The sequence below is a fragment of the Sphingomonas flavida genome (assembly GCF_036663655.1).
Taxonomy (GTDB): Bacteria; Pseudomonadota; Alphaproteobacteria; order Sphingomonadales; family Sphingomonadaceae; genus Sphingomonas.
In genome coordinates this window covers 168,247-210,355 of record NZ_JAXOJH010000007.1, presented here as the reverse complement: position 1 = coordinate 210,355, position 42,109 = coordinate 168,247, and the positions used below count along the sequence as shown (strand labels likewise).

Annotated in this window: 35 protein-coding genes and 2 pseudogenes (1 of these 37 cut by a window edge); 13 read left to right on the top strand and 24 right to left on the bottom strand. The window is 66.0% G+C overall.

The features are described 5' to 3' along the window. From U1703_RS10430 to U1703_RS10405, 6 genes and pseudogenes are all read right to left on the bottom strand, one after another. A pseudogene (locus U1703_RS10430) lies at nucleotides 1-117 on the bottom strand (electron transfer flavoprotein subunit beta/FixA family protein); the annotation flags it as partial. A 14-nt stretch (nucleotides 118-131) separates the two neighbouring features. Continuing rightward, complete coding sequence (locus tag U1703_RS10425; RefSeq protein WP_320452104.1) at nucleotides 132-1,445, bottom strand: OmpP1/FadL family transporter; 1,314 nt, start codon at nucleotides 1,443-1,445, stop codon at nucleotides 132-134. A 31-nt stretch (nucleotides 1,446-1,476) separates the two neighbouring features. Next, the gene (locus U1703_RS10420; RefSeq protein WP_332785626.1) at nucleotides 1,477-1,884 is read right to left on the bottom strand and encodes a DUF2147 domain-containing protein; all 408 of its coding nucleotides are present in this window, start codon (nucleotides 1,882-1,884) and stop codon (nucleotides 1,477-1,479) included. A gap of 170 nt (nucleotides 1,885-2,054) precedes the next feature. Next, on the bottom strand, nucleotides 2,055-3,851 hold the full coding sequence (locus tag U1703_RS10415; RefSeq protein ID WP_332785625.1) for an acyl-CoA dehydrogenase C-terminal domain-containing protein: 1,797 nt from the start codon (nucleotides 3,849-3,851) through the stop codon (nucleotides 2,055-2,057). An 18-nt stretch (nucleotides 3,852-3,869) separates the two neighbouring features. Beyond that, nucleotides 3,870-6,197 (bottom strand): 3-hydroxyacyl-CoA dehydrogenase/enoyl-CoA hydratase family protein, encoded by a 2,328-nt coding sequence (locus U1703_RS10410; protein WP_332785624.1) that lies wholly within the window; start codon nucleotides 6,195-6,197, stop codon nucleotides 3,870-3,872. Further along, nucleotides 6,197-7,333, bottom strand: a complete 1,137-nt coding sequence (locus tag U1703_RS10405) for a thiolase family protein (protein ID WP_332785623.1) — start codon at nucleotides 7,331-7,333, stop codon at nucleotides 6,197-6,199. The genes U1703_RS10410 and U1703_RS10405 overlap by 1 nt, the downstream gene beginning before the upstream one ends. A gap of 131 nt (nucleotides 7,334-7,464) precedes the next feature. Between U1703_RS10405 and U1703_RS10400 the strand changes: the two genes are divergently transcribed. Continuing rightward, nucleotides 7,465-9,180 (top strand): long-chain-fatty-acid--CoA ligase, encoded by a 1,716-nt coding sequence (locus tag U1703_RS10400; protein ID WP_443025790.1) that lies wholly within the window; start codon nucleotides 7,465-7,467, stop codon nucleotides 9,178-9,180. 3 nt (nucleotides 9,181-9,183) lie between these two features. After that, nucleotides 9,184-9,573 carry a MerR family transcriptional regulator gene (locus tag U1703_RS10395; protein WP_320452100.1) on the top strand — a complete coding sequence of 130 codons (390 nt, stop codon included), beginning with the start codon at nucleotides 9,184-9,186 and terminating at the stop codon, nucleotides 9,571-9,573. Between the two features lie 111 nt (nucleotides 9,574-9,684). On the opposite strand, the gene U1703_RS10390 is transcribed toward U1703_RS10395, so the two are convergent. The 3 genes from U1703_RS10390 to U1703_RS10380 are packed head-to-tail and all read right to left on the bottom strand — an operon-like array spanning nucleotide 9,685 to nucleotide 13,975. Then, complete coding sequence (locus U1703_RS10390) at nucleotides 9,685-11,157, bottom strand: efflux transporter outer membrane subunit (protein WP_332785622.1); 1,473 nt, start codon at nucleotides 11,155-11,157, stop codon at nucleotides 9,685-9,687. 8 nt (nucleotides 11,158-11,165) lie between these two features. Further along, nucleotides 11,166-12,782 carry an MDR family MFS transporter gene (locus U1703_RS10385; RefSeq protein ID WP_443025789.1) on the bottom strand — a complete coding sequence of 539 codons (1,617 nt, stop codon included), beginning with the start codon at nucleotides 12,780-12,782 and terminating at the stop codon, nucleotides 11,166-11,168. Further along, nucleotides 12,779-13,975: an HlyD family secretion protein gene (locus U1703_RS10380; protein WP_443025788.1), complete on the bottom strand. Its 1,197-nt coding sequence runs from the start codon at nucleotides 13,973-13,975 to the stop codon at nucleotides 12,779-12,781. Before U1703_RS10380 ends, U1703_RS10385 begins: the two co-directional genes overlap by 4 nt. 114 nt (nucleotides 13,976-14,089) lie before the next feature. On the opposite strand from U1703_RS10380, the gene U1703_RS10375 reads away from it, so the two are divergent. Next, nucleotides 14,090-14,530, top strand: a complete 441-nt coding sequence (locus U1703_RS10375) for a MarR family winged helix-turn-helix transcriptional regulator (RefSeq protein WP_332785621.1) — start codon at nucleotides 14,090-14,092, stop codon at nucleotides 14,528-14,530. Nucleotides 14,531-14,602: 72 nt separating this feature from the next. Here U1703_RS10375 and U1703_RS10370 read toward each other — a convergent pair whose 3' ends face one another. From U1703_RS10370 to U1703_RS10360, 3 genes are all read right to left on the bottom strand, one after another. Continuing rightward, the gene (locus U1703_RS10370) at nucleotides 14,603-15,082 is read right to left on the bottom strand and encodes a response regulator (RefSeq protein WP_332785620.1); all 480 of its coding nucleotides are present in this window, start codon (nucleotides 15,080-15,082) and stop codon (nucleotides 14,603-14,605) included. Next, nucleotides 15,042-16,211 carry a GAF domain-containing protein gene (locus U1703_RS10365; protein ID WP_332785619.1) on the bottom strand — a complete coding sequence of 390 codons (1,170 nt, stop codon included), beginning with the start codon at nucleotides 16,209-16,211 and terminating at the stop codon, nucleotides 15,042-15,044. The genes U1703_RS10370 and U1703_RS10365 overlap by 41 nt, the downstream gene beginning before the upstream one ends. 100 nt (nucleotides 16,212-16,311) lie before the next feature. Beyond that, nucleotides 16,312-18,288, bottom strand: a complete 1,977-nt coding sequence (locus tag U1703_RS10360) for a CocE/NonD family hydrolase (RefSeq protein ID WP_332785618.1) — start codon at nucleotides 18,286-18,288, stop codon at nucleotides 16,312-16,314. A gap of 217 nt (nucleotides 18,289-18,505) precedes the next feature. Here U1703_RS10360 and U1703_RS10355 point away from each other — a divergent pair, with 217 nt between their 5' ends. Both U1703_RS10355 and U1703_RS10350 read left to right on the top strand, forming a co-directional pair. Next, nucleotides 18,506-19,213, top strand: coding sequence for a FadR/GntR family transcriptional regulator (locus U1703_RS10355; RefSeq protein ID WP_320452095.1), 708 nt, complete (start codon nucleotides 18,506-18,508; stop codon nucleotides 19,211-19,213). Between the two features lie 143 nt (nucleotides 19,214-19,356). After that, nucleotides 19,357-20,007, top strand: a complete 651-nt coding sequence (locus U1703_RS10350; RefSeq protein ID WP_320452094.1) for an Npun_F0296 family exosortase-dependent surface protein — start codon at nucleotides 19,357-19,359, stop codon at nucleotides 20,005-20,007. A 253-nt stretch (nucleotides 20,008-20,260) separates the two neighbouring features. On the opposite strand, the gene U1703_RS10345 is transcribed toward U1703_RS10350, so the two are convergent. The 3 genes from U1703_RS10345 to U1703_RS10335 form a co-directional block, all read right to left on the bottom strand. After that, nucleotides 20,261-22,501 (bottom strand): alpha-galactosidase, encoded by a 2,241-nt coding sequence (locus U1703_RS10345; protein WP_332785617.1) that lies wholly within the window; start codon nucleotides 22,499-22,501, stop codon nucleotides 20,261-20,263. Between the two features lie 66 nt (nucleotides 22,502-22,567). Next, complete coding sequence (locus U1703_RS10340) at nucleotides 22,568-24,682, bottom strand: TonB-dependent receptor (protein WP_332785616.1); 2,115 nt, start codon at nucleotides 24,680-24,682, stop codon at nucleotides 22,568-22,570. Nucleotides 24,683-24,761: 79 nt separating this feature from the next. Then, a complete protein-coding gene (locus U1703_RS10335) occupies nucleotides 24,762-26,006 on the bottom strand; it encodes an NAD(P)/FAD-dependent oxidoreductase (RefSeq protein ID WP_332785615.1) in 1,245 nt (414 codons plus the stop codon). Nucleotides 26,007-26,134: 128 nt separating this feature from the next. Between U1703_RS10335 and U1703_RS10330 the strand changes: the two genes are divergently transcribed. Continuing rightward, a complete protein-coding gene (locus tag U1703_RS10330) occupies nucleotides 26,135-26,350 on the top strand; it encodes a DUF4170 domain-containing protein (RefSeq protein WP_320452090.1) in 216 nt (71 codons plus the stop codon). A gap of 244 nt (nucleotides 26,351-26,594) precedes the next feature. Here the strand turns inward: U1703_RS10330 and U1703_RS10325 are convergent, their stop codons facing one another. The 5 genes from U1703_RS10325 to carA all read right to left on the bottom strand — a co-directional run bounded on the left by U1703_RS10325 (nucleotide 26,595) and on the right by carA (nucleotide 32,591). Next, nucleotides 26,595-27,233 (bottom strand): rhomboid family intramembrane serine protease, encoded by a 639-nt coding sequence (locus tag U1703_RS10325; protein WP_320452089.1) that lies wholly within the window; start codon nucleotides 27,231-27,233, stop codon nucleotides 26,595-26,597. 4 nt (nucleotides 27,234-27,237) lie between these two features. Continuing rightward, the gene (greA, locus tag U1703_RS10320; protein WP_320452088.1) at nucleotides 27,238-27,714 is read right to left on the bottom strand and encodes a transcription elongation factor GreA; all 477 of its coding nucleotides are present in this window, start codon (nucleotides 27,712-27,714) and stop codon (nucleotides 27,238-27,240) included. A 94-nt stretch (nucleotides 27,715-27,808) separates the two neighbouring features. Next, the gene (carB, locus tag U1703_RS10315) at nucleotides 27,809-31,141 is read right to left on the bottom strand and encodes a carbamoyl-phosphate synthase large subunit (RefSeq protein ID WP_332785614.1); all 3,333 of its coding nucleotides are present in this window, start codon (nucleotides 31,139-31,141) and stop codon (nucleotides 27,809-27,811) included. Further along, nucleotides 31,141-31,410, bottom strand: coding sequence for a hypothetical protein (locus U1703_RS10310; protein WP_320452086.1), 270 nt, complete (start codon nucleotides 31,408-31,410; stop codon nucleotides 31,141-31,143). Before U1703_RS10310 ends, carB begins: the two co-directional genes overlap by 1 nt. Next, the gene (gene carA / locus U1703_RS10305; RefSeq protein ID WP_332785613.1) at nucleotides 31,407-32,591 is read right to left on the bottom strand and encodes a glutamine-hydrolyzing carbamoyl-phosphate synthase small subunit; all 1,185 of its coding nucleotides are present in this window, start codon (nucleotides 32,589-32,591) and stop codon (nucleotides 31,407-31,409) included. The genes U1703_RS10310 and carA overlap by 4 nt, the downstream gene beginning before the upstream one ends. Before the next feature lie 139 nt (nucleotides 32,592-32,730). Here carA and U1703_RS10300 point away from each other — a divergent pair, with 139 nt between their 5' ends. The 6 genes from U1703_RS10300 (at nucleotide 32,731) to U1703_RS10275 (ending at nucleotide 39,214) form a co-directional block, all read left to right on the top strand. Continuing rightward, nucleotides 32,731-33,183, top strand: a complete 453-nt coding sequence (locus U1703_RS10300) for a GatB/YqeY domain-containing protein (RefSeq protein ID WP_306999658.1) — start codon at nucleotides 32,731-32,733, stop codon at nucleotides 33,181-33,183. Between the two features lie 177 nt (nucleotides 33,184-33,360). Then, nucleotides 33,361-33,762: an endonuclease domain-containing protein gene (locus U1703_RS10295; protein WP_332785612.1), complete on the top strand. Its 402-nt coding sequence runs from the start codon at nucleotides 33,361-33,363 to the stop codon at nucleotides 33,760-33,762. Nucleotides 33,763-33,888: 126 nt separating this feature from the next. After that, nucleotides 33,889-35,736: a DNA primase gene (gene dnaG / locus U1703_RS10290; RefSeq protein ID WP_332785611.1), complete on the top strand. Its 1,848-nt coding sequence runs from the start codon at nucleotides 33,889-33,891 to the stop codon at nucleotides 35,734-35,736. A gap of 142 nt (nucleotides 35,737-35,878) precedes the next feature. Then, nucleotides 35,879-37,906 carry an RNA polymerase sigma factor RpoD gene (gene rpoD, locus U1703_RS10285; protein ID WP_320452082.1) on the top strand — a complete coding sequence of 676 codons (2,028 nt, stop codon included), beginning with the start codon at nucleotides 35,879-35,881 and terminating at the stop codon, nucleotides 37,904-37,906. Between the two features lie 135 nt (nucleotides 37,907-38,041). Continuing rightward, on the top strand, nucleotides 38,042-38,500 hold the full coding sequence (locus tag U1703_RS10280) for a GNAT family N-acetyltransferase (RefSeq protein ID WP_332785610.1): 459 nt from the start codon (nucleotides 38,042-38,044) through the stop codon (nucleotides 38,498-38,500). A 72-nt stretch (nucleotides 38,501-38,572) separates the two neighbouring features. Next, a complete protein-coding gene (locus U1703_RS10275) occupies nucleotides 38,573-39,214 on the top strand; it encodes a peptidylprolyl isomerase (protein WP_320452080.1) in 642 nt (213 codons plus the stop codon). Nucleotides 39,215-39,529: 315 nt separating this feature from the next. Here the strand turns inward: U1703_RS10275 and rplS are convergent, their stop codons facing one another. From rplS to U1703_RS10255, 4 genes and pseudogenes are all read right to left on the bottom strand, one after another. Then, on the bottom strand, nucleotides 39,530-39,922 hold the full coding sequence (rplS, locus tag U1703_RS10270; protein WP_175310865.1) for a 50S ribosomal protein L19: 393 nt from the start codon (nucleotides 39,920-39,922) through the stop codon (nucleotides 39,530-39,532). Between the two features lie 15 nt (nucleotides 39,923-39,937). Further along, nucleotides 39,938-40,653, bottom strand: a pseudogene (gene trmD, locus U1703_RS10265) (tRNA (guanosine(37)-N1)-methyltransferase TrmD); the annotation flags it as partial. After that, complete coding sequence (locus U1703_RS10260; RefSeq protein ID WP_332785609.1) at nucleotides 40,650-41,024, bottom strand: type II toxin-antitoxin system VapC family toxin; 375 nt, start codon at nucleotides 41,022-41,024, stop codon at nucleotides 40,650-40,652. The gene U1703_RS10260 and the pseudogene trmD, both read right to left, overlap by 4 nt. A 4-nt stretch (nucleotides 41,025-41,028) precedes the next feature. Next, nucleotides 41,029-41,301 carry an AbrB/MazE/SpoVT family DNA-binding domain-containing protein gene (locus U1703_RS10255; protein WP_332785608.1) on the bottom strand — a complete coding sequence of 91 codons (273 nt, stop codon included), beginning with the start codon at nucleotides 41,299-41,301 and terminating at the stop codon, nucleotides 41,029-41,031. Nucleotides 41,302-41,386: 85 nt separating this feature from the next. Between U1703_RS10255 and U1703_RS10250 the strand changes: the two genes are divergently transcribed. Beyond that, on the top strand, nucleotides 41,387-42,109 hold the 5' portion of the coding sequence (locus U1703_RS10250; protein ID WP_332785607.1) for an NAD(P)/FAD-dependent oxidoreductase. Its footprint extends 186 nt past the window's final position; 723 of the gene's 909 nt are visible here — the first part of the coding sequence; it begins with the start codon at nucleotides 41,387-41,389; its stop codon lies beyond the right edge, outside the window.

The following is a 42,109-nucleotide window of genomic DNA, read 5'->3' as shown; positions in this document are numbered from 1 at the left end:
GTCGAACGGGTTCATCGACATCTTCACGTTCGCCAGATCGACGCCCGTTCCGTCCGCCTTCACGCGCGGCTTTACGTTATAGTCCAACACCCGCTTCACGGGCACGACGATCTTCATGACAACTCTCTCAATCAGAAGCTGAAGCGGCCGCCGATCGACGCCACGAACGCACGGGCGTTCTGCACCTGGCCGTTGGTCAGGATCGGCGTCTGCACGGCCGTACCCGCATAGGCGGCGGTACGACGGTCGATGCTGGCATTGGCGAAATCGATGTAGCTGCCCGCCGCATCCAGCGTGAAGCGCGGGGTCAGCTTGTACGATCCGCCGATCGAATAATTCCAGCGGTTCGCATCGGGCACGCGGGCGTCGCGATTGCCGTTTTGCGTCGGGGTGATACCGCGCTGCGCACCCGCACGCAGGGTCAGGCGATCATTGGCCGCATAGTCGAAGCCACCCGCCAGCGAGAAGCTGTTCTTGTAATTTTCGGGGATCGCGGTGTTGATCGGCGCGCCGAGGCGGATCGCGTCGAAATCGGCCCAGGTGAAACGCACCGCCTGCGCGTTCAGCGTCAGCTTGTCGGTGGCGCGGAAACGGCCTGCCACGATGATCTGCGCGGGCGTGTAGAATTCCGCCGTCGCGCCGTCGACGGTCCGGTTCTGCCCGGCGAGCGGGCCGAGCAGGCCGCCGACTTCCAGGCTGCCCTTCAGCTGATGCTTGATCCGCGACTTGTAGCTGATGCCGACCGTCGCCCAGTCATTGTGGAGCTGGACACCGGCGGTCCATCCCAGGTCCCAGCCATCGCCCTTCAACCGCTGAAACCCGTCGGGCAGCGCCGAGGACAGGTTGGGCAGTGCATTGCCCAGCTCGGCCTTGGTATATTCGACGTTCACCGCGCCGCCGACGCGCAGCCAGTCGAGCACCGCGATGCCGACCGACGGCTGGATGTCGATGGTGCGCAGCTCCGTCTTGAGCGCGCTGTAGCGGGCCCAGCTGTTCGCATCATATTCAGTGGTGAAGCTGTAGGGCGAGGTCACGGCCAGGCCGACCGCGACCCGGTCGTTCAGCGGATAGGCGACCGCGCCCGAAGGCACGACGCCGCGATTGATCGGATCGCTCGACACGCGGTTGCCCCCGACGGCGGAGAAGGTCGGCTGGCCCGGGCGACGGATCAAAGTGCCATTGTCGACGACATCGCCCTTGGGAATGATCGCCGAGGCGCCGATCACGGCCTCACCGCGCTCCATCCCCGCGATCGAGGCCGGGTTCCACCAGAGCGAGGAGGCACCGGTATCGGCACCTTCACCCGAAAAGGCACGGCCCTGACCACGGGTCGACTGTTCCTGAAGATAGAAGGCCTGGCCATGCGCCGCGCCCGCAAAGGCGAAGGACGAGGACAGGATGGCGGTGGCCAGCAGCGGAGCCTTGAACGACTTGGTCATGAGCATACTCCCCGAGATTTTTATGATGGGCAAAGAATCAGCGGATACGGGTCCAGGTCTGCGTCTTGCACAGCGGCACGAAGACGCATCCGCGCACCTTCAGCGTGTCCGGCCCCTCGGGCGTCAGCTTGGCGCTGTACGTCTTGCCGTCCTCGGCATTGTAGATGGTGCCGCCGCTCCAGGCCGCACCGTCGGCCGAGAAGCCCTGGAGGATCAGCAGGTTCTTGAGCGGGCGGTTGCGCAGCTTGGCATCGCGATTGTTCTGGTCGGTCAGCGCGGGGTTCGTGCGCAGCTTTTCCGAGTTTACAATGCGGCCACAGACCGAAGGGCCGCACTTCGTGATCTCGACCACGCCGCCGCGCGTCTGGGTCTGCCAGCGGCCGATCACCGTGTCCGCATTCGCGCCGGCACCGGCAAGGGCCATCGTTATCAGGGTCAACAACATGCCTCTTCTCCTCTCCACGCCCGATCGTCCGGGCCGGAGCGCCGGTTTTTCCGGTCGCTCGCTAAAATCTGAATTGCCCTATACGTCCATCATATGACGCATAGGACAACACCACGTCCTGCGTACGATGCCGGTGACACGCAATCAAGCGCAACCGGCATCGGATCATTTCAAAATGCTTCCAGTTCCAACGCCATCGTCGAGCGCTTGCCCGACTTGATCGCCAGGAACGCCGCCGTCGCCTGCGGCAGGATACGGTCGAAGAAGAACCCGGCGGTGGCGAGCTTGGCTTTATAGAAGCCCGCCTCGTCGGTGCCTTCGGCCAGACGCTCGGTCGCAATCCGCGCCGACTTCAGGAAGCAATGCCCCATGCCGACCAGGCCCAGCAGGCGCAGATAGTCGGTCGCGGCGGCACCCGCTTCCTCGGGGTCCTTCATGCCCTTTTGCGCGATCATGCCGGTGCTGAGCTGGAGCGCGCCGAACGCCTGCTGCATGGCCGCCGCCCAGCCTGTGATGGCCTTGTCTTCATGCTTCACCAGCGCCTCGACCTGCTCCGACACCGCATGGAAGAAGGGACGCATATAGCGGCCCATATGCGCGGGCATCTTGCGACCGACCAGATCGAGCGCCTGCACGCCGTTGGTGCCCTCGTAGATCTGGGCGATGCGGGCGTCGCGGACGAACTGCTCGATCCCGTGATCGCGGATATAGCCGTGGCCGCCATGCACCTGCACCGCCATGTTCGCCGCATCGAAGGCGAGGTCGGTGAACAGCGCCTTCACGACCGGGGTCAGCAGCGCGACGAAATCGGACGCGCGCGACTTGTCGGCCGGGTCGACGGCATGCGCCTCGGCATCCAGTCCGCGTGCGGCCCACTGGCCCAGCGCGCGGCACCCTTCGGCATAGGCGCGCATGGTCATCAGCATCCGGCGAACGTCCGGGTGGACGATGATCGGATCGGCGGGCAGGTCGGGACGTGCCGCGCCGCCCAGCGCACGACCCTGCAGGCGGTCCTTGGCATAGGCGACCGCCGACTGGTACGCGACCTCGTTGATGCCCAGGCCCTGGATGCCGACCGAGACACGCTCGGTGTTCATCATGGTGAACATCGCGGCCAAGCCCTTGTTCAGCTCACCCACGACCCAGCCCTTGGAGTCGTTGAACTCCAGCTGGCAGGTGGCCGAGGCCTTCAGGCCCATCTTATGCTCGATCGCAGCGACGCTGACGCCATTGGCCGGGCCGACCGAGCCGTCATCCTTGGGCAGATATTTCGGCACCAGGAACAGGCTGATCCCCTTCACGCCCTTGGGCGCATCGGGGGTGCGCGCGAGGACGAGGTGGATCACATTGTCGGTCAGGTCATGGTCGCCCGCCGAGATGAAGATCTTGCCGCCGGTCAGCCGATAGGAGCCATCCTCCTGCGGCTCGGCACGGGTGCGCAGCAGGCCCAGATCGGTGCCGCAATGCGCCTCGGTCAGGCACATCGTGCCCGACCACTCGCCCGAGATCATCTTGGGCAGGTAGAAGCTCTTCAGGTCTTCCGATCCATGGCCCATCAACGCGGTGGTCGCGCCGTGGGTCAGGCCGGGGTACAGGCTGAACGACAGGTTGGTCGCGCAGATCATCTCCTCGACCAGCTTGTTCACCGCCTCGGGCAGCCCCTGCCCGCCATATTCGACCGGCGAGGCGAGCGCGGCCCAGCCGCCTTCGCAGAACTGGCTATAGGCCTCCTTGAAGCCCGAAGGCGTGCGGACGACGCCATTCTCCAGCTTGCACCCCTCGATATCGCCGGTGGCGTTGAGCGGCAGCAGGACCTCCTGCGTGACGCGCGCGGCCTCTTCGAGGATGGCGTCGTACAGCTCGGGACCGAATTCGTCCTGGCCCGCGACGGGGCCGAACTCGTCCTCCTTGAACAGTTCGTGGAGGACGAAACGCATGTCGCGTAGCGGTGCGTTATAGACTTGCATGGGATTATCCTCTCCCGATCAGTTGCGCAGCGGCTTGCCGGTTTCGAGCATATGCTCGACCCGCGCCTGGGTCCGCGCATCCTTGACGCTTTCCATGAAGGCGGCGCGTTCCAGCTTGAGCAACTGGTCCTCGCTCACCTCGTCGATGATGTCGACATCGCCGCCGGTGACGATGTTCGCCAGACGGCCCGCGACCACCACGTCATAGGGCGTGGCGACGCCCTTCTTGGCGAAGTCGGCGACCGCGCCGTTGAAGGCGACCCGTCCGGCCGCACCCGGCAGGCGGAAGACCGGCTTTTCGGGGGCCTGATAGCCCTCGACCAGCGACAGCGCCTTCTGCTTGGCATCGGCCAGCAGACGGTCGCGGTTCATGGTGATGCCATCATCCTTGCGCAGATAGCCCAGATCCTTGGCCAGCGCCGCCGAGCGCGACACCTGCGCGGTCGAGATGGTCTCGAACGCCTTCATGGCGGCGGGCATCGGTCCCTTGGGGCTTTTGGGCGACTTGGCGAGACGGTCGATCAGCTCGCCATTGCCGCCCCAGCCGGGGACCAGACCGACGCCGGTTTCGACCAAGCCGATATAGCTCTCCGCATGGGCCTGGATCGCATCGGCGTGGAGCAGGATCTCGCACCCGCCGCCCAGCGCCATGCCGGCCGGGGCCGCGACCACCGGGAAGGGCGCGTATTTCAGCGCCTTATACGCCTGCTGCCCCGCGACGACCAGCTTGTCGACCTCACCCCAGGCCGCGATGTTCACCGCGAACATGGCGAGACCCAGATTGGCGCCTGCCGAGAAGTTGCTGCCCTCGTTGTACACCACCAGCGCCTTGTACTGGCTCTTCACCAGCGCGATGGTCTTTTGCAGCAGCGACAGCACCTGTTCGTCCAGCGCGTTCATCTTGCCGGTGAACTCGAACGCGACGACGCCGTCGCCCACGTCCCAGGCCGCTGCCGAACCGTTCTTGAGCAGCGGTTCGGAGCGCAGCTTGATGTCCTCGAGCAGCAGCACACCCTCGGCGCGGACGACATCGGCATAGTCGCCGCCCAGCGTCAGATATTGCCGCTTGCCATCGACCACGCGGTAGAAGGGACGCTCGCCCGCCGTCTCCAGCAGCGCGGGCACCGGCTTGCCCTCGGCGCGCAGCCGGTCGGCCAACTTGCCCGGACCCATGCGGTCGATCAGCTCGAAGGGGCCGAACTTCCAGTTATAGCCCAGCTTCATCGCGTCATCGATCGCGACCACATCGTCCGCCGCCTCGCCGACCAGACCCGCCGCATAGGACAGCACCGGTCCCAGCACCGCCCAGGCATAGTCGCCGACCTTGCCCGGTGTCGCGACCAGCGCGGCCAGATCCTTTTCGGCGCGACCGGGAAGACGCTCGGGCTTCTTTTCCGCGCGATACTCGCCGGTGTTCAGGTCGATCGCCTGCTTGGCCTTGGTCCCGTCGGGCTTGCGGTCGAGGCGATAGAAGCCGCCCTTGCCCTTGCGGCCCGTGAACCCCTCCGCGATCATCTTGTCGACCAGCGGCAAGGGGCGGATCGTGTCGAAATAGGCGTCACCCTCCGGCAGGGTCGAAGACAGTGACTTGGCGAGCAGCGGCATCAGGTCGATACCGACCAGATCGATCAGCCCGAAAATGCCGGTCTTGGGCACGCCCATCGGACGCCCGCCAATCTGGTCGGCCTCCTCGACGGTCAGCCCCTGGTCCATCGCCGCGTTGATCGCGACCGCCAGCCAATAGGTGCCGATGCGGTTGGCGATGAAGCCCGGCGTATCCTTGGCGCGGACGATCCGCTTGCCCATGCGGTGATCGACGAACTGTTCGACCTTCGCGGCGGCACCGGCATCGGTGTGGTCGGAGGTCACGATCTCGATCAGCCGCATATAGCGCGGCGGGTTGAAGAAATGGGTGATCAGGAAATCTTGTCTGAACTGCTCCGACCGTCCCTCGACCAGATGGCCCAGCGGGATGGTCGAGGTGTTGGACGACACCGCCGTACCGGGACGCTTCAGTTCCTCCAGCTTGGCATAGAGCGACTGCTTGATATCCAGTCGCTCCACCACCGCCTCGACGATCCAGTCGCATTCGGCGACGCGGGCCAGGTGATCCTCGATATTGCCCGTTTCCACCAGCTTGGCGGCGGCAGGCGACATGAAGGGCGCGGGCTCGGTCTTGAGCATCCTGGCGACGGCACCCTTGGCAACCGCATCGCGGTCGCCGCCGTCCTTGGGCACGATGTCGAGCAGCAGGACGGGCACACCGGCATTGGCGACCTGTGCCGCGATGCCAGCGCCCATCACGCCTGCGCCGATGACGCAAACCTTGTTGATCGTGTCAGCCATCATGCACGCTCCAATACCGTCGCGATGCCCTGCCCGCCGCCGATGCACTGGGTGGCGAGCGCGTACTGACCGCCATCACGCGCCAGCAGGGCCGCCGCCTTGCCGACGATCCGCGCACCGGTCGCACCCAGCGGATGGCCGATAGCGATCGCGCCGCCGTCCTTGTTGATCGCGTCTTCCTTGAGCCCCAGGTCGCGGATGCAGGCGATTGCCTGGCTGGCAAAGGCTTCGTTGATCTCGACCACGTCGAGATCGCTCGAGGCGATACCGGCACGCGACAGCGCCTTCTTCGACGACGCGATCGGACCCAGGCCCATCGTCTCCGGCTCACAGCCCGAGATCGCGACCGACTTGATCCGGGCGAGGATGGTCAGGCCATGCTTCTGCGCGAACTCCTCCGACGTCACCAGCACGGCGGCGGCGCCATCGGTCAGCGGCGAGGCGGTGCCCGCCGTCACCGTGCCGTCCTTGTCGAAGGCGGGCTTCAGGCCGGACAGGACTTCCTCGGTCGTGTCGGGGCGGATCAGCCCGTCCTCGGTCACGTCGCCAGCCTTGGTGCGGATCGGCACGATCTCGTCGGCCAGACGACCGGCCGAGCGCGCCTCCGCGGCCTTCTTCTGGCTGGCGACCGCGAACTTCTCCTGCTCGACGCGGGTGATCTGGTACTTTTCCGCGACATTCTCGGCGGTCTGGCCCATGCCCATATAGGCGCCCGGCCGGGCGGCGGCGAGTTCGGGGTTGGGCAGCGGGTTATAACCGCCCATCGGCACCCGGCTCATCGACTCGATGCCTGCGCAGATGAACGCCTCGCCCGCGCCGATCTGGATCTGGCCCATGGCGATATGAATGGCCGACATCGACGATCCGCAGAAACGGTTCACCGTCATGCCGCCGACAGACAGGGGCAGGTCCGCCAGCAGGCCGATCAGCCGCGCGACGTTCATGCCCTGCTCGCCCTCCGGGAAGGCGCAGCCCAGGATGATGTCCTCGATCTGCGAGGCATCGACGCCGGTCCGCTCGATCAGGCCGCGAATCACCTGCGCGGTCAGATCGTCGGGCCGAACCCGTGCGAGCGCGCCCTTGCCAGCCTGGGTGAAGGGAGAGCGGGCATAGCCTGCGATCACGATGTTGGTCATCCAATCCTCTCTTTATGGGCTTGCGGCCTAACGTTAAGGTGCGTTACCTACCCTATACGTCAACACAATAAGCAACTCGACCGCAATCGACAACCGGGTATGGTCGAAAAAAGATATAGGAGAGCGACGCGATGACGGCAGGAGCCATCGGGGAAACCACGACAGGCGGTGCACCGGGTCAGGCAATGGGACGCCCGCTGGTCTCCGAGCCGCGATTGCTGACCGACATGTTCGAGACCACGGTACGGCGGCACGGCGATCGCCCGGCGGTCGATTTCATGGGTCGAATCACGCGTTACGACGAACTGGGCGCGATGGTCGACCGGGCGGCGGCGGGCCTCCAGGCGCTGGGGGTAAAGCCGGGATGCCGCGTCGCGCTCTGCCTGCCCAACATCATCTATTATCCGGTGCTCTACTTCGCGACGCTCAAGGCCGGGGGCATCGTCGTCAACGTCAACCCGCTCTATGTCGAGCGCGAGCTGTGCCACCTGCTGGAGGATTCGGGCGCGGAGATCATCGCCACCTGCGACATTCCCGATATTTATGGCCGCGTGTCGCATGTCGCCGAGAAGCTGGGCCTGCGCCATGTCATTTCCTGCCCCGTCGCCGACGCGCTGCCGACCATCAAGCGGCTGGCCTACCGTCTGCTCAAGCGTTCGATGATCGCCGCACCGGCCGCCGCCCCCCGCCACCTGACGTTCCAGCAGATGATGAAGCGCGGGCACGACCTGACCCCGGTCGCGGCAAAGCCCGACGATGTGGCGGTGCTGCAATATACCGGCGGCACTACCGGAAGCCCCAAGGCGGCGATGCTGTCGCACCGCAACCTGATCGCCAATGCCGACGCCATGGTCATCCATACCGGCGGCGAGGACATGATCGATGCGGAGCGCATCCTGGGCGTCCTGCCCCTCTTCCACGTCTTCGCGCTCACCACCGTGCTCAGCTTCGCGATCCGGGTGGGGGCCGAGATGATCCTGCTCCCCCGGTTCGAGCTGGACCAGGTGCTCAAGACCATCGCGCGCAGCAAGCCGACCTATTTCCCCGCCGTCCCCACCATCTACAATGCGATCGCGGGCGTGGCGGAGGCGCGCAAGGTCGACCTGTCGGCGATCAAGGCCTGCATCTCGGGCGGCGCGCCGCTGCCCGCCGAGGTCCGCATCGCGTTCGAAACCACGACAGGCGGCAAGCTGGTCGAGGGATACGGCCTGTCCGAGGCGTCGCCGATCATCACCTGCAACCCGCTGATCGGCGAGAACAAGGGCGGATCGGCGGGCATCCCCTTCCCCGGCACGACCATCGAGATCCGCGACCGCGACAATCCCGACCGGCTGATGCCGCCGGGCGAGGTCGGCGAAATCTGCGCACGCGGCCCGCAGGTCATGTCCGGCTATTGGAACAGGCCGACCGAGAGCGAGCAGGTCTTCATCCACGGGGCCCTGCGCACCGGCGATGTCGGCTATCTGGACGAGGACGGTTACCTGTTCATCGTCGACCGGATCAAGGACGTGATCCTGTGCGGCGGTTACAATGTCTACCCCCGCATGATCGAGGAGGCGCTGTACGAGCATCCGGCGGTCGCCGAGGCGGTCGTGATCGGCATTCCCGACGCCTATCGCGGCCAGTCACCCAAGGCCTTCGTCAAGCTGGCCCCCGACCATCATGCGACGCCGGAGGAACTGCGTGTGTTCCTTCAGGACAAGGTCAGTAAGATCGAACTTCCCCGCGAGGTCGAAATCCGCGAAAGCCTGCCCAAGACCTTGATCGGCAAATTGTCGAAAAAGGAACTGGTCGAAGAAGAATTGGCAAAGGCGGCGGCCGCGGCGGTGCGGCCCGTAGGGGAATAGACGGTGGGGGAAAACGAGGAGCTTCGCGGCATACAGGATGTCGCGAACAGCCTGGGCGTGACGACACGCACGCTGCGTTTCTACGAGGATCGCGGCCTGATCGAACCGCGCCGGGTCGGCACCGCGCGGGTTTACTCCAAGCGCGAGACGGGCCGGATGCAGTTGATCCTGCGGGGCAAGCGGCTGGGCTTCTCGCTGCGCGAGATCGAGGAGTTCCTGCGGCTGTATGATGCCGATCCGCAGCATGTCGAACAGATGCGCGTCCTGGCCGAACGCTGCCGCGAGCGGGTCGACGAGCTGCGCCAGCAGATGACCGCGCTGGTCCAGACGGTCGACGAGCTGGAGACGATCGAACGCGAAGCGCGCGAGCGGATCGCGAAGGCGGGGGTGTGACCCAATCCTCCCCATCTGACGATGGGGAGGATTTAGGGCATATGGACCTTCATTTCATTCCTCCCCTGTAAGGAGAGGTGGCAGGCTGGCTGGCCTGACTGTCGACTGGCTTCAGGAAGCCGTACGCCAACCCAGGCCAAGCGCCTTTTGCAGCGCCACGTAATCGTTCGTCAGCCCGGCGACCGCCTGCGACAGCGACTGTTCCGCCGCGACCCGCTGCCGCTCGGCATCGAGCGTGTCGATCAGCGTCGCCGCGCCGGCCCGGTAACGCTGCTGCATCAGCACCGCCGAGCGGTCCGCCGACGCCTTGGCGCGTGCCAGCGTCGCCACCGTGTTGCGCCGCGCCCGGAAGCGCGACAGCGAATCCTCGGCGTCGCGCAGCGCGGAAAGCACCGCGCCGCGATATTGCGCCTCCGCCTCGTCACGTGCGCCCTCGGCCTGGCCGACCCGCGCATTGGCCCGGCCGAAGTTCAGCACGTTCCACTGGAGCATGGGCGCGCCCAGCGTCACCAGATTGTCGAGATCGGTCAGCGAATCGAGCGAGGTGCCGCCGATGCCGATGATCCCCATCAGGTTCAGGCGCGGAAACTTCGCCGCCTCCGCCACGCCGATCCGCGCGGTCTGCGCGGCCAGGTTGCGCTCGGCGGCGCGGATGTCGGGGCGACGCTGAAGCAGGGCGGTGGGATCGCCGACAGCCACCTGTGCGGGGGGCAACGGCACCGGCGCGGCCTGGGTCAGTCGCTGGTCCAGCGTGCCCGGCGCCTCGCCGATCAGGATGGCGAGCGCATTGAGATAGGTCTCGACCGAGGACGACAGCGGCAGGATCTGCGCATCGGTGCTTTCGACCTGGTTGCGCAGCCGCTCCACCTCCAGTTGCGAGGCGGTGCCGTTGTTGAAGCGCTGGAGCGTCAGGTTCAACGTGTCGCGCTGCATCTTCGAGGCATCGCGCGCCAGGATCAACCGCTGCTGCGCATCGCGAAGCCCGATATAGGCCTGGGCGACATCGGCGCTGAGCGACACCTGAGCGTCGGCCACATTGGCCTCCGCCGCCGCCGCGCTGGCCCGCGCCGCCTCAACCGTGCGGCGGCGGCCGCCGAACAGGTCGATCTCCCAGCTGGCGTCGAAGCCCAGATTGAAGAAGTCGACATTGGTGCCGCCACCCGACCCGCTGGCCGCGCCGCCATTGGCACCGCCCTGCCCGCTGCCCTGCTCACCGCCGCCGCCCAGATTCAACTCGGGCAGATTGGCGTGGAGATAGGTCGCGCTGGCATTGGCGTTGGGCGCCTGGTTGGCCCGCTCCAGCCGCAGCGCGGAGCGGGCCTGCTTCAACCGCGCCTGTGCCACCGCCACGTTCGGATTGGACGCCAGCGCCCGCTCCTCCAGCCAGGTCAGCATCGGATCGTTCAGCGTCGTCCACCAGTCGGCGACCGCAGGCGCGGCGGTGGAAAGTGTGTTGTCCGCCCGCACGAACCCGGCGGGCGGGGTCGCGGCAGAGCCGATCGCCTTGGGCGGTCCGGCATAGTTCGGCCCGACGGTGCAGGCCCCCAGCAGGAGGAGCGGAATGAAGGAAAGCTGCTTGCGCATCATGGTTCTCAATGCATCGCCACCGGGCCGCCCTTGGGCAGCGGGCGGAGGAACAGGACAAGCGGCATCACCATTACGATGCCGACGCACAGGATGAAGAACAGGTCGTTATAGGTCATGACCAGCGCCTGCTGGCGGATCGTGTTGCCGATCATGCGCAGCGCCGCGTCGTTGCTCCCGAATTGCTGGGTCAGTGAGTCGATCCAGCTCTGGGTCGAACCCGAATTGGCGGTCAGCGTTTCCTCCAGGCGACGTTCGTGCAGGAAGCTGCGCTGGTCCTGGACGGTCGCGATCCCGGCGAGCGCGAACGAGCCGCCCAGGTTGCGTGCCGCGCTGAACAGCCCGGCCGCGTCGCCCGCCTGCGACGGCGGCACCGACGAGATCGCCGCTTGGTTCAGGAACAACATACCCAGGATCGTGCCTACGCCGCGCAAAAGCTGGCTGTCGGTGAACGAACTGCCGGTGGAATCGGCGGTCAGCACCGTGTCGATGCCGGCGCTGAGCGCCATGATGCCCAGCCCCAGCCCCACCGCGATACGGATGTCGACCTTCTTGATCAGGATCGGGGTGAAGGGCATCAGCATCAAGCTGGGGATGCCGCTCAGCAGCACGACCTTGCCCGCCTGGAACGCGTTATAGCCGGCGATCGAGGCCAGGAACTGCGGGATCACATAGGAGGTGCCGTAGAGCACCATGCCCAGCACGATGCCCATGATGACCACGCTGCCGAACTGACGATCGAGCAGCAGCTTCAGCCGGATGACCGGACGCGAGGCGACGAACTGCCCGGCGAACAACAGGCCAAAGCCGAAGATCGACAGCAGGGTCAGCTCGATGATCTCCCGCGACTCGAACCACTGCTCGCGCTGTCCTTCCTCCAGCACGACGGTGAGGCCGCCGAGGCCAAGCGCAAGGCCCGCAATGCCCAGCCAGTCGGCCTTGGCCAGCTCGGACAGATGCGGCTTCTGGTGCGGCAGGCCGACCAGAAGGAGCGTGACGAGCACCGCGCCCACCGGGATGTTCAGGAAGAAGGCATAGTGCCAGCTGACATTCTCGGTCAGCCAGCCGCCGATCAGCGGCCCCATCACGGGGCCCAGAATGGCGGTGACGCCGAAGAATGCGGTGCCGATCGGCTGCTGCTCGCGCGGCAACCGGGTGGCGATGATGGTCAGCGCGGTGGGAATCAGCGCGCCGCCGGTAATGCCCTGCCCCGCGCGCCCGATGATCATCATCGTCAGGTTCGTCGACAGCCCGCACACCACCGAAAAACCGGTGAACAGAATCGACGCGATCAGCAGGAAGGTGCGCAGACCCAGCAACCGCTCCAGCCAGGCGGAAAGCGGGATGATGATGATTTCGGCGACCAGGTACGAGGTCGCGATCCACGTCCCCTCGGTCCCGCTCGCGCCGATTTCGCCCTGGATGGTCGGCAGCGCGGAGTTGACGATCGAGATGTCGAGCGTTGCCATCAGCGCGCCGATGCTGCCCGCCGCGACGGCGAGCCACGCGGTCAGGTCGGCTTTCTGAGGTGCGCCGCCCCCCTGTGCGGCCGGGGCCGCACCACCGCCTGCGCGGGAAGCCGAACCGGCCTTCGTGCCCCGGCCCGGGGCGGCGGCGGCGCTCACCGGCCCTGCGCCCCCTGCCGCGCCTCGTTATGCTGGTCCTGCTGCTCGGCGATATGCTTCAGCGCCCCCTTGGCCGAGCGGGTGTCGACCGTCACCTCGACCGACATGCCCGGCACCATCAGCGCGCGGGTCTGCGCATCGGCATCAACCGCGATGCGGACGGGCACGCGCTGCACGATCTTGGTGAAGTTGCCGGTCGCGTTCTGCGGCGGCAGCAGCGAGAATTGCGCACCGGTGCCCGGCGCCACGCTCTCGACATGGCCCTTGATCTCGACACCGGGCAGCGCGTCGACCTCGATCTTCACCGGCTGGCCGGGACGCATCAGGCCAAGCTGCGTCTCCTTGAAGTTCGCGCTAATATAAAGCTGGCTGACCGGCACGATCGACATGGTGCGGGTGCCCGCCTGGACGAACTGGCCGATCCGCACCGTCTTGTTGCCGACGCGGCCCGAGATCGAGGCGCGGATGGTGGTCGAGCCCAGATTGGACTCGGCGGCATCGAGCTGCGCCTTTGCGGCCTGCCCCTGCGAGCGGGCCTGATCGACCTGCGCGTCCAGCGTGCCGATGCGGCGACGCGCGGCGGACAAAGCGGCGGTGGCGCTGGAAACCTTGGCGGCAGCCTGACGCGCCTGGTTCTGCAATTGCGACAGCCGCTCGCGGCTTTCGGCGCCCGATGCGGCGAGCGGGGTGTAGCGCACCACTTCTGCCCGCGCGAAGGCGGCGTCGCTCTGCGCGGCGCGGAGGTCCGCCTCGGCGCTGTCGATCGCGGCCTGCTGTTCCTTGATCTGGGCCTGAACGCCCTCGGCATTGGCGCGTGCGACACCGATCTGCGCCTGGATCTGCGCGGTCTGCGCGCGATAGTCGCGGGTGTCGATCTGGAGCAGCGGCTGGCCCGCCTGGACGTTCTGGTTCTCGCCGACGAAGACCTTGTCGACATAGCCCGACACCTTGGGCGCGACGGTGACCGCATCCGCCTGGATGAAGGCGTCGTTGGTGGTCTGCATGTACTGGCCGACGCTCTTGTAGTTCGCGTACCAGAACACGCCGCCGATCACCGCGACGGCCGCGACGACCAGCAGGATGATACGGATGCGCCGCTTCTTGGACGGCGATACGGGGGCCTTGTCCTCGCCCATGTCCGCGTCGCCCGCGTTCGCGTCCTGCCCCTCATGCACTTGGTTTGCGTCGGCCACACCGGCCTCCCTGTCGATGGAATCAAAAGAACTGGATGGTGCATTTGCTCGCACTTGCACAATAAGGCAAGACCATTTATTGAGCTACCTCATATTATGCTCGACATCGATCAAATGGCCATTCGCTATGGCCGCATCTATATGCGCCTGCACCGCTTGCTGGACCGGCGCATGGCGGCCGAGGGCGCCTCGTTGGCGCGGACCAAGATGCTTCACCACATCGCGAACAACGCGCCGGTCCGCGCCGCCGACGTGGCCGAATGGTTCGACCTGGCGCCACGCACCGTGACCCAGGCGATCGACACGATGGAGCGCGACGCGCTGGTCGTGCGCGTGCCCGATCCGGCCGACCGGCGAGCCAAGCGGCTGGATATCACCGACAAGGGCCGCCAGGTGCTTCACCAGACCGAGCCGCTACGCCGCGAACTGGTCGAACAGGCGTTCAGCCTGTTGAGCGACGACGACACGATGCATTTCGCCCGCATCCTCGACCGGCTGGAACTGGCGATCGAAACGCGGATCGAGGGCGATGCGGCGACATGCGCGGGGGCATGAAGGTCGCCATCTGGTCATGCCCAGCCCCCTTTTCCCTTTGATCGCCGATCATCGCGCGCCGTCGGGCGTCGTTTATCGAACCTCGTGATAGAATCGGAGCGCGGGCGGCGGATCGCTCGGCCGCCTGCCTAGCGCGGTCAGGTGCGCGGCACGGACGGCCGCGCCCAGGCTTCCGGCACGAAACGGTTTGGCGATGCAGCCGATGACGAGCGGGTGGCCGCCATGTTCGGGGCAATTCCCGCTGAGGAAGACGCATGGGATACCGCGATCGGCCAGCAACTGCGCGGCGGTCAGGCCGCTGTCGCCATCGGCCAGCTTTACGTCGCATAGCGCCAGATCCGGTCGCTCCTCGTCCACCATCGCGATCGCGGCGGAGACGGTGTCGGCAATGCCCATGACCCGGTGACCGTGAAGCGTCAGCGCATCCTCGACCAGCATGGCGACCAGCGCCTCATCCTCGATGATGATGAGGTTCAGCGGCGTTTCGTCGGCCTCGTCGTCACGCCGTGCCTCACCGGTGTGGGTGGCGACGCCCATATTCTCCGCCGTCATGCGGCATGACCAAGTTCAGGCACCCATCATCCTCGCTCGTCACGGTCGCACGGAGTTGGTGGCAAAGTCGCGCCAATAGCCGGTCATGTCCGACCAGATCGGCGATCCGCCCCCATCCAGTCGCCACGAACGAGATGCGCAGCATTTCGTTCCCGTCCTGTTGGTCGGTTGTAAAAACGATTGCAGGAATCGTGTCTGCCTTCGTCATCAGCGTGTCGAGCAGCAGCGCGGCCGCCACCGCGCGCTCGATCGGCACGGCGACCGGGCCGTCGGCGGCGACGGTGGCATCAGAGCCATCCCCCTGCGCCTGGCCGATGACGTCGCCGAACAGCGCGGTCAGGTCGACCAGGCCGGGATCGGCGGTGGCGTAGAGCGGCCGATGTGCGCTCGCCAGAACCTGCAACCGCTCCGCCGCGCGGAACAGCGCGAAGCGTGTCTCGGGTATGTCGGCCTGCCGCCCCTCATGCGACACCAGCCCGATCGCGATCTGGAGCGCGTTGCGCACCCGGTGGTTCAGCTCGGCCAGCAACCGCGCCTGCGTGTCGATACCACGGCGCAGCGCCTCCTCGATACGCAGCCGGTGCTGCGCCAGCGCGGTATAATGGCACAACAGCGACAGCAGCCGCCGCTCATCCTCGGCAAAGGGCCCCGCGCTACGACGCCCGAAACCCAGCGTGCCGAGCAGTTCCTCGCTGTGCAGAAGCGGCATGCACAGATAGACATCGACCCCCAGCATCCGCACGAACGCGGTCTGTGCGTCGTCGCCCTGCTGGATTTGCGAAAAATGCAGCGGCCGTCGGTCGCGCATCACCTGCCCGCTGACCGAGCCCTCGACGTCGAGGGCGGCGGCGGCCTGTCGTTCGGCACGGGTCAGTCCGCCCGACGTCTCCAGCCGGGCCACCTCGCCGTCGCGCCGGAAATGGAAGAATACGTCGAGGCGCAGTTCGTCGCGGATCAGCGCGAACAACGAGTCGATCATCGCGCCGGGGTCGTCGGCCGCCATCAGCCGTTCGGTCGCCGCCGTCACCAGCGCCAGGTAGCGACGCGCATCGGCGGGATCGACGCCGACCTCCGCCATCGCATCGCCGGTCAGCGGCAACGATGGGGACAAGGAAGGCGATAGCGTCACGAGTCACACGATAACGCCACGGACCCGCCACTCCAAGCGCTTTGCGCCCGGCCCCGTTTCGAGAGGCGGAAGGAGGAATCCCCCCTCCCGCCCCGGTTCGTCAGCGGGCGATCACCGCCGACTGGTCGACCGGCACCACCGGCAACCAGACGCGGCTGGCATTGGCGCCGCCGCGCTCCAGCGTGATCGTCGCCTTCTTGTAATCGCTCGCCTTGGCCGTGAAGATGTTGGGCACGAAGGTCTGCGGGTTGCGATCATAGAGCGGGAACAGGCTGGACTGGACCTGGATCATGATCCGGTGACCCGGCTGGAACACATGGTTCACCGTCGGCAGGCGGAACTTGTATTCCTGCACCTTGCCCGCCGGGATCGCGCTGGGGTTCGCAAAGCTATTGCGATAACGGCCGCGGAAGATGTCCAGGCTGATCGGCAACTCATAGCCCCCCATCTTGGGGTCGATCGCGTTTTCCGGCGGCAGGACGTCGATGATCTTCACCACGAAGTCACCATCGGTCCCGGTCGTGCGCGCGAACAGATCGGCGATCGGCGCACCCGACACGCGCACCGCCTTGGTCAGGACCGGCGTCGTATAGGTCACGACGTCGCCGCGGCCATCGACATGGCGCTGGTCGCTGACCAACCAGTCACCCCAGCGGCCATCACCGAAATTGACCGGCCGCGACAGGTGCGGGACCGGGTTGGCGGGGTCGGAGACATAGGCGTCCTGCCCTGCGCCCGGCTTGTCGAAGCTCAGCCCCTTGTCTTCGGCCAGGTACAAAGGCGTCAGCGGCGTCGCACAGCCACTCTGACACGCCAGCGGCCACTGGGTCAGCTTGTCCCAGTGATTTTCGCCGGTGTTGTAGATCGCGGCGCTGGGCAGGTTCGCGGCCGGACCGTCCTTCAGATACTGGTTGAACAGCGGCAGGACCATGTCCTGGCGGAACTGCTTGGCGGTGTCGCCATCCCACTGGAACGGGCCCAGGCTGGTGCCGGTCCGATTGATCTGGCTGTGCCGCCACGGGCCCATCACCAGGAAATTATTGCCCAGCTTGCCCTTGGCCTTCAGCGTTTCCCAGGACGTGATCGCACCGTACATGTCCTCCTGGTCCCACAGCCCCTGTTCCCAGATGGTCGGCACGTTGGAGGGGTTGGCCGCCAGCAGCTTGTCGAGCGCCTGGCCCTGCCAGTAAAAGTCATAAGCCGGATGCTGGACGACGCGCTGCCACATGGGCAGTTGGTCGTAACCCGACTTCCTGGCCCAGTCGTTCGCCGAGCCGTAGCGGAAATTCTCGTAATCGTCATAGCCGCCGCTCGACGGTGCGGTGCCCGGCCCCTTGTAACCGGTCTGCGATCCGATCCAGCCGATATTGGCAAGACGGAACGCGCCGTAATGGAACCAGTCGTCGCCCATCCAGCCGTCGATCATCGGGCTCTCGGGCGCGGCGACCTTCAGCGCGGGATGCGGGTTCAGCAGCGCCATGACGACGGTGAAGCCCTCATAGGACGAACCGATCATGCCGACGCGGCCGTTCGACTCCGGCACGTTCGCCTTGTTCACCAGCCAGTCGATCGTGTCATAGGCGTCGGTGACATGGTCGACCTTGGTCGCGTTCAACGGGCCGATGACCGGACGCGTCACGACATAGTCGCCTTCCGAGCCGTATTTGCCGCGAATGTCCTGATAGACGCGGATATAGCCCGCCTTCACGAATTCCTCGTCGGCCAGCGGCAGCGCCTCGATCATCTTCGTGCTGTCCGACCGCTTGGCCCGGCCCGCTGCATTATAGGGGGTGCGGGTCAGCACGATCGGGGCGTTCACCGCGCCCTTGGGTGCTACGATCACCGTGTACAGCTTCACCCCGTCGCGCATCGGGATCATCACCTCGCGCTTGACGTAATCGCGCTCGGCGATGTTCGTCGGGGGGGTGAACTTGGCGGGAATGTCGCTGACCGTGGAATCGGTGACGGCGCGGACCGGCGCGGTGGTGCCGGGCGCTTGCTGCGCGGTGGCCGCGCCGGCTATGGGGGGCAGGACCGCGAGCGCGCTCGCGGCAAGCATCAGGTTACGAACATTCATGAAAACGGATCCCCCTCTTGGATCGGTTGATGCGGCCATCGTGCCGCGACACGGGGTCCAGGGCAACTGGCGGATTACGCATGATACATAGTAACATCGCGAGCACAAGCCGGTCGTGATCGTATCCCTCCGCTTTCCTTTCGGCGCGTGCCTCCATAGATAGGTCAGACAAACACCATGGGGCAGCAGCCCCGGCGACCGGGGAGGAACCCACCGAGTGACCACCTTGCAGCGACGCGGACCCGCCCATAGCGCCTTGGCGCGGGACATCGGTGTCGCCATCGTGACCGGCCGTATTCCCACCGGATCGACCCTGCCGGGCGAGGTCGAGATCGCCGAACAGCGCGGCCTTTCCCGATCGGTGGTGCGCGAGGCGCTGCGCATGTTGTCGGCCAAGGGGCTGGTGGTCAGCAAGCCCAAGGCGGGCACGCGGGTGCGCGAGCGGTTGGAATGGAACCTGCTCGACCCCGAACTGCTCGCCTGGATGTTCGAGGGCGAGCCGCCTGCGGGCTTCGTCCAGAGCCTGTTCCAGCTCCGCCTGATCGTCGAGCCCGCCGCCGCCGAACTCGCCGCCGTCAAGCGCGACACGCGCCAGCTGTCCCGCATGGGTGCGGCACTGGAGGCGATGGGCGAACATGGCCTCCATACCGAACAGGGCCGCGCCGCCGACCAGCTGTTCCACAACATCATCCTGGAGGCGACGGCCAACGAGTTGCTGATCAGCCTGTCGGGCAGCATCGGCGCGGCGGTCCGCTGGACGACACTGTACAAGCATCGCAGCGCCAAGCTGCCACGCGACTCCATGCCCGAGCACCGCCACCTGTTCGCCGCCATCGCCGATGCCGACGCCGCAGCGGCGCGTGCGGCCACCATCGTGCTGGTCGAACAGGCCCGCGAGGATACCGAACGCGCGCTGGCGCGATGATCCGGTCGATTCCGGTCGCGGGTTCCCCGGCAAATGTCTCACATCGAAACGCGTGGCACACCACTTCTGCCTTGAAAGCTTTTGGCGAAACATCCGCCAGGCGCTAGGTCGAATGCAGCACAGGGCATTTCGTAGAGGGTGATATGAAGAAGATGATTTTCGGCGCGATGGCTGCCATCGCAACGCTGGCCGCCACGCCGGCCTTTGCGGGCGTCACGTCGACTTCATATCTCACGCCCCCGACCTATGCGTCGGACACCACGCTGATCGACTTCACGAACGGGATCCCTGCGGGCTTTTCGCTGAACGGCGGCTCGATCCTGAACGACTCGACCTCGACCGGGTCCTACCAGGGTGCGCTGATGCCCGCCGGTGGCAGCGGCAACTATCTCGCCGTCGGCAAGACCATGGGTTCGCCGGCCCTCCTGAAGGGAACCGGTTCGATCGGTTGGGGCGGGGTCAGCCTGCTCTGGGGTTCGATCGACACGTTCAACTCGCTCGACGTGCTCGACACGCTGGGCAACGTGCTGGCGACGATCACCGGCTCGACCATCCCGAATGGCTCGGCGGGCGACAACCGCTACGTCACCTACACGGTGGATGCGAACACCGGACGCCAGATCGGCGGCCTTCGCTTCTCGTCGCCGACCGACGCGTTCGAAGTCGACAACATCGCCTTCTCGCGCCCGACCTCGGTGCCGGAGCCGGGCACGATCGCGCTGTTCGGCCTCGCGATCCTGGGCCTGGCCATGTTGCGCGCCCGCAAGATGAAGGCTCAGCCGCTGGCGCAGTAATGCTGTCCTGATCCGATCAGGACTAAAGGGCGAGCACCGCAGGGTTCTCGCCCTTTTTGCGTCATGCCCTCCGCCGAGCACGGCGGCTGCTCATGACAGCAGCGTGGACGGGTGATCACGCACCCGACGCTCGCTCCGGCACCTCCGCAGCCCGAATGGTCGCGCACGGCTGGTTGGCAGCGGCGCTTCCTCCGGCGTGACGGCATCCCGCAAGGAGCGGACAGGCCACCACGCCCGGCTTCATGCCCTCCAATCAGCTCACCGCCTCGAACACGAAGGCCGTCCCGACGAAATCGCCCTTCAGCGGCGCACGCAGTCCCCGATTCATCCAGTAAGCGCCCGACGCCCGCTCCGGCACACCGGCAGGCCTGGCTGAACCGTCGAGCATCCGCACCGCATAGGTCCGCGCCGGGTCCAGCCCCTGCGCATGGATGGCGGCGGGATTGTCGCGCCACATCGACGAATGCAGCATCTGGAACAGCACCGCCTGGCGCTTGTCCTGCCCGACATACATGGTGGCCGCGGTCGCATTGTCACCGGTCGGCGATTCCAGCCGATAGAGCGCACCGCGCTGTACCGTCTGGCGGATGGTCTTGTACGCCGCCACCCATTTGCGAGCGGTGGCGAAGTCGGCGTCAGCCCATTTGTCGAGGTTCGCCCCGATGCCCAGCCCACCCTGCATCGACGACAGGAACCGATAGTCGAGGCTGGTGACGCGGGTGTTCGCCCAATTGGGGCTGTCCGTGACCCAGGCCATCATGACCGCCACCGGATAGGCGCGGGTAAAGCCGTCCTGGATGGTCAGCCGGTCCGCCGGGTCGGTATTGTCCGATGGCCAGACCTCGTCGGTCAGCCCGATGATCCCCAGGTCGATGCGACCGCCACCACCCGAACAGGCTTCGATCTCCAGCCTGGGGTGCCGCCGCCGCAGTTCGGACAGGATGTAGTAGAGGTTGCGGACATATTCGACATAGACACGCTGCTGGTCGGCGACCGGCTGCTCCGGCCAGCCCGCCTCGGTCCAGTTGCGGTTATAGTCCCACTTCAGGAAGGCGATGTCGTTCTCGCTGACCAGCTTGTCGAGCACGGTCAGCAGGTGGTCGCGCACATCCGCGCGCGCCAGGTTGAGGACGAGCTGGTTGCGCCCCTCGGTTCGCGGCCGGTCGGGGAAGTTCAGCACCCAGTCGGGATGCGCGCGGTACAGGTCGCTGTCGACATTGACCATCTCTGGCTCGACCCACAGGCCGAAGTCCATGCCCAGCCCCTTCACCCGGTCGATCAGCGGTTTCAGGCCGTTCGGAAACTTGGTCGGGTTGACCGTCCAGTCGCCCAGCCCCGCCTTGTCGCTGTTGCGCGCGCCGAACCAGCCGTCATCGACCACGAACCTCTCGACGCCGATCTTCGCCGCCTTCTCGGCCAGCGCCATCTGCCCCGCCTCGGTCACGTCGAAGGCCGTGGCTTCCCAGCTATTGTAGAGTACCGGCCGCAACCGCGCCCTGGTGCCGCGCGGCAGGATGTTGGCGACCTCGAAATCATGGAAGGTCCGCGATGCCCCGCCCAGGCCGCCATTCGAATAGCCCGCATAGAAGATCGGCGTGTCGAGCGTCTCACCGGGCTTCAGTGTCCAGGAAAAGTCATACGGGTTGTATCCGCCCGCGATCCGCACCCGACCCAGATTGTCCGACGCCACGCTGATCCGGAACGATCCCGACCAGGCGAGCGCCCCATACCAGACGGGGCCATGCTCCTCGCTGGTCAGCCCTTCGCGGCCGATCGCGAACCACGGGTTGTTGCCATGCCCGGTCGATCCGCGACGGCTTTCCAGCACGGTCTCGGCCGCTTCGACCGGCACCGTCTTCTGCGTCCACTCGGCGGCGTGGCGGCCGGTCAGATAATGGAGCCGATAGTCATCGCCCACCGGCAGCGAGAGGACCGCCGCCGCCAGCTGGTCGACGCGCACCGGCCTTGCGTCGCCATTGCGTACCCTGGCCGAACGGGCAACGATTCCGGTGGCGGGATCGATCGTGTAGGTCAGCGTGACGAACAGCGGACGGCGGATATCGGCAAGCTCGACGGTCAGCGTCTCGCCACTGGCGCGGTGGCTGCGATATTTCAGCACGAGGTCGCGATTGCCGTCGGCGAACAGCGCCTTGACGCCCGGCTCGCTGACCAGCCCCTCACCCTGCCCCGGATATTCCTGAAGCGTGACCGACCCGGCGGGGTCGAAGCCGGACAACTCGCCCGGGGCCTTCAGCACGACGGGATCGCCCGTCTTGACCGGATCGCCGGAGATCAGCGGATCACCGTCCGCCAGCGCCGCCCCCCAGTAGAGCGGCTGGAGATAGCCCTTCTCGTCCACCCCCATGGCATAGGTGACGCCGCCGCCATCCAGGCGAAAGACCTTCGCCCCCGCGGGCGCCGTCACCTTTGCTAGGGCCGGGGTGGCCAGCGCGACGACCGCCGCCCCCGCCAGAATCGCGTTCCGCCAGCGCATCAAACTCTCCTGCAAACCTTTGCATTAGGTCTGACATACCGCGCTGGCGAAGCGCAAGGGCTTGTTTCAAAAGGCGACGCGCGCCGATACCCGCACTGTTCGCGGCGCGCCCGGATAGACCCAGACGGTGCTGTACGAGCTCATCGCATAATCGACGTCGAACAGATTGTCCGCCTCGGCCCGGACGGTCAGTGCCGGCGTCACGCCGATCTCCCCGGCGATCTTGGCCTTCGTATAGGCGGGCAGCCTGAGGCCGCTGGTGTCGATCGCCCCGGCACGGTCGCCGACATAGGTGGCCCCGGCCGAAACCGACCATTCGGTTCCCCATCCGGTCGGATAGCGCCCCACCGCCAGCAGCGTGCCCGAATGCTTGGCGACGTTCAGCACGTCGGGCGTGGCAAAGGTCCGGTCGTCCGCCCGCGCATCGATATAGGCATAGTTGGCGACGATCTGCCACCGCTTGGCGATGTCCATCGAGGCGTCCAGTTCGACGCCCCGGCTCTTCAGCGAACCGACCGGCGCGTTGTAGCTGGCATTGACCGGATCGGTGGTCAGGATCCCCTGCTTCTCGATATCGAAATAGGTCGCGGCGACGTTGATCCCCGGCCAGCGCCCGGCAACGCCCAGTTCATAGCCGCGCGCTTCTTCCGGTCCGAATGCCGCGCCTTCGGGATTGCTGTCGGTCGGTCGCCCGCTGCCCGAGTTGAGCAGGAAAGACTCGCCCCAATTCGCATGGACCGCCACCGTGTCGGTCACGCGGTATCGCGCGCCGACCCGGAACTTGACCGGATCGCCCGTGGCCCGGGTGACCAGCCCGGTCAGGTTGCGCCGCAGCTGCTGGCGATACAGGTCGTAGCGCACGCCGCCGGTCAAGGTCAGCCGGTCGGTGATGTCCCACATATCCTGTACGTAGACGGTGCCCGCCGCGCGGGTCTCGGTCTGGTTCAGGAACGGCAACAGCGTCGGCTGCGGCCCGCCATAGACCGGATCGAACACGTCGATCGCATAGGGGTTGGCGGCGCTGGGATTGCGACGGCGCAGCAACTCGAGATAGCGCAGCGTATAGCCCTTCACCCCGATGCTGGGATGATGGACGCCGGCCGCGTCGAAGCGCCCGGCCAGCTCGATCCGGGCCGCCAGATCCTCGGACTCGTAACCGCGCTCACGCCGCTGCCGCCAGAGGGTGCGGTTGTCGACCAGGCGCGACTGGTCGCTCGAAAAGCCGCGCAGCGTCGCATAGCGCCACACCACGCCGCCGTTCAGCGACCACTCGCCGCCCAGCGCCTGCTCTCCGGTCAGTTGCAGCCGGGTGTTGCGCGCCCGCGTGACGCCGTCGTTCGGTTCGCCGTAGAAGCGGTTATAGGGCACGGCCAGGGCGTCGCCCCTGACCGCGGGCACACCCCGGTCGAAGGCGGAATCGAACGTCGTATATTCGGCCAGCGCGGTCAGCCTGGTGCCGTCCGCCGGGGCCCAGGTCAGCGAGGGGGAGACGACACGGCGCGACGGGTTGGTGAAGTCGCGATAGCCGTCCGAATCCTCCGCCGCGACGACGATCCGTCCTGCCAGCGTCGAGGACAGCGGCCCGGTCACGTCTAGCTCGCCGCGCCGCGTGTTGAACGATCCGTAGAGCAGCGTTGCGTTGACCGCCGAGGTGAAGCGCGGCGTCTTCGACACGATATTGACGCGGCCCGCCGGGTCGATGTCGCCGAACACGGCGCCCGCAGGGCCCTTCAGCACCTCGATCCGCTCGGTCGTCGCCGGATCGCGCGGCGGGGCCAGGCCGCGATTGGCGAGGAAGCCGTCGATATAATATTCCGCCCCGCCGTCCGGCGTGCCCAGAAAGCCGCGGATCGCGAAGTTGTCGAGGAAGCCGCCGCGATTATTCTGCTGGCTGACCCCGCTGAACAATTCCAGTGCGTCGGACAGCCGATAGGTGCCGTTGGCGACCAGCAGGTCGCGCTCCAACGACCGGCTCGACTGCGACATGCGCCGGGTCAACAGATCCGAGCCCAGCGTCGAATCCCGATCCGATCGCGTTCCCAGCACGACGATATCGCCGTGATCGTCCGGCACCGTGTCGCGGGCTTGCTCCTGCTGGGCAAGCGCCGGTGTCGCCAGCATCAACAGGGCGAGCGCCGAAGACGTCAGCCGAAACCCCCTCGGCATGATAAAGATGGACATGCATTTCTCCCGTGGGGGGGCGCATATCGCCACAATCGGTATGTTACAACATCTCTGTTTGCTGGCAGGAATCCTGGCGTCAGTCGGCAGGCCAGAGCGTTTTCAGCGGCCGGGCGGTATCGGCCAGCGCTTCCTCGGGGATCATCGCCGCGCCCGCCACCAGGGCCTTGCCCTGCACGAAGTCGCGCATCGCGTTGACGCAGTCGAGCGCGACGACACGTCCACGCCGCAGATAGACGATCGAGAAGCTGCGCGTTGCCGGATCGCCGCGCAGGATCGCCCGGTCATGGCCGCTCGACAGACCGACCGTCTGCAGCTTCAGGTCATACTGGTTTGACCAGAACCACGGCACCGCGTGATAAGCCACGTCGCGCCCGACGATCGTGCGCGCGACGACGGTCGCCTGGTCGTTGGCGTTCTGCACCGATTCCAGGCGGATCACCGCGCCTTCCGCAAAGTCGTTGGCGTGCGCCGCGCAGTCGCCGATCGCAAAAGCATGCGCCAGGCTGGTACGCCCCTGCGCATCGACCAGCACGCCATTGTCACCGGCGGCCCCGGCGGCGATCAGTGGCGCGACGGCGGGTATGATGCCGATACCGACGATCGCCATCTGCGCCGGGATGACCGTCCCATCGGCCAGCCGCACCCCGGTCACGCGCCCCTGCCCCTCGATACAGGTCACACTGTCGTTCAGCCGGACGGTGACGCCGTGCGCGCGGTGCTCATCCTCGTAGAAACGCGACAGCGCCTCGCCCGCCACCCGTGCAAGCACCCGGTCCTGCGCCTCGACGATGGTCACCGCCTTGCCGAACTTGGTCAGCACGGCGGCGGCCTCCAGCCCGATATAGCCGCCGCCGATCACCACCACCTCGCGGACCGAAGGCAGCTCGGCGATCAGCCGGTCGACATCGGCGCGGGTGCGGACCGAATGGACGCCCACCAGGTCATGCCCGTCGCATGACAGCCGCCGCGCATGGCCCCCGGCGGCCCAGATCAGCCGATCATAGGCGATCACCGCGCCCGCATCGCTCGTGACGCATCGCGCCTCGGCATCGACAGCGACGATCCGTTCCCCCAGCCGCAGCGCGACGTCGCGCTCGGCCCAGAAGCGTTCGGGGCGGATCAGCAACCGCTCGAACGGCTTGTCGCCCGCCAGATACTCCTTGGACAGCGGCGGCCGCTCATAGGGCGCGAACGCTTCCTCGCCGATCAGGGCGATGGTTCCGCCGAACCCCTCCTGCCGCAGCGCGATCGCGGCCTGCGCGCCCGCATGACCGGTGCCGACGATGACGATGTCGTAAGACGAAACATGCTCATGGGTCATGCCGCCCTCCCTAGGATGGAATGGCGACACCTGCCAATCACCATGACAAAGCGTGGCCGAGGCGAAACAGCGTCTTCAATCGCACGACGCTTGCCGCTAGGGAACGGAGCAAATCCTCAGGAGACACCATGAGCAAGCTGCACCTCGTGTTCGGCGGCCGCGTCAGCGATCCGCAGACCCTCGACTTCGTCAACCCCGCCGAGCTGGAAGTGGTCGGCGTATTCCCGGACTATGCCAGCGCCGAAAAGGCGTGGCGTGCCGCCGCACAGCGCACCGTCGACGATGCCGAAATGAAGTTCGTCGTGGTGCACCTGCACCGCCTGCTTGAGCCGACGCTGGGCTGATGTGTGGCTAGGCGAAGTTGGGGGCACGGCCTTCGACTTCGCTTTGGCGGAGTGGTAGGGCCACCCTGCCTCTCCACTCATTCGCCAAATCACCTACCCGCCGTTCACACTGAGTGAAGTCGAAGTGCACGGGTAGACGACTTGGGCCGGGCTTATCTCCCGCGTGAGGCCCCGCGTAGGGCTAGGTCCGGACGTGGCCTTCGACTACGCTCAGGCTGAACCGAGGGTGGGGATGCGCCTCACCTCAGGCGTGACGATAGCGCCACAACAGCAACGGCTTGGCAAAGGCCAGCCCGGCGATGAAGCCGCCGATATGCGCGGCGACCGCGATCGCGCCCATCCCCATGCCGGCATAGCCGAGCAACAGCTGGATGCCGATCCATCCCGCCGCCAGCCACAGGACATGGGTGAACTCGGCGGACAGCCCGGCAATACCCCTGGTCGCACGCCGCCGCCCGAACAGCAGCGCATAGGCCCCGACGATCGCCGAGATCGCGCCGCTCGCGCCGATCATCGGCATGGGTGAGCCCGGTTCGGGGAAATATTGCGCCATCGCCGCGGCATAAGCCCCGACGACATACAGCACCACAATCCCGCGCGAGCCCAGCGCGCGTTCGGTCTGCGCGCCGCAATAGACCAGCATCACGAGGTTGAAGGCGATATGCGCGAACCCGCCATGGATCAGGGTCGCGCTCAGCGGGGTCAGCACGGTCGGCACCGCAAAGCCGAAATCGGGGGGCAACGCCGCGCCCTCGAAGCGCAGGGGGATGAAACCGCCCGCGACCGCCGCATCCGGCACCATGCCGGTCACTATGAGGATCAGCGACACGGCCGCCGTGACGACCGCAATGGCCGTAGTCGCCCGTGCCGCTGCCCAATTCATCGGATCAGATGAATTCGATCTTGTTGACGACGTAGTAGCGGTCGCCCGACGGCACCGTCACTTCGACCTCTTCGTCGAGCTTGCGCCCGATCAGCGCACGGCCGAGCGGCGAATTGTAGCTGATCCGGCCGGTCTTGGCGTCCGCCTCGGTCTGGCCGACGATCTGATACTTGATCGGCTTGTCGTCCTCGTCGAGCAGCGTGACGGTCGCACCGAACACGATCTTGTCGCCCGACAGGTCCTTCGGGTCGATGATCTGCGCACGGCTCAGCTTGTCCTCGATGTCGGCGATCGTCGCCTCGACCTGGCCCTGCCGTTCCTTGGCCGCATGATATTCGGCGTTTTCGGACAGGTCGCCGTGTGCACGCGCTTCCTCGATCGCGTCGACGATCAGCGGCCGCTCTTCTTTCAGACGCCGCAGATCCTGGGTGAGCTTGTCATAGCCCTCCTGGAGCATCGGCATCTTTTCGACGGTCGCCATAATCCTAGTCCCCAATTCCATACGCATTCCCGGTACGGACCGCCCTCCCCAAGGGGAGAGCGGCCCGCCAGCACATCATGTTCTCATGTCGGGATCAGTTGTGCGAACGGGAATAGTAGGATTGCAAGGGGCGTACTTCAAGACCACGGGTGCCCGCGGCCGCAATCGCCTTGGCCGCTTCGACGCTGGCGGGCGCCGTGGTGAAGTACGGAATCTTCTGTCCCAGCGCCGCCTGACGGATCGGCTTGGAGTCCTTCAGGCTCTGCCATCCCTCGGTCGTGTTGAAGATCAGGGTGATGCCGCCGTCCTTGATCCGGTCGACGATATGCGGCCGCCCCTGCGCCACCTTGTTGATCTTCTCGACCGTGACACCGGCCCGGTCGAGATAATCGGCGGTGCCGCCCGTCGCGACGATGGCGAAGCCCGCCTCCGCCAGCATCCGCGCAGCGGGAACGATCTGTTCCTTGTCGCCGTCCTTCACGCTGATGAAGACCGCGCCTTCGGTCGGCAGGACGGTGCCCGCCCCCAGCTGCGACTTGGCGAACGCCGTCGTGAAGTCGGGGTCGATGCCCATGACCTCGCCGGTCGACTTCATTTCGGGCGACAACACCGGATCGACGCCGGGGAAGCGCGCGAACGGGAAGACCGCTTCCTTGACCGCATAATAATCGATGTGGCGGTTGATCTGCGGCAGGTCGGCCAGCTTCTCGCCCGCCATGACGCGCGCGGCGATCTTGGCGATGGGCGTGCCGATCGCCTTGGCGACGAAGGGCACGGTCCGGCTGGCGCGCGGATTGACCTCGATCAGATAGACCTGGCCGTCCTTCACCGCGAACTGGATGTTCATCAGGCCGCGCACGTTCAGGCCGCGCGCCAGCGCCTCGGTCTGGCGCTCGATCTCGGCGATGATCTCCGCCGACAGGCTGTAGGGCGGCAGCGAGCAGGCCGAGTCGCCCGAATGGACGCCAGCTTCCTCGATATGCTGGAGCACGCCCGCCACGACGACCTGGTCGCCGTCGCAGATCGCGTCCACGTCCACCTCGATCGCGTCGCGCAGATACTGGTCGATCAGCACCGGCGCGTCGCCCGACACCTGCACCGCCGTCTGGATATAATCCTCCAGCTGCTGCGGCCCGTCGACGATCTCCATGGCGCGGCCGCCCAGCACGAAGCTGGGGCGCATCAGCACCGGATAGCCGACCCGCTCGGCGACGATCAGCGCTTCCTCACGGCTCCGCGCGATGCCGTTCTTCGGCTGGCGCAGCTTCAGCTTGTCGACCAGCGCGGCGAACTGCTCGCGGTCCTCGGCCAGGTCGATGGCGTCGGGGCTGGTGCCCAGGATCGGGATACCGGCCGCTTCCAGCGCGCGGGCGAGGTTCAGCGGGGTCTGGCCGCCGAACTGCACGATCACGCCGACCAGCTCGCCCTTCGACTTCTCGACGTCCAGGATCGCGAGCACGTCCTCGGCGGTCAGCGGCTCGAAATACAGCCGGTCCGAGGTGTCATAGTCGGTGCTGACCGTTTCCGGGTTGCAGTTGACCATGATCGTCTCATAGCCCGCATCTGCCAGCGCGAAGCAGGCGTGGCAGCAGCAATAGTCGAACTCGATGCCCTGCCCGATCCGGTTCGGACCACCGCCGAGAATGACGATCTTCTTGCGGTCGCTCGGCACCGCCTCGTCCTCGGGCTCGCCGAAGGTCGGGGCTTCGTAGGTCGAGTACATGTACGGCGTCTTGGCGTCGAACTCGGCCGCGCAGGTGTCGATCCGCTTGAAGACCGGACGCACGCCCAGCTTCTGGCGATGCTCGCGCACCTCCTGCTCGGTCACGCCGCCGGTCATCATCTTGACGACTTCGTGGATCAGGCCCGAACCACGCGCGATGCCGCGATCCATGCCGCGCAGGTTCGCCGATTGCAGCGCCAGATAGGCCAGCCGCTTGTCGGAGAAACCCATCGACTTCAGGTGGCGCATACCCGCCGCGTCCTGCGGCAGGCCGTTTGCCATGACTTCCGCTTCGGCCGCGACGATCTCGGCGATCCGCTCCAGGAACCAGGGATCATACTTGGCGATCGCATGGACCTCGGCGACGGTAAAGCCTTCGCGCAGCGCCTGGGCGGCGACCAGCAGCCGGTCCGGGGTCGCCTTGGCCAGCGCCGCCTCGATCTCGGCGCGCGGGGCACCGACCAGATGCTCGACATCGTTGAAGCCGCTCAGGCCCGTCTCCAGGCCACGCAGCGCCTTCTGCATCGATTCATGGATGTTGCGGCCGATCGCCATCACCTCGCCGACCGACTTCATCGCGGTCGACAGATAGGGCTCGGAGCCCTTGAACTTCTCGAACGCGAAGCGCGGGATCTTGGTGACGACATAGTCGATCGTCGGCTCGAACGAGGCCGGGGTCGCGCCGGTGATGTCGTTGTCGATCTCGTCCAGCGTATAGCCGACCGCCAGCTTGGCCGCGACCTTGGCGATCGGGAAGCCGGTGGCCTTCGACGCCAGTGCCGACGAACGCGACACGCGCGGGTTCATCTCGATGACGATCAGGCGGCCGTCCTTCGGATTGACCGCGAACTGCACGTTCGAGCCGCCCGTCTCCACGCCGATCTCACGCAGCACCGCCAGGCTGGCGTTGCGCATGATCTGATATTCCTTGTCGGTCAGGGTCAGCGCGGGCGCGACGGTGATCGAGTCGCCGGTGTGGACGCCCATCGGATCGATATTCTCGATCGAGCAGATGATGATGGAATTGTCGTTGCGATCCCGCACGACCTCCATCTCATATTCCTTCCAACCGAGCAGCGATTCCTCGATCAGCACCTCGGTCGTCGGCGAGGCGTCGAGCCCGGCGCGGACGATCGCGATGAATTCCTCGCGGTTATACGCAACGCCGCCGCCGGTGCCGCCCAGCGTGAAGCTGGGACGGATGATGGCGGGCAGGCCAACCTTCTCCAAGCCCTCCAGCGCTTCGGCTTCGGTATGCGCGATGGCCGAGCGGGCGGATTCCAGCCCGATCTTCTCCATCGCGACCTTGAACTTCTGACGGTCCTCGGCCTTGTCGATCGCCTCGGCATCGGCGCCGATCATCTGGACGCCGAACTTCTCCAGCGTGCCGTCCTCGAACAGCGCCAGCGCGGTGTTCAGCGCGGTCTGGCCGCCCATGGTCGGCAGGACCGCGTCGGGGCGCTCCTTCTCAATGATCTTAGCGACGACCGCGGGCGTAATCGGCTCGACATAGGTCGCGTCGGCCAGCTCGGGATCGGTCATGATCGTCGCCGGGTTGGAATTGACCAGGACGATGCGATAGCCCTCTTCCTTCAGGGCCTTGATCGCCTGCGTGCCAGAATAATCGAACTCGCACGCCTGGCCGATGACGATGGGCCCCGCGCCGATGACGAGGATGGAGGAGATGTCGGTGCGTTTTGGCATTACTTTTCTTCCGAAGCTGGTGCGTTGCCGATGAAGCCGATCTTGTTCATCGGCACGACTGCGCTGACTTTTTTGAGCACGCACTCAATCTTGGTGAAATCGGCATTCGGGCTTCCCCGAAATACGACCTCGCGGCCCCTGAGCACCAGCCAGCTGCGCGGCGCACGGCAAGCGTCGGCCATGGCGTTCAGGTCAGCCTGACTCACCGGACGCGGAGGCCGGGTCGGTTGCGCCGCGACCTGCAAGGCAAGTGCGAGCAACAGGCTCATTTCCGAAGCGACCCCACGAACCGCTCGAACAGATAGAAGCTGTCCTGCGGCCCCGGCGAGGCTTCGGGGTGGTACTGGACCGAGAAGGCCGGGCGGTCGGTCAGCTCAAGCCCCGCATTCGACCCGTCGAACAGCGACACATGCGTCTCGCGCGCATTGGCAGGCAGTGTCTCGCGCTCGACCGCGAAGCCGTGGTTCATGCTGGTGATCTCGACCAGACCGTCGGACAGGCGCTTGACCGGGTGGTTCGCACCGCGATGCCCCTGGTGCATCTTGCTGGTCTTGGCGCCCACCGCCAGACCCAGAAGCTGGTGGCCCAGGCAGATACCGAACAGCGGCTTGCCGGTGTCGAGCAGCTGGCGGATCACCGGCACCGCATATTCGCCCGTCGCCGCCGGATCGCCGGGGCCGTTGGACAGGAAGATGCCGTCCGGGTTCAGTGCCATCACATCCTCGTAGGACGCGGTGGCGGGGACCACCGAGACCTTCGCACCGGCCTGGACCAGGTTGCGGAAGATGTTGTGCTTGCTGCCATAATCGATCGCGACGACGTGTGGGCGATCCGCACCCTCGGCCCCGGCATAACCGAAGCCCAGCCGCCACAAGCCGCCCTCGCGCGTCTCGCCCCAGCCATAATGCAGCTCGGTCGACACGTCCTTGGCGAGGTCCATGCCCTCCAGCCCCGGCCAGGCGCGCGCCTTCTCCAGCAGCGCGGCGATGTCGAACTCACCGGCGGCCGAATGCGCGATCACGCCGTTGGGCGCGCCGCCTGCACGGATGCGGCGGGTCAGCGCGCGGGTGTCGATGCCCGCCAGGCCGATGCGGTTGTGCCGCACCATCCACCCGGCCAGGTTCTCCATCGCGCGGAAGTTGGACGGGGCGGTCGGATCCTCGCGGACGATCATGCCCAGCGCGTGCGGCGCGTCCGCCTCGATATCGTCGGGGTTGGCCCCGACATTGCCGATATGCGGGAAGGTGAAGGTGATGATCTGCCCCGCGAAGGACGGATCGGTCATGATCTCCTGATAGCCGGTCATCGCGGTGTGGAAGCACACCTCGCCGACGGCATCACCCTCGACGCCGAAACCGCGTCCCCATAACACGTCTCCGCTCGCCAGAACGAGGACGCCCGTGGCGCCTTCAGGCTTTTCAGGCATGGCGAATGGCTTGGCGTCGGCCATGATCGGCGGGCACTCCTGCTAAAATGTCTGCAATGTCGCTAAGTGGCGTCCGCTAGGGCCATCGGGCGTTCGCGTCAACCGGTTCACGGAAATGCTTCCCTGCGCTATCGTCCCGCCTTTCAGACAAGACGGACAAAACATGATTCGCGACGACATCAAGGCCGCGCAGGTGGCCGCCATGAAGGCCGGCGACAAGGAAAGCCGCGCGGCGATCAGCCTGATCCAGGCCGCCATCAAGAACCGCGACATCGAACTCCGCACCGGAACCGCGCCCGCCGACGACGACATGGTCGTGATCGAAGTGCTGCAGAAGATGGTCAAGCAGCGCCGCGAATCGATCGCGATGTACGAACAGGGCGGCCGCCAGGAACTGGCCGACGCCGAGAAGGCCGAGGTCGCGGTGATCGAACGCTTCCTGCCTCAAACGCTGACCGAGGACGAGACCAAGGCCGCGATCGAGGCGATCAAGGCGGAGATCGGCGCGAGCGGGATGAAGGACATGGGCCGGGTGATGGCCGAGTTGAAGGCACGACATGCGGCGGTGCTGGATATGAGCAAGGCGAGCGGGTTGGTGAAGGCTTCGCTGGCGTAAGATTGGGGAGCGGGGCTGATGCGGGGTTTCGATCGCAAGCGTGGCCCCCTCCCCCAACCCCTCCCGCCTGCGGGAGGGGAGCCGCGAACGGCATGGGGAGAAAACTGCCCTCCCCAAAGTGCGCATCCCCTCCCGCAGGCGGGAGGGGACCGAGGGGAGGGCCCCCGGTCTTTCCGCGTGGGCAGACCTACGCAGAAGGCGCGTGAACTCCGCCTCAACCCGACTGACGCCGAGCGCCGGTTGTGGCGGGCGCTATCGAGACGCCAGATCGCGGGTATCCGGTTCAACCGGCAGGTGCCGGTAGGCCCCTACATCGCCGACTTCGCCGCCCGATCGGAAAAGCTGATCGTCGAAGTCGATGGCGGCCAGCATGACGAACGCACCGCCTATGACGAAGCGCGCACGCGTTATCTCGAAGCCCAGGGCTGGCGCGTCATCCGCTTCTGGAACAACGAAGTTCTGGGCAATCTCGAGGGCGTCGTCCAAACCATCGAATGTGCGCTTGCGGAGAAGCCCTCCCCTCGATCCCCTCCCGCCTGCGGGAGGGGAAGCGCTATCGGCAACCGCAATCCCAAGTAACTCCCCTCCCGCAGGCGGGAGGGGCTGGGGGAGGGAGGGCCACGCACGTTCGAGAGCCCTGCAACCACCCCCACCCCCTTGCCAAAACACCCCCATCCCGCTACAAATTATAATCGCGAGGACGCCATGAGCCTGACCCCGCAATTCCTTGACGAGCTTCGCGCTCGGACCAGCCTGTCGGCGTTGATCGGCAAGACGGTGAAGCTGCAAAAGGCGGGCCGGGAATATAAGGGCTGCTGCCCTTTCCATAACGAAAAGACGCCCAGCTTCTACGTCAACGACGACAAGGGCTTCTACCATTGCTTCGGCTGCTCGGCGCATGGCGATGCCATTCGCTGGATGACAGACCAGCGCGGCCTGCCCTTTATCGACGCGGTCAAGGAACTGGCGCAGGTCGCCGGGCTCGACATGCCCGAGCAGGACCGCCGCGCCGCGCAGAAGGCCGAGCGTGCCAAGGGCCTGCACGATGCGATGGCCGATGCGGCGGGCTGGTTTTCCGAGCAACTGGGCGGCCTGTCGGGCGGTGACGCGCGCGAATTGCTGACCCGTCGCCGCGTTACGCCGGAGACGGCACGCGCGTTCGGCCTGGGCTTCGCGCCCGACAGCCGTGGCAAGCTGAAGGCCGCGCTGAAGGAGTATGGCGACCCGGCGCTGATCGAGTGCGGGCTGTTGATCAAGGTCGATGGCAAGGACCCCTATGACCGGTTCCGCGGCCGGTTGATGATCCCGATCCGCGACGCACGCGGCCGGGTGATTGCGTTCGGCGGCCGGATCATCGGCGACGGCGAACCCAAATACCTGAATTCACCCGACACCCCGCTCTTCGACAAGGGGCGCACGCTCTACAATCTCGACCGCGCCGCCCCCGCCGTGCGCAAGTCCGGCCGCGTGCTGGTGGTCGAGGGGTATATGGACGTCATCGCCCTCGCCCAGGCCGGGATCGCCGAGGCGGTCGCGCCGCTCGGCACCGCGCTGACCGAGCATCAGCTGGAACGGCTGTGGCGCATGGTCGACGTGCCGACGCTGTGCTTCGACGGCGATGCGGCGGGACAGAAGGCCGCGATCCGCGCCGCGCACCGCGCGCTGCCCTTGCTCCAGCCGGGACGCAGCCTGTCCTTCGTCACGCTGCCGCAGGGCCAGGATCCCGACGATCTGGTGCAGGAAAAAGGTGCGGCGGGTTTCGAGGCGGTGCTCACCCGCGCGACGCCGCTCAGCGAGTTGCTGTGGCAGTCGGAGATCGCCCAGGCCCAGACCGACACGCCAGAGGGCCGCGCAGCACTGAAGCAGCGGCTGGAGGAACTGGCGCAGCAGATCCCGCACAAGGATCTGGCCTACGAATATAAGCGCGCGCTGATGTCGCGCTATTTCGACGTCTTCGGCATTCGCCGCGCCAATGCAGCGGCGGTGCACCAGGCGGTGGCCGAGGCCAATCGCCATGTCGGGCGCGGCGTCGAATACAGCCTGCGCCGCGCCGTCCTGCTCGGCCTGATGCGCTATCCGCATGTCCTGTGCCGCTATATGGACGAGATCAGCCGGCTGGACATGGGCGACCGCTATCTCAACGACTGGCGGCACCATCTGCTCGACGCGGCGGTCAACGACCCGCATCTGGCGCGCAAGGATGCCGCCGAGGCGGAAAGCCTGATCGAACAGATCATGGCGACCACCGACGTCCATCCGATCGACGCGCGCGACTATACCCGCGACCTGGCGTTCAGCTTCTTCAGCAAATTGTCCGATCCCGCCATCGCGGTGCGCGACCTGGAAAAGGTCATCGAGGTGATGCTGGAGGAAAGCGAGACGCGGCAGAACCGCGAACGCGCGGTCGAGGCGTTCCAGGCCGACATGACCGAGGATCGCTTTGCCGAGCAGACGCGGTGCCACGCCGCCCATGCCCAGTCGCTCGACCATCTCTATCGCTGGCTGGAGAATGCGCGCGACCTGGCGGACAAGCAAGCCGGAGAGGCCGCTTGATACGGCAACTCTCCCGCCCCATATCCGGGGCATATTGGGCGGACCACGCCCACACTGGAAAATTGCGCACGGTCCCCTCACCCGCTTGCATCCACGGCGAGCGGTGTGACAGGGGCCGGGCACGAAACCCTGAGGGCATTTGATGGCGAAGGCGAATATGGCGGCGGATACGACCGACACCACGGAAACGGGCGATGCGCCGCTGATCGACCTGAACGAAGCGTCGATCAAGAAGTTGATCGCGCGCGCCAAGAAGCGCGGCTACATCACCTACGACCAGTTGAACGAAGCGCTGCCGCAGGACCAGATGTCCTCCGACCAGCTCGAGGATATCATGGCCGCCCTCAACGAGATGGGCGTCAATATCGTCGAGAATGAGGAACAGGGCGAGGACGGCGAGACCGAGGAAGAGGCCGACGACGCCGAGACCACGGACGGCGACGCCGATGCCGGGCCCCAACCGGAAGCCAAGAAGAAGGAAACCGTCGATCGCACCGACGATCCGGTCCGCATGTACCTGCGCGAGATGGGCGCGGTGGAACTGCTGTCGCGCGAGGGCGAGATCGCCATCGCCAAGCGGATCGAGGCGGGTCGCGACACGATGATCCTGGGGCTGTGCGAAAGCCCGATCACCTTCAACGCGATCATCGACTGGTCGACCGCGCTGAACGAAGGCACGATGCAGTTGCGCGAGATCCTGGATCTCGACGCCATGCTGTCCAAGGACGCCGGCCCGGAAAATCTGGGCGAGGAGGACGAGGACGACAATGGCGAGATCAGCGCCAAGAACGCCGGTCCCCAGTTCAAGGAAGAAGAAGAGCCCGAGGAACCTTCGGTCGACGAGGAAGATGGCGAGGGCGGCGAGCGTCGCGGCCCCCGTGCCGAGGACGAGGAAGAGGACAACACCCTCTCGCTCGCCCAGATGGAGGAAACGCTCAAGCCTCAGGCGCTTGAAAAGTTCGCCAACATCACCGCGATCTACAAGAAATTCTCGAAGATCCAGCAGCAGCGCCTGGAATCCATGGCGCTGGGCGGTGAGCTGTCGGCGGCCGAGGAACGCAAGTACCACAAGCTGCGCGAAGAACTGACCGCCGAGGTCGAGAGCGTCCAGTTCCACAATGCCAAGATCGAGTATCTGGTCGATCAGCTCTATGCCTATAACCGTCGCCTGACCGCGCTGGGTGGCCAGATGCTGCGTCTGGCCGAGCGTCACAAGGTCAACCGCAAGGACTTTCTCGACCGCTATCTGGGTCATGAGCTGGACGAGAACTGGCTCGACACGGTGCGCGGGCTGGACAAGAAGTGGGGCAACTTCGCCACCAACGAAGCCGCCACCGTCGACCGCATCCGCAGCGAGATCGCCGAGATTTCGCAGCAGACCGGCATGGCGCTGACCGAATTCCGCCGCATCGTGAACATGGTGCAGAAGGGCGAGCGCGAGGCACGGATCGCCAAGAAGGAAATGGTCGAGGCCAATCTGCGCCTCGTCATCTCCATCGCCAAGAAATACACCAATCGCGGCCTGCAATTCCTGGATTTGATCCAGGAGGGTAATATCGGCCTGATGAAGGCGGTCGATAAGTTCGAATATCGCCGCGGCTACAAGTTCAGCACCTATGCGACGTGGTGGATTCGCCAGGCGATCACCCGCTCGATCGCCGATCAGGCGCGGACCATCCGTATCCCGGTCCACATGATCGAGACGATCAACAAGCTGGTCCGCACCAGCCGCCAGTTCCTGCACGAGCAGGGCCGCGAACCGACGCCGGAGGAGATGGCCGAGCGCCTCTCCATGCCGCTGGAGAAGGTGCGCAAGGTGATGAAGATCGCCAAGGAGCCGATCTCGCTCGAAACGCCGATCGGCGACGAGGAGGATTCGCACCTGGGCGACTTCATCGAGGACAAGAACGCGGTCATCCCGGTGGACGCGGCGATCCAGGCCAACCTGAAGGAAACGGTCACCCGCGTTCTGGCCTCACTCACCCCGCGCGAGGAGCGCGTGCTGCGCATGCGCTTCGGTATCGGCATGAACACCGACCATACGCTGGAAGAGGTCGGGCAGCAGTTCAGCGTGACCCGCGAGCGTATCCGCCAGATCGAGGCCAAGGCGCTGCGCAAGTTGAAGCACCCCAGCCGCAGCCGCAAGATGCGCAGCTTCCTCGACCAGTAAGGTCGCGGGAGCGGATAGAAGAAGCCGTCGACCACCCGGTCGGCGGCTTTTTTGTGGGCCATGACATGTCGCCCCCGCCCGAACCGCGATAGACTGGTCGCTCGCGAGCCAATCGCGCCGGGCCAAGGGAATGACATGGATATTCGACTGGACGATCCGACCGCGCCACATGTCGGCGACCTGCTCGCCTATCACCTTCGTGACATGCGCGGCGAAGCGGAAGAATTTTCCTTCGCGCTCGACGCCTCCGCGCTGGCCGCCCCCTGCATTTCCTTCTGGACGATCTGGGACGACGCTACGCTGGCCGGTTTCGCCGCACTCAAGCAGTTGGACACCCGGCATGGCGAAGTGAAGTCCATGCGGGTCGCACCGGGCTTTCTGGGCCGTGGTATCGGCCGTGCGCTGCTCAATCATGTCATCGCGGAAGCGCAGCGCCGCGACTATGATCGGATCAGCCTGGAGACGGGAACGACTGCGCCATACCAGCCCGCCGTCGCGCTTTATCGCAGCGCCGGCTTCCAGTCCTGCGGCGCCTTCGCCGATTATCAGCCCAGCCCGCTTAACCAGTTCTTCACGCGCGATCTGACGGTCTGATCGGTGCCGCCACTCGGCGCATCCCGTGGGTTAGGGCTCCACAATCGCGGCCGGGGGCGATAATCCCGCCACATGAAATGCCTGCTCCCGCTCCTTGCGCTGCTGACCGCCGCCGCGCCTGCGAACCAGAATGTCCCCCGCCCCGGCTATGTCCGGGTAAGGATCGATACGTCCGAAGGCCCGATCGTCGTCGCGCTCGACGCGCGCCGGGCGCCCGCGACGACCAAGAACTTCCTCGCCTATGTCGATGACGGTCGCTTCGACGGGACGGTCTTCTATCGCACCGCGCGCGACAAGCGTGATCCGAAAAAGGGCTTCGTCCAAGGCGGTATCCGCACCGACGCCCGCCGTATTCTGCCCCCCTTCCCGTTGGAAACGACGGCCAAGACCGGGATCAAGCATCTCGACGGTGCGATCTCGATGGCGCGCGGGGCGACGCCACAATCGGCGGGCGGCAATTTCGTCATCACCGTCGGCCCCGCGCCCGGCCTGGACGCACGGCCCGGCTATGACGGTTATGCCGCGTTCGGCCATGTGGTCGCAGGCATGGACACGGTGAAGAAGATCCTCGCCAAGCCCTCGGGCGGCGGTCAGGATGCGATGAAAGGGCAGATGATCCTGCAACCCGTCCACCTTTTCAAGGCCAGGCGACTGGACGGAAAGCCGCAGCCCACGGGTGAGCCAAGGATGTGGCTGTATAATTTCGGCGGGTAGGCGGCCCTGCCGTGGACCGACCGGGAATAGGGGCGTCGGTCCTACCCCCGCCAGCCGTGTGATCCCTCAGGCTGACCTGGGAGCGACATTTTTGCCGGACCACGGCAGGCACTCGCGCGGCTATGGTGTTGCCAGATCACGCCGCGCCATCCGTTCGGCCCGAGCCGAGCCAGAAGCCACCCCCTCCGTCCGCCATACCACCTTGGGCTTCACGCAAGACCGAACCCAGGCGGAGGCAATGCCAAAGAAAAAGGGCGGCGGCACCTAGTGCCACCGCCCTTTCCTGTCGAACCACAAAGGGGTTCGCCGCACCGATTACTCGGCGGCAGCGGTGCCCTTGGCCGGACGCGTGTCGCGACGCTCGGCGATACGCGCCGACTTACCGGTGCGGCCACGCAGATAGTACAGCTTGGCACGACGCACGGCGCCCTTGCGGACGACATCGATCGAGTCGACGTTCGGCGAGTAGAGCGGGAAGACGCGCTCCACACCCTCACCGAAGGAGATCTTGCGGACGGTGAACGACGAGCCCATGCCCTTGTTCGAGCGGGCGATGCAGACGCCCTCATAGAACTGGACGCGGGTGCGCTCGCCTTCGACGACCTTCACACCGACCTTCAGCGTGTCGCCGGGGCGGAATTCCGGGATCTTCTTCGTCTCGTTGAACTTGGCGATCTGCTCAGCTTCGATCTGCTGGATCACGTTCATGACACTATTCCTCAATCGTCGCCGCGCGCCAGAGGGCGACCGACCCGAACGCCCTCATGACGTTCCCAAAGGTCCGGCCGCCTTGACCGTGTATCCTCGCAAGCCATGGCATGACGCCATTTCGCGATTTTCGCATGATCCCCCGATCGCAGCACTTCAGGGATCATACGCCCTTCCCACTCGGCGGGACGGGTATATTGCGGATATTCGAGAAGGCCGCTTTCGAAGCTTTCCTCGATTCCACTGTAAGCCGCGCCCATTACGCCGGGAAGCAGCCGAACGCAAGCGTCGAGCAGCACCAGCGCCCCCATCTCGCCGCCCGACAGGATATAGTCGCCGATCGACACCTGCTCGATACCGCGCGCCTCGAACAGGCGCTCGTCGAACCCCTCGAACCGGCCGCACAGGACGGTGACGCCCGGCCCCGCCGCCAACTCGCGAACACGCGGCTGGGTGAGCGGACGGCCTCGTGGCGTCATCGCCAGCATGGGCCGGTCGTCGGCCACCGAATCCACCGCCGCCGCCAGCACATCCGCGCGCAACACCATGCCTGCCCCGCCCCCAGCGGGTGTGTCGTCGACCGAGCGATGCTTGTCGGTGGCGAAGTCGCGGATCTGCACCGTCTCCAGCGCCCAGCGATCCTCGCGCAGCGCCCGCCCCGCCAGCGAATGGCCCAGCGGTCCGGGAAACATCTCCGGATAGAGCGTCAATATCGTTGCGCGAAAGGTCACAGCGTCCAGTTCTCGATGGTCAGGCCGGGGATGTCGGCGAAGTCGGCTTCGTTATCGGTGATGACGGTGCTGCCCAGGCTGAGGGCATGGGCGGCAAGCAGCCGGTCGAACCGTCCCCGGCAAAAGGGAAGTCCCGCATAGCAGCGCGCGGCCTCTTCGTCGAACGGCAGGATCGGCATCTGCCTGGCGAGCTGCTCCAGTTGCTGCTCCAGCGGTGGTTTGCCGTGGCGGACACCCAGTGCCAGTTCGGCAAAGACGATGCTGGAGAGTCCGATCTCCCCCATCGGAGTTGCCGATACCCGGTCGAGCAACGCCGGATATTCGCCCGCAAACAGGAAAATGCAGCAATTGGTGTCGATCAGATAACGCACCAGACTATGCGTCCTTGCGGTTCAGCAGATGCCATGGTCGTTCGGGATCGTCGAATTCCCGTTCTTCCCGCTCGATCGGCTTCAGCCACGGCATCGACCCCGCAATGCCGGTCAGATCGATCGTCTTGCGCGGCGCCGGGGCGGGTTCGAACACGTAACGCCCCTGTTCCTCGCGCAACGTCATCTCCGTCCCCTCGGTCAGCCCCAGTGCGGCGGGCAGGCGCAGCGCCAGCGAATTGCCCGATCGGAAGACCTTGGCCTGATAATCCTTGCCCATGACACCTCCGTATATACGCCATGTATATACATGATGGACGACCGATCTCCAAGGAACGTTGCCCACGCTCACGCTTTGCCCTGCCATGGACGATTGCATCATCATCGGCGCGGGACCGGCAGGGCTGACCGCGGCGATCTATCTCGCCCGCTATCACCTGCGCATCCATATGTTCGACAGCGGGTCGAGCCGGGCGGCGATGATCCCGTGCACCCACAACCATGCCGGTTTCCCGGAAGGGATCAGCGGCAAGGCGCTGCTCGAGCGGATGCATGACCAGGCCCGCCGCTACGGCGCGCATTGCACGCCCCACCGGGTCACGGCGGTCCGGCCCGAGGACGGCCATTTCCGGGTTGTCACCGATGATGCCGAATATCGGACGCGCACCGTCCTGCTCGCCACCGGTGTCGTCAATCACCGCCCCCGCAAGCTGCTGCCCGAAGTCCATGACCCGGCACTGGAACGCGGGCTGATCCGCTATTGCCCCGTCTGCGACGGCTATGAAGTCACCGACAAGCGGGTTGGCGTGATCGGCACCAGCGACCATGGCATGCGCGAGGCGCTGTTCCTGCGCGGGTTCACCCGCGACGTGACGTTGATCGCGCCGGACGCGGGGCATGAGCTCGATCCCGAATGTGCCAAGGCGCTGGACGAAGCGGGCATCGCACGCGTCGACGGCCCGTGCGGCGGCTGGGCGATCGAGGGCGAGCGGATCGCACTCGACACGGCAACCGGGCGGATGGCGTTCGACAGCGTCTATCCGGCGATGGGATCGCGTATCCGGTCGGAACTGGCGGTGTCGGCGGGG

Coding starts and splice junctions, on each gene's coding strand:
- U1703_RS10425 (WP_320452104.1), bottom strand. CDS start 1,445: ATGCTCATGACCAAGTCGTTCAAGGCTCCGCTGCTGGCCACCGCCATC.
- U1703_RS10420 (WP_332785626.1), bottom strand. CDS start 1,884: ATGTTGTTGACCCTGATAACGATGGCCCTTGCCGGTGCCGGCGCGAAT.
- U1703_RS10415 (WP_332785625.1), bottom strand. CDS start 3,851: ATGCAAGTCTATAACGCACCGCTACGCGACATGCGTTTCGTCCTCCAC.
- U1703_RS10410 (WP_332785624.1), bottom strand. CDS start 6,197: ATGGCTGACACGATCAACAAGGTTTGCGTCATCGGCGCAGGCGTGATG.
- U1703_RS10405 (WP_332785623.1), bottom strand. CDS start 7,333: ATGACCAACATCGTGATCGCAGGCTATGCCCGCTCTCCCTTCACCCAG.
- U1703_RS10400 (WP_443025790.1), top strand. CDS start 7,465: ATGACGGCAGGAGCCATCGGGGAAACCACGACAGGCGGTGCACCGGGT.
- U1703_RS10390 (WP_332785622.1), bottom strand. CDS start 11,157: ATGCGCAAGCAGCTTTCCTTCATTCCGCTCCTCCTGCTGGGGGCCTGC.
- U1703_RS10375 (WP_332785621.1), top strand. CDS start 14,090: ATGGCCATTCGCTATGGCCGCATCTATATGCGCCTGCACCGCTTGCTG.
- U1703_RS10370 (WP_332785620.1), bottom strand. CDS start 15,082: ATGACGGCGGAGAATATGGGCGTCGCCACCCACACCGGTGAGGCACGG.
- U1703_RS10360 (WP_332785618.1), bottom strand. CDS start 18,288: ATGAATGTTCGTAACCTGATGCTTGCCGCGAGCGCGCTCGCGGTCCTG.
- U1703_RS10350 (WP_320452094.1), top strand. CDS start 19,357: ATGAAGAAGATGATTTTCGGCGCGATGGCTGCCATCGCAACGCTGGCC.
- U1703_RS10345 (WP_332785617.1), bottom strand. CDS start 22,501: ATGCGCTGGCGGAACGCGATTCTGGCGGGGGCGGCGGTCGTCGCGCTG.
- U1703_RS10340 (WP_332785616.1), bottom strand. CDS start 24,682: ATGTCCATCTTTATCATGCCGAGGGGGTTTCGGCTGACGTCTTCGGCG.
- U1703_RS10335 (WP_332785615.1), bottom strand. CDS start 26,006: ATGACCCATGAGCATGTTTCGTCTTACGACATCGTCATCGTCGGCACC.
- U1703_RS10330 (WP_320452090.1), top strand. CDS start 26,135: ATGAGCAAGCTGCACCTCGTGTTCGGCGGCCGCGTCAGCGATCCGCAG.
- U1703_RS10325 (WP_320452089.1), bottom strand. CDS start 27,233: ATGAATTGGGCAGCGGCACGGGCGACTACGGCCATTGCGGTCGTCACG.
- greA (WP_320452088.1), bottom strand. CDS start 27,714: ATGGCGACCGTCGAAAAGATGCCGATGCTCCAGGAGGGCTATGACAAG.
- carB (WP_332785614.1), bottom strand. CDS start 31,141: ATGCCAAAACGCACCGACATCTCCTCCATCCTCGTCATCGGCGCGGGG.
- U1703_RS10310 (WP_320452086.1), bottom strand. CDS start 31,410: ATGAGCCTGTTGCTCGCACTTGCCTTGCAGGTCGCGGCGCAACCGACC.
- carA (WP_332785613.1), bottom strand. CDS start 32,591: ATGGCCGACGCCAAGCCATTCGCCATGCCTGAAAAGCCTGAAGGCGCC.
- U1703_RS10300 (WP_306999658.1), top strand. CDS start 32,731: ATGATTCGCGACGACATCAAGGCCGCGCAGGTGGCCGCCATGAAGGCC.
- dnaG (WP_332785611.1), top strand. CDS start 33,889: ATGAGCCTGACCCCGCAATTCCTTGACGAGCTTCGCGCTCGGACCAGC.
- rpoD (WP_320452082.1), top strand. CDS start 35,879: ATGGCGAAGGCGAATATGGCGGCGGATACGACCGACACCACGGAAACG.
- U1703_RS10280 (WP_332785610.1), top strand. CDS start 38,042: ATGGATATTCGACTGGACGATCCGACCGCGCCACATGTCGGCGACCTG.
- U1703_RS10275 (WP_320452080.1), top strand. CDS start 38,573: ATGAAATGCCTGCTCCCGCTCCTTGCGCTGCTGACCGCCGCCGCGCCT.
- rplS (WP_175310865.1), bottom strand. CDS start 39,922: ATGAACGTGATCCAGCAGATCGAAGCTGAGCAGATCGCCAAGTTCAAC.
- U1703_RS10255 (WP_332785608.1), bottom strand. CDS start 41,301: ATGGGCAAGGATTATCAGGCCAAGGTCTTCCGATCGGGCAATTCGCTG.